36 protein-coding genes and 1 tRNA gene are annotated in these 40737 nt (G+C 70.0%); 18 read left to right on the top strand and 19 right to left on the bottom strand.

What is annotated here, in order from left to right:
* Positions 1–555: 555 nt before the first annotated feature.
* The gene (locus C5B99_RS17740) at positions 556–1341 is read right to left on the bottom strand and encodes an AraC family transcriptional regulator (RefSeq protein WP_104244546.1); all 786 of its coding nucleotides are present in this window, start codon (positions 1339–1341) and stop codon (positions 556–558) included.
* Between the two features lie 85 nt (positions 1342–1426).
* On the opposite strand from C5B99_RS17740, the gene C5B99_RS17735 reads away from it, so the two are divergent.
* The 3 genes from C5B99_RS17735 (at position 1427) to purT (ending at position 6689) form a co-directional block, all read left to right on the top strand.
* Complete coding sequence (locus C5B99_RS17735; protein WP_219819675.1) at positions 1427–3367, top strand: ABC transporter transmembrane domain-containing protein; 1941 nt, start codon at positions 1427–1429, stop codon at positions 3365–3367.
* The gene (locus C5B99_RS17730; protein ID WP_104244544.1) at positions 3364–5292 is read left to right on the top strand and encodes an ABC transporter ATP-binding protein; all 1929 of its coding nucleotides are present in this window, start codon (positions 3364–3366) and stop codon (positions 5290–5292) included. The genes C5B99_RS17735 and C5B99_RS17730 overlap by 4 nt, the downstream gene beginning before the upstream one ends.
* Before the next feature lie 188 nt (positions 5293–5480).
* Entirely contained in the window at positions 5481–6689 is a 1209-nt protein-coding gene (gene purT, locus C5B99_RS17725) for a formate-dependent phosphoribosylglycinamide formyltransferase (RefSeq protein WP_104244542.1), read from the top strand.
* Between the two features lie 19 nt (positions 6690–6708).
* Here the strand turns inward: purT and C5B99_RS17720 are convergent, their stop codons facing one another.
* Complete coding sequence (locus C5B99_RS17720; RefSeq protein WP_104244540.1) at positions 6709–6984, bottom strand: hypothetical protein; 276 nt, start codon at positions 6982–6984, stop codon at positions 6709–6711.
* Positions 6985–7093: 109 nt separating this feature from the next.
* Positions 7094–7987, bottom strand: coding sequence for a hypothetical protein (locus C5B99_RS17715; RefSeq protein ID WP_104244538.1), 894 nt, complete (start codon positions 7985–7987; stop codon positions 7094–7096).
* 89 nt (positions 7988–8076) lie between these two features.
* Between C5B99_RS17715 and C5B99_RS17710 the strand changes: the two genes are divergently transcribed.
* The 3 genes from C5B99_RS17710 to C5B99_RS17700 are packed head-to-tail and all read left to right on the top strand — an operon-like array spanning position 8077 to position 11205.
* Complete coding sequence (locus tag C5B99_RS17710; RefSeq protein WP_181065053.1) at positions 8077–9204, top strand: biotin/lipoyl-binding protein; 1128 nt, start codon at positions 8077–8079, stop codon at positions 9202–9204.
* Between the two features lies 1 nt (position 9205).
* Entirely contained in the window at positions 9206–9922 is a 717-nt protein-coding gene (locus C5B99_RS17705) for an ABC transporter ATP-binding protein (RefSeq protein WP_104244534.1), read from the top strand.
* Positions 9919–11205: an ABC transporter permease gene (locus C5B99_RS17700; RefSeq protein ID WP_104244532.1), complete on the top strand. Its 1287-nt coding sequence runs from the start codon at positions 9919–9921 to the stop codon at positions 11203–11205. The genes C5B99_RS17705 and C5B99_RS17700 overlap by 4 nt, the downstream gene beginning before the upstream one ends.
* A gap of 83 nt (positions 11206–11288) precedes the next feature.
* On the opposite strand, the gene C5B99_RS17695 is transcribed toward C5B99_RS17700, so the two are convergent.
* Entirely contained in the window at positions 11289–11957 is a 669-nt protein-coding gene (locus C5B99_RS17695) for a hypothetical protein (protein WP_104244530.1), read from the bottom strand.
* A 187-nt stretch (positions 11958–12144) separates the two neighbouring features.
* Here C5B99_RS17695 and C5B99_RS17685 point away from each other — a divergent pair, with 187 nt between their 5' ends.
* Both C5B99_RS17685 and C5B99_RS17680 read left to right on the top strand, forming a co-directional pair.
* On the top strand, positions 12145–14457 hold the full coding sequence (locus C5B99_RS17685; RefSeq protein ID WP_146082051.1) for an HNH endonuclease signature motif containing protein: 2313 nt from the start codon (positions 12145–12147) through the stop codon (positions 14455–14457).
* Between the two features lie 334 nt (positions 14458–14791).
* Positions 14792–15427: a dihydrofolate reductase family protein gene (locus C5B99_RS17680; protein ID WP_104244524.1), complete on the top strand. Its 636-nt coding sequence runs from the start codon at positions 14792–14794 to the stop codon at positions 15425–15427.
* Between the two features lie 63 nt (positions 15428–15490).
* Here the strand turns inward: C5B99_RS17680 and C5B99_RS17675 are convergent, their stop codons facing one another.
* Complete coding sequence (locus C5B99_RS17675) at positions 15491–16585, bottom strand: type I restriction endonuclease (protein ID WP_104244522.1); 1095 nt, start codon at positions 16583–16585, stop codon at positions 15491–15493.
* A 146-nt stretch (positions 16586–16731) separates the two neighbouring features.
* Positions 16732–19284, bottom strand: coding sequence for an MMPL family transporter (locus C5B99_RS17670; protein WP_104244555.1), 2553 nt, complete (start codon positions 19282–19284; stop codon positions 16732–16734).
* Positions 19285–19418: 134 nt separating this feature from the next.
* Here C5B99_RS17670 and C5B99_RS17665 point away from each other — a divergent pair, with 134 nt between their 5' ends.
* On the top strand, positions 19419–20051 hold the full coding sequence (locus C5B99_RS17665) for a TetR/AcrR family transcriptional regulator (protein ID WP_104244553.1): 633 nt from the start codon (positions 19419–19421) through the stop codon (positions 20049–20051).
* A gap of 79 nt (positions 20052–20130) precedes the next feature.
* Here C5B99_RS17665 and C5B99_RS17660 read toward each other — a convergent pair whose 3' ends face one another.
* The 8 genes from C5B99_RS17660 to C5B99_RS17625 all read right to left on the bottom strand — a co-directional run bounded on the left by C5B99_RS17660 (position 20131) and on the right by C5B99_RS17625 (position 29477).
* On the bottom strand, positions 20131–21264 hold the full coding sequence (locus C5B99_RS17660; protein ID WP_258063547.1) for an alpha/beta fold hydrolase: 1134 nt from the start codon (positions 21262–21264) through the stop codon (positions 20131–20133).
* Positions 21265–21337: 73 nt separating this feature from the next.
* On the bottom strand, positions 21338–21874 hold the full coding sequence (locus C5B99_RS17655; protein WP_181058172.1) for a histidine phosphatase family protein: 537 nt from the start codon (positions 21872–21874) through the stop codon (positions 21338–21340).
* Positions 21871–23076 carry an ABC transporter ATP-binding protein gene (locus tag C5B99_RS17650; protein WP_104244518.1) on the bottom strand — a complete coding sequence of 402 codons (1206 nt, stop codon included), beginning with the start codon at positions 23074–23076 and terminating at the stop codon, positions 21871–21873. Before C5B99_RS17650 ends, C5B99_RS17655 begins: the two co-directional genes overlap by 4 nt.
* A gap of 146 nt (positions 23077–23222) precedes the next feature.
* Positions 23223–24914 (bottom strand): iron ABC transporter permease, encoded by a 1692-nt coding sequence (locus tag C5B99_RS17645; RefSeq protein ID WP_104244516.1) that lies wholly within the window; start codon positions 24912–24914, stop codon positions 23223–23225.
* 19 nt (positions 24915–24933) lie between these two features.
* Entirely contained in the window at positions 24934–25977 is a 1044-nt protein-coding gene (locus C5B99_RS17640) for an ABC transporter substrate-binding protein (protein WP_104244514.1), read from the bottom strand.
* Positions 25974–26945 carry a metallophosphoesterase gene (locus tag C5B99_RS17635; protein ID WP_258063546.1) on the bottom strand — a complete coding sequence of 324 codons (972 nt, stop codon included), beginning with the start codon at positions 26943–26945 and terminating at the stop codon, positions 25974–25976. The genes C5B99_RS17640 and C5B99_RS17635 overlap by 4 nt, the downstream gene beginning before the upstream one ends.
* Positions 26942–27625 carry a tyrosine-protein phosphatase gene (locus C5B99_RS19420; RefSeq protein ID WP_181058170.1) on the bottom strand — a complete coding sequence of 228 codons (684 nt, stop codon included), beginning with the start codon at positions 27623–27625 and terminating at the stop codon, positions 26942–26944. Before C5B99_RS19420 ends, C5B99_RS17635 begins: the two co-directional genes overlap by 4 nt.
* 988 nt (positions 27626–28613) lie before the next feature.
* The gene (locus tag C5B99_RS17625) at positions 28614–29477 is read right to left on the bottom strand and encodes a MurR/RpiR family transcriptional regulator (protein WP_104244510.1); all 864 of its coding nucleotides are present in this window, start codon (positions 29475–29477) and stop codon (positions 28614–28616) included.
* 39 nt (positions 29478–29516) lie between these two features.
* Here C5B99_RS17625 and C5B99_RS17620 point away from each other — a divergent pair, with 39 nt between their 5' ends.
* On the top strand, positions 29517–30497 hold the full coding sequence (locus C5B99_RS17620) for an NAD(P)H-quinone oxidoreductase (RefSeq protein ID WP_104244508.1): 981 nt from the start codon (positions 29517–29519) through the stop codon (positions 30495–30497).
* 161 nt (positions 30498–30658) lie between these two features.
* Here C5B99_RS17620 and C5B99_RS17615 read toward each other — a convergent pair whose 3' ends face one another.
* The gene (locus tag C5B99_RS17615) at positions 30659–31123 is read right to left on the bottom strand and encodes a DUF6892 domain-containing protein (RefSeq protein ID WP_104244548.1); all 465 of its coding nucleotides are present in this window, start codon (positions 31121–31123) and stop codon (positions 30659–30661) included.
* Between the two features lie 286 nt (positions 31124–31409).
* Here C5B99_RS17615 and C5B99_RS17610 point away from each other — a divergent pair, with 286 nt between their 5' ends.
* The 3 genes from C5B99_RS17610 (at position 31410) to C5B99_RS17600 (ending at position 32824) form a co-directional block, all read left to right on the top strand.
* A complete protein-coding gene (locus C5B99_RS17610) occupies positions 31410–31808 on the top strand; it encodes a hypothetical protein (protein ID WP_104244506.1) in 399 nt (132 codons plus the stop codon).
* A 168-nt stretch (positions 31809–31976) separates the two neighbouring features.
* Positions 31977–32597, top strand: a complete 621-nt coding sequence (locus tag C5B99_RS17605; protein WP_104244504.1) for a DJ-1/PfpI family protein — start codon at positions 31977–31979, stop codon at positions 32595–32597.
* Positions 32597–32824 carry a DUF1272 domain-containing protein gene (locus tag C5B99_RS17600; protein WP_104244502.1) on the top strand — a complete coding sequence of 76 codons (228 nt, stop codon included), beginning with the start codon at positions 32597–32599 and terminating at the stop codon, positions 32822–32824. Before C5B99_RS17605 ends, C5B99_RS17600 begins: the two co-directional genes overlap by 1 nt.
* Before the next feature lie 57 nt (positions 32825–32881).
* Here C5B99_RS17600 and C5B99_RS17595 read toward each other — a convergent pair whose 3' ends face one another.
* Both C5B99_RS17595 and C5B99_RS17590 read right to left on the bottom strand, forming a co-directional pair.
* The gene (locus C5B99_RS17595; RefSeq protein ID WP_104244500.1) at positions 32882–33931 is read right to left on the bottom strand and encodes a 2,3-butanediol dehydrogenase; all 1050 of its coding nucleotides are present in this window, start codon (positions 33929–33931) and stop codon (positions 32882–32884) included.
* Entirely contained in the window at positions 33928–34737 is an 810-nt protein-coding gene (locus C5B99_RS17590; protein ID WP_104244498.1) for an SDR family NAD(P)-dependent oxidoreductase, read from the bottom strand. Before C5B99_RS17590 ends, C5B99_RS17595 begins: the two co-directional genes overlap by 4 nt.
* A gap of 114 nt (positions 34738–34851) precedes the next feature.
* Between C5B99_RS17590 and C5B99_RS17585 the strand changes: the two genes are divergently transcribed.
* Both C5B99_RS17585 and C5B99_RS17580 read left to right on the top strand, forming a co-directional pair.
* A complete protein-coding gene (locus tag C5B99_RS17585; protein WP_104244496.1) occupies positions 34852–35442 on the top strand; it encodes a TetR/AcrR family transcriptional regulator in 591 nt (196 codons plus the stop codon).
* 156 nt (positions 35443–35598) lie between these two features.
* Complete coding sequence (locus C5B99_RS17580; RefSeq protein ID WP_104244494.1) at positions 35599–36924, top strand: FAD/NAD(P)-binding oxidoreductase; 1326 nt, start codon at positions 35599–35601, stop codon at positions 36922–36924.
* A gap of 56 nt (positions 36925–36980) precedes the next feature.
* Here the strand turns inward: C5B99_RS17580 and C5B99_RS17575 are convergent, their stop codons facing one another.
* Positions 36981–37295: a heavy metal-binding domain-containing protein gene (locus C5B99_RS17575; protein WP_104244492.1), complete on the bottom strand. Its 315-nt coding sequence runs from the start codon at positions 37293–37295 to the stop codon at positions 36981–36983.
* Between the two features lie 135 nt (positions 37296–37430).
* Between C5B99_RS17575 and C5B99_RS17570 the strand changes: the two genes are divergently transcribed.
* The gene (locus tag C5B99_RS17570) at positions 37431–37676 is read left to right on the top strand and encodes a hypothetical protein (protein ID WP_104244490.1); all 246 of its coding nucleotides are present in this window, start codon (positions 37431–37433) and stop codon (positions 37674–37676) included.
* A gap of 145 nt (positions 37677–37821) precedes the next feature.
* On the opposite strand, the gene C5B99_RS17565 is transcribed toward C5B99_RS17570, so the two are convergent.
* Positions 37822–37894 (bottom strand) — tRNA-Arg (locus C5B99_RS17565).
* A gap of 166 nt (positions 37895–38060) precedes the next feature.
* Between C5B99_RS17565 and C5B99_RS17560 the strand changes: the two genes are divergently transcribed.
* Complete coding sequence (locus C5B99_RS17560) at positions 38061–39350, top strand: MFS transporter (protein ID WP_258063545.1); 1290 nt, start codon at positions 38061–38063, stop codon at positions 39348–39350.
* Positions 39351–39549: 199 nt separating this feature from the next.
* Entirely contained in the window at positions 39550–40227 is a 678-nt protein-coding gene (locus C5B99_RS17555) for an SRPBCC domain-containing protein (protein ID WP_104244486.1), read from the top strand.
* The last annotated feature ends 510 nt before the right edge of the window (positions 40228–40737 follow it).

The following is a 40737-nucleotide window of genomic DNA, read 5'->3' as shown; positions in this document are numbered from 1 at the left end:
CCGCACGTCCGCCCCGCCCCGCCCCGCCACTCTTCCGTTTCGAGATGGCTTCCACGCCTGCGGATGGGTTGCACTCCATCCCGAGGCGTGGAACCCATCCCGAGACCCGGAGCTTGGGCGAGATACCGCGCAGAATCGAGCGGAAACCTGGGGCTAGAGCGAAACGCAGAGCAGCGCAGCAGCGCCGGAACGCAGGAACGCAGGAACGCCGCTGCGCCGCGTCTCCGAACCTGGGGTCCGTTTCGGGATGGCTTCCACGCCTGCGGATGGGTTGCAACCCATCCCGAGGCGAGCAACCCATCCCGAAACCTGGAGCTTGGGCGAGACACCGCGCAGAATCGAGCGGAAACCTGGGGCTAGAGCGAAACGCAGAGCAGCGCAGCAGCGCAGGAACGCCGGAACGCAGGAACGCCGCTGCGCCGCGTCTCCGAACCAGGGGTCAGTTTCGGGACGGCTTCCACGCCTCGGGATGGGTTGCAACCCATCCCGAGGCGAGCAACCCATCCCGAGACCCGGAGCTTGGGCGAGACGCAGTGCCTGGACGGGCCGGGCGAGCTACGGCCGCCAGTCGCTGGGCTTCGACCCCATGGCGCGCCGGAAGGCTGCGCTGAACGCACTGGTCGTGGCGTAGCCGACGCGCCCGGCGACGGTGCCGACGGGCAGGTCGTCGGCGAGCATCCGCGCCGCCGCCGCCATGCGCACCATGGTGCGCCAGTGCGAGAACGTCATGCCGACCTCTGCCGCGAAGATGCGGGCGATCGTGCGCACGCTGAGCGACAGCTGCCACGCCCACGCTTCGACGCCTCGATCGTCGGCGGGGTCGCTGAGGACTCGGCGCACGAGCGGCTCGAGTCGCTCATCGCGGGGCACGGGAACGGTCTCGACGTAGCTCGTCGCCGCGGGCAGGAGCTCGATGACGACGGCCTGCGCGCGGAGACGCTGATCGGTCTCCATGGGTGACTCGGCGAGGTGCAGCAGCAGCTCGCGGAACGCGGCGCCCAGCTGCACGGTGCCGACGGCGTGCCAGTCGGGGGCGACCTCGCTCGTGAAGTACGTGCAGCACCCGACCGACGACGCGTCGACCTCCATGGTGTGGGGCGTGAAGGGCGGCACCCAGATGCCCTGGCCGACGGCGAGCGTGCGCAGGGCACCCTCGACGAGCACCACCACGCTCCCCCGCGATGGCCACATGATCATGCCCTCTGGATGCACGTGCGGCACCCGGTCTCCGAGGTTCGGGCCGTCGAGCACGGCCGTGGTGAGGAGGAAGGGTGCGGGAATGCCGACCGGACGAACCTCGAGGGTCGATGGTGCGGGGCTGAGCTCGAGCGCCTGGAACACGGTGCATCTCCTGGTTGTCCGGAACGCAACAGAAGTTGGCCGAACGCATCACTAACGGGACTTAGGTGAACCTTACTATCGACTGATGCCCCGTGAGAACCCCAGAACCCCGACCCCCGCATCCGTCATGCGGGACGCGCTCTTCGCGTCAGGGCGCAGCTGGAAGCTCACCCTCGCGACGCTCGGCTACATCGTGCACGAGGCCGCGGAAGCGCTTGTCCCCGTCCTCGTGGGCGTCATCATCGACCGGGCCATCGTCACGAACGACGCCGCCCAGCTCGCACTCTGGCTGGGCATCCTCCTCGCGAACTTCCTCGTGCTCTCCTTCTCGTACCGCTGGGCGGCGAGGCTCATGGTGCGCGTCTACGGGCACGGCGAGCTCGAGCTGCGGCGCTCGCTCCTGACCCGCGTCCTGCACCCGAACGGCGTGACGAGCCGCCGCAGTCCCGGCGAGCTGCTGCAGATCACGACCTCGGACAGCTATCGGGTCGCGGGCGTCTCCTGGTCGGTCGTGCAGCAGGGCGCGAGCACCGCCGCGATCCTCGTCTCGTCGGCGGCGCTGCTCGCGATCTCGGTGCCTCTGGGCGTCGGCGTCCTCGCGGCCTCCGTGCTGATCCTCGTCGGGATGCACGCGGCCTCGAAGCCCATCGAGGCCCGCGGCGCCCGCGAGCAGGCGTCCGCGAGCGCGGCAAGCGACGTGGCGACCGACCTCGTCGCGGGACTGCGCATCATCCGCGGCATCCGCGCCCAGCCGCAAGCCACCCGCCGGTACCTCGACGCGAGCGCCGAAGCGAAGACCGGTGCGATCGCGTCCAACCGCGGCATCCAGCGCTACCTCGCCGTGAGCGGCATCGCGTCTGGCGCGTTCCTGGCCGCTCTCGCCTTCTCGGCCGCATCTCTCGCCGCCCTCGGGCAGATCACGCTCGGCGAGCTCGTCGCCGTCGTCGGCCTCGGCCAGTACCTGCAGGGCTCCCTCGCGCACGTCGGCACGTTCGCGTCGAACTGGCTGCACAAGCGCGCATCCGCGGTACGCATCGTCGCGGTGCTCAGCGAGGAGCACGCGGTGCCCGTCGAGGACACGCACGTCGGCGGCGTGGGCCTGGCCGAGGCCGTCCGTTCCACCCACGATGCCCCCGCGGCCTTCACGTGGCGGGCACCCGACGGCACCGACATCGACGTGGCCCCCGGCTCGCTCGTCGGCCTCCGCCCGGCAACCCCGGCAGCCGCCCGCGCGCTCGCCGCCACGCTCGCCTACCGGGTTCCCCTCGAGGCCGGCGAGGTGACCGTGGCCGGGCTGGACGCCCACACCATCGGACCGGACGCCTACCGACACCTCGTCTTCGCGCCTCCCCACGACGCGACGGTCTTCTCGGCGACGCTCCACGAGAACCTGCTCGTGGATTCGGATGCGGATGGCGTCGACGTAGCGGGTGCGGGTGTGGGTGCGGATACCGGAGCTGGCGCCGGAGCAGGCCCCGGAATCGACCCGGACCTCGAGTCGGCCGCGGAACGCGCCGCCCTCACCGAGGTCACCGCGCTGGGCTGGCACCGCCAGCTCGGCGAGGGCGGCAGGCGTCTCTCCGGCGGACAGCGTCAGCGTGTCCTCCTGGCCCGCGCGTTCGCAAGCGAGGCGCGGGTCCTGGTACTCGACGAGCCGGCCTCCGCGCTCGACCCGGCAACCGAGGCGCGCATCGCGGACTCCCTCCGCGCGCACCCCACGACTACGGTGCTCGTCACTCGCAGCCCCCTCCTGCTCGCTGCCTGCGACCGCGTCATCGACGTCGAGGCGCACTCGCCCTGCGGCACGGGCGACGCTCGACCGGCCGAAACTCGACGGCCCGAAACGCCGAACGCATCCACCGCCGCAGGTGCGGTCACGCAGACCCGGCCCGAGACTCAGAACGAGACACAGGCCCAGCGCCAGACACAGCCCGAGACCCCGACACAGCCCAAGGCGCAGGCCCAGCGCGACACCGACCCCGACACCCCAGCCACGAGCCCCGACGAGGAGCTGGCACGCCGATGAGCCACGACGCACCGCAAGCAGCAACAGCAACAGCAACAGCCCCATCCACCGCCACGCTCCTCCCCATCGCGTCGGGCCGCGAGACGACGCGCGCCACCGCCGACCGGCTGCGCGCATCCCGTCCTCGGATCTTCGCCGTGATCCTGCTGCTGCTCGGCGGTTCCTCGTCGACGCTCCTCGTCCCGCGGCTCCTGGGCTGGCTCGTCGACCTCGTGACCGGCAGCGCGGGTGTCCAGGCGCTGGTGCTGCCCGGAGTCCTGCTGCTCGTCGTGACGTCAGTCTCTGCGCTGCTCGCCTACGCGGGCATCCGCCTCCTCGTGGCGCTCGTGCAGGAGCTCGTGAGCGGGCTTCGCGAGGACGCGATGAGCGTCGTCCTGGGCATGCGGGCCGGTCAGGCCGAGAGCTCTGACTCATCGGACATCGTCTCGCGCGTGACCGGCGACGTCGAGTCGGTCACCGAGGCCGCCTCCGGCGTGCTGCCAGCGGTGACGCAGTCGTCGTTCATGATCGTGCTGTCGCTCGCCGGGATCGCCGCCATCAACCCGTGGCTCGGCCTCGCGGCGCTCGTCGCCGTGCCCGTGCAGGTGCTCGCGACGCGCTCGTTCATCCGCCGCTCCCGCCCCGTGTACACGGAGATGCGGGTCGCCGAGGCGGAGCGCGGGCAGGTCATCATCGAGGGGGTCAGCGGGGCGGACACGATCCGCGCCCACCGCAGGCAACGCCGCCAGCTCGCCGAGGTGGATGCGCGCAGCCTGCGTTCCATCGACCTGCAGTACGAGGCGGCGCGCATCCGCACGACGTTCTTCGCCCACCTCAACACGGGCGAGTACCTGGGCGTCGCGGCAATCCTCACCGTGAGCTTCTGGCTCGTGCACGCGGGCGTGGTGTCCATCGGCGGCGCGACGGCGGCGGCCCTCTACTTCCTCGCCCTGTTCGGCCCCATCGGCTCGCTGCTCTCGAGCATCGACGAGCTGCAGCTCGCCGGGGTCGGCCTCGCGAGGCTCGTCGGTGTCGTCGGCGCGCGCGACCACGACGGACGGGATGAATCGGGGGCGCTCCGCGGAGGCGGAGACGAAGCGGGTGAAGACGGGGCGGCTGAAGACGGAGACGAAGACGGCGCGGGCGTCGCCGCGGACTCCCCCGCGATCGTCGTCGAATCGGTCGATTTCAGCTACGACGGGCAGCGGATGCAGCTCGCTGACGTGAGCCTGCGGGTCGCGCCGGGCGAACGGGTGGCGCTGGTCGGGGAGAGCGGATCGGGGAAGAGCACCCTCGCGCAGCTCATCGTCGGGGCGTTCGATCCGACGGGCGGCAGCGTGACGGTGCACGGGCGGCCCGCGGCGTCACGCGAGCGGGACACGAACGTCGTGCTCGTCACGCAGGAGATCCACGTGTTCGCGGCGACGATCGCTGAGAACCTGCGGCTCGGGGCGCCATCGGCGAGCGCTGAGGACCTCGAGTCGGCGGTGCGGGCGGTGGGGGCCGACTGGTTGCTCAACCTGGAAGCGGGGCTCGACACGCGGGTGGGCGCATCCGGTCTCGCCCTCGATGGCGCCGCCGCGCAGCAGCTCGCGCTCGCGCGGGTGCTGCTGCGCGACCCGGCCATCGTCGTGCTCGACGAGGCGACGGCTGAGGGCGGAGGCGACGACCCGCTCAGCCTCGACGCGGCCCTGACGGCCGCGACGCGCGGGCGCACCTCGGTGGTCGTTGCGCATCGGCTGTCGCAGGCCCGCGTCGCCGACCGCATCGTCGTCATGCAGCGTGGACGCATCGTGGAGCAGGGCAGTCACGGCGAACTGCTCCGCCTCCGCGGCGAGTACGCCCGCCTGTGGGGCGCATGGGAAGGCGCAGCGGCGGAAGCCCCTGCCCCAGCTGCCCTCCCTGCTCCCGCACGCAGCTGGAGTGACCGGACGCAGCAAGAATGAGCCAGATGCAGGCTCCCGGCGCCGCGCGCCTGCATCTCGGTGACCTCTGCGCGAGAGCTGGCACTGCTCCCGCTGCCCGACCACCCCGTGCCTCACCACCCCCACCACCACCAGCTGCTCCCCGCTGATCTCCGCGCATCCGGGCTGCGACGCGCCCGCCCGAAACGCGACGGTGCGAGAATGCCTGCATGACGGATGGCACCCTCGGCACCCCGCTCACCCCCGCTTCGACGCGCGCGCTCCTCCTCGGCGCGGGCGAGCTCGGCAAGGAGGTCGCGCTCGAGCTGCAGCGCCTCGGCGTCGAGGTCATCGCCGTCGACCGCTACGCGAACGCCCCGGCGATGCAGCTCGCGCACCGCAGCCACGTGGTCGACATGCTCGACCCGGTGGCCCTGCGCGCCGTGCTGGCGCAGGAGCAGCCCGACATCGTGATCCCCGAGGTGGAGGCGATCGCGACGCAGGTGCTCGCCGAGATCGAAGCGGAGGGACGCACCCGCGTCGTGCCGACCGCCCGGGCGACGCAGCTCACGATGGACCGTGAGGGCATCCGCCGGCTTGCCGCCGAGGAGCTCGGCCTGTCGACCTCCCCGTACCGATTCGCGGACACGTTCTCCGAGTTCGCGGCGGCCATCGAGGCGGTGGGCCTGCCCTGCGTGGTGAAGCCGGTCATGTCCTCGTCGGGGAAGGGGCAGTCGGTGATCCGGGAGCCGGACGATGTCCAGGCCTCGTGGGACTACGCGCAGGAGGGTGGTCGCACGGGCCGCGGCCGCGTCATCGTCGAGGGCTTCGTGCCGTTCGATTCGGAGATCACGCTGCTGACGGTGCGTCACGTCGGCGGCACCGTCTTCTGCGAGCCGGTCGGGCACACGCAGGTCGACGGCGACTACCGCGAGTCGTGGCAGCCGGCGGCGCTCCCCGCGGCGGCGCTGGAGAAGGCGAAGGTCGTCGCGAAGACGGTGACGGATGCGCTCGGCGGCTTCGGCCTGTTCGGTGTGGAGCTGTTCATCGTCGGCGACGACGTGCTCTTCTCCGAGGTGTCTCCGCGCCCACACGACACGGGCCTCGTCACGCTGGTGTCGCAGGATGTGTCGGAGTTCGCGCTGCACGCACGAGCCGTCCTCGGCCTGCCGGTGTCGGAGCCGCTGCGGATCGGGGCTGGTTCCGGGGAGTCGGCTGCCGCATCGTGCGCGGTGCTCGCCGAGGGCACCGGTGTGCCGACGATCTCTGGCGTGGATGCTGCGCTCGCGGTCCCGACATCGCAGCTGCGCCTCTTCGGGAAGCCGAACGTCGCGGGCAAGCGCCGGGTGGCGGTCGCTCTCGTGCGCGGTGCCGACGTCGACCAGGCCCGAGAGCGGGCTCGGGAAGCCGCGGCGGCACTGAGGATCACGCTGAGCTGAGCTGAGCTGAGTGCTCAGCTCAGCGCCGGCGACTCAGCAGCGACGCCTGCACCGCGAGGGCCGCGGCGATGATCACGAGCTGCACGCCACCCCAGAGCACGTAGCCGGTGGGGATGCCGACGAGTGACGTCCAGGCCGTCGAGCAGCTGCCGAGCTGCACGCCGAAGCCGATGAGCGAACCGAGGTCGAAGCTGCCGTCGGACTCGGAGCCTGACAACATGCAGATGCTGGTCCATGAGTGCGGCACGAGCAGGACGGTCGTCACGACGAGCAGGACGACACTCGCACCGATCACGGCGACCGCTTGACGAATGCCTTTTCGCTCTCCCAGATTCTGCATCCGCTCACTCTGGCGGATCCAGGCCCAGGCCTGACTGCGCCCGCGCACGCGCGCTCCGCACTGCCTAGCCGTCGAGCCCCAGCTCGCGCACGCACTCGCGCAGGAACGCTGCCCCGGCGTCGTCGTGGATGAGGTCGCCGAACGTCACGACGTCGTACTCCTTCTCGAGGATCCCGTCAGCGGGCCGGACATCGACGTGCGCCGTGTCGTAGCCCGTCGCATGCAGCTCGTCGGCCATCTTGTAGTCGCTGCGGGAGTCGCCGACCGAACGCCAGCGCTTGGGCAGCGCACCGGCCGCCGCGAACTCGGCGAGCGCTCGCCGCGCACCGTGGTCCTTGTCGAGGTTCACGGACTCGATGTCGGTGGAGATGATCGTCGGGTCGATGCGGAACGGAACGAGGCCCTGCGCATCCGGCGCCTCGCGGTCGCCGTGGCGCATGCCGACACCCTGCTGCACGGCGAGCTCGAACGCGGCATCGTCGAAGGCCTTCTGCCGCTCGAGGTACGCGGCCGAGCTGACATCGGTGCGCTGCTCGACAGAGATCATGGCCTTCTTCGTCTCGTCGAAGAAGAGGACATCGCTGAACTCGCCCTCGCCGAGTTCGCGGATCGCGGCGATGTACGCGGAGGGCGGCACGACCGACTCATCGATCTGCAGCTCGCTCATCCCTTCGGGTGAAATCGCCGACCATGTTCCGCCCTTCTCGTAGACCCCGAACATGCGGGCTCCCGGCTGACGCAGCGCGTCGGCGAGGCCGTTCTCGAAGAGCGGCTCGATGACGCGTTCGCGGATGAACTCCTCGGAGCGTCCCGTGATGAACGCGATGGGAACCCCCGCCGCGGCGAGGGTGACGAGGTCGTCGAGGATGCTCTGGATCGCGATCGTGCGGGTCACGGGGCTCGCGATGGGGCCGTCCACGTCGAGGAGCAGGCCGAGGTCTTGGGGTGAAGTGGTCACGTCTCATTGTGGCAGGGGGGCCGGGTCCGGGTCCAGGACGGGGGCGGGCGATGTCGTTGGCTCCTGCTACGTTGTGCGCTGGGGCGGCCATGGGAAAGGCAACCCTTATCTCGGAGAACTCGTCGCGACTCGGTGGCGTGGACAGAATGGGGATCGGCGTGCGCGTGTGGAAGTCATGGATCTGGCCCGGCATCAAGATCGCTCTCGTGGCTGTGATCGCCGTCGCACTCGTCAAGATCGCGTTCTTCAGCTCGGCCCCCGAGGAGTCGGCAGCGCTGCCCACGGGTCAGGTCGTCGAACCCGTCATCAGTCCCGTGCTCGGCACGATCACGAACGACGTCACGTTGACGGCGAACGTGCAGGAGTCGCCGGCCGTCGACGCGAAGGTGCCCATGATGGGCACGATCGACACGGTGTACGTGACGCAGGGCGCGCGAGTCGAGGCGGGCGATGTGATCGCCGCCATCCGCAACGAGAAGACCCCGACGGCAGCAGCACCGTCGTCACCGGAGGCGAGCGGCGAGCCGCAGGCGGCTCCCGCGGTCGAGCCCGAGTACGAGTGGAACGAGATCGTCGCCCCGACGGCCGGCACCATCACGAAGCTCAACCTCATCGAGCAGCAGCAGGTGACGGTGGGCGAGGCTCCCGTCTCGATCACCCCGGCGAGCTTCATCGTGAAGGGCACCATCCCACCGGCCCAGCTGTACCGTCTGGCGACGACGCCAGCGGATGCGCAGGTCACGATCACGGCGGGCCCAGCCCCCTTCACGTGCACCGAGCTCCGCATCGCCTCTGGCGCCGCGGCGAAGAGCAGCAGCGCCGCGGAGGACCCGAGCGGCGCATCCGGTGCAGCTGAGACGACCGACACGACGACGGTCACGTGCAAGGTTCCCGCCGAGGTCACGGTGTTCCCGGGGCTCGAAGCGAACGTCGTGCTGCACGGCGGCGTCGCCGAGAACGTGCTCACCCTGCCGATCACGGCGGTGAAGGGGCAGGCGGAGACCGGGGTCGTCTTCGTGCAGGGCGCTGACGGTGCGATCGAGGAGCGGCCCGTGAAGCTCGGCCTCACCGACGGCACGCTCGTGCAGATCGCTGAAGGCGTCACCGAGACCGACATCGTGCTCGAGTTCGTGCCCGGCGCCGACCAGGCGAGCCCGGATGAGTGCTACATCGACCCGATGAGCGGCGCAGAGATCTGCGGGATGCTGGGCGGCTGACGTGGCGTTCATCGAGCTCCGCGAAATCTCGAAGTCGGTGCGGGCCGCCGACGACAGCGAACTCCACATCCTGCGCGGCGTGAACCTGCAGATCGAGGAGGGCGAGCACCTCTCGATCGTCGGCCGGTCCGGGTCGGGCAAGTCGACGCTGCTGAACATCCTGGGCCTGCTGGACGCGCCGACGAGCGGGGAGCTCCTCTTCGACGGCAAACCCACCGCCGCCCTGCGCCTGCGGGCGCGCGACCGGATGCGGGGTGCTCAGATCGGCTTCGTGTTCCAGCAGTTCAACCTGCTCGAGGGGCGCACGGCGACGGAGAACGTGGCCATGCCCCTCCTCTACGCGCGCGACAGCTCCTTCTGGCGGCGTGACGCTCTCGCCAGGGAAGCGCTCACCGATGTGGGACTCGACCATCGTCTCGACTCGCTGCCGACTCGGCTGTCCGGCGGGGAGCAGCAGCGCGTCGCGATCGCGCGCGCCATCGTCCGGCGCCCGCGGGTGATCCTCGCCGACGAGCCGACCGGTGCGCTCGACGTCGAGACCGGCGCCCGCGTCATGACGTTGCTCGCCGACATCTCCAAGGAGACCGGGGCCGCGCTCGTCACGATCACGCACGATGAGAGCGTCGCGGCCAGGGCCGACCGGATGCTGCGCCTCGACGCTGGCCTGCTCGCACCCTCGAAACCGGCCGTCGTGCCCGCGGAAGGAGCACCCGCATGAGCTGGTTCACGCAGATCGCCGGTGCCTTCATCGAAGCGTGGGACGAGCTGCGAGTGCACCGCGTTCGGGTGACGCTCGCGCTGGTCGGCATCGGCATCGCCGTGTTCGCGATCGTCGCGGTCACCGGGCTCGGGTCGATCACACGGCAGTCGTCGATCGAGATCTCCGAACGATCCAGCGGGCGCCCCGCGAGCTACCAGCTGATGGTGAGCAGTGCGGCGACCGACGACAAGGTCGCTATCTACGAGGCGGCCTACAAGGCTGCGATCGAGCGGTACGGCATCACCTACCAGTCGACATCGGGGTCCGCCATGACGCGCATCCAGTTCGTCGACGGTGTCGCGGACGTCGAGTCCACGATCGTCGATCCGGCGTACGGCGAGATGCACCGGGTGAAGCTCATCGAGGGGTCGTGGCTGACGTCGGACGACGCTGACCGATTGGCTCCCGCGGTCGTCATCAACGAGACCATGTGGAACCGGTTGGGCAACCCGTCTGTGGCCGAGCATCCGACGCTGCAGGTCGCGGGAGCTGCGCCGACGACGGCCGTGGTCGTCGGCGTCTCCGCCAACATCTACCCGGACTACCCAGAGCAGATGTACGTGCTGAGCGACGCCCAGCACCTCCTCGGGGCGAGCTCGGGCGGCGGCATGATGGGCGGGATGGTGATGGGCGGCGCCTACGCCCCGCCGTCGATGGGCGGCGACGAGGGGTCCACCGCGACGTTCCCGACCTACGAGCTCTGGCTGCCACTCGAGAACCACGAGGAGCTGTCGAGCCAGATCGTGCGCGATCTCAAGGCGGCGCTTGGAGAGGGAGGCGCGGTCGACGCGCAGCGCACCGACTACCTGGCCTGGGGTGAGGACCCGTTCCTTGCCGTGCAGATCCTCGTGACCGCGGTCGGCGGCATCGTGCTGCTCGTCGGCACGATCGGCTTCGTGAACCTGTCGATCGTGACGGTGAAGCAGCGGGTGCGGGAGATCGGCATCCGGAGGTCGTTCGGCGCCACCGGTGGCCGCGTGTTCTTCTCGATCCTGCTGGAGAGCGTCGTGGGCACGCTGCTCGCGGGGATCGTGGGCATCGGGTGCGCGATCGTGACGTTGCAGAACCCGCTTGTGCAGGGGGCGATCACGGGCGGGCTGGGTCTCACCGATTCGGTGCCGTTCCCGGTGGATGCGGCGGTGCTCGGCATCGTCGTGAGCGTCGGAGTCGGCCTGCTCGCGGGGTTCATCCCGGCGGTCATCGCGACGCGCAGCAACGTGATCGACGCGATCCGGTCGTAGGGCGCTGCGCCGGGCCCTCGTGTCGTGGGCCCTTGCTGCAGCTCTGACCTGGCGTCGGGCTTGGGGTGAAGTGCCGGCAGACGCTAGACCAGCTGCGCGTCGCCTGGCACGGCTGCGGGCGTCCCGAAGCGGAGCGCGGCGACGACGGCCCAGATGAGGAGGAGCGGCAGCGCGACGTAGGCAGCGGTCATGAGCGGTGCGCTCAGGGTGAGGAAGCCGGCGGCTGAGGCGAGGAGCGCGAGGATGGTCGCTCCGCTGACGAGCGTCGCCCAGACGGGGCGGCGGGCCTGGCCGAGCAGGACGACCAGCACGAGCGCGGCGAGGGCGAGCATCTTGACGCCGTCGACGACCTGGATGGTGGCCCAGACCTGCCCGGAGTCGAGCCCGAGCAGCGGTGAGGAGCCGTCGGAGGCGAGCCCGAAGGTGAGGAGTGCTTCGCCGGCGAGCTGGATGAGCGAGAGCACGAGGGTCGCGAGGCCCGCGCCTCGCGTGGCCCTGCGCAGCCGCTGGCTGCCGAGCAGCGTGGACATGCCGTAGAGGGCGACGGCTGCTAGGCCGTGCACGAGGGCGGCGTTGACGAGCACGCTCGGCGAGGTCGCGTAGGCCTCGGCGACGGCGGCTGAGCTGTCGGCCGGGGTGATGTCTGGGGCGCCGACGAGCAACCCGCTGATCCAGGCGGACACGTAGACGCCGCACCACACCCAGAGCGTCCGCTGGATCTCGAGCGTCGGGGCCGTCGCCGGTGTTGTCATGCGGCAACGCTAACCGGAGCGAGCGTACGGAGGCTGTGTTCGGCGCCGCGGCGGGCCGGCTCTGGCCGCGGCTCGTCGCGGACGGCGCCGCGGGATGCGCAGTGAGCGCTGCGGTGCGCTGCGGTGCGCGGCGAAAGAAGTGACACGCCAATCACAGAATGTCGGTGGTTCGGGAGACGATGCAGGTATGCAGAACGAACCGATCGACAACGAGGCTCCGCGGGCCGCAGCGCCTGGTCGCGCGGCTCGGCTTCGTGAGATGCGCCGGCGTCTCGCGGCCGGGCTCGGTGTCGAGCAGGGCGTCGTCGACGACGCCTGCCAGCGCGCCGAAGATCGCACGCGCGGCGCGCGGCGAGCGCTGCTTGTGCTCGCCCTCGCCGACAACCAGCGGCACCTGAATCGGCTCCACGGCGAGCAAACAGAGCTGCATGCTCGGGCGCTCGAGCTGGGGCTCCGGGGCGACGAGCTCGCTGGCACCTCGAGTCCCGCCCTGGAGGTGCGGTCGCTCGCGTCCGAGATCGCGGCAGTGTCGGGCAGGTCGCAGCGGTCGATGCAGATCGAATTCGGTCGAGCGGATGCGATCGCCAATCGTTTCGAGCCCGTTCAGGAGGCGATGAAGGCCGGGGTCATCAGCCGCGCGCATGCACTGGTGATCGTCGACGCGGGTCTGCGCATCACGCATCCCGACCCTGCTGAGCTCGAGCGTCGCCGAGAGCACTTTGCGCGCGTGGTGCTCGAGAAGGCCGTCTCGACGACCCCCGGTCGAATCAAGTCCTTCGCGGAGCGGGTCGCCGAGGAATTGACCGAGGAGTCACTCGATGAGCGCTTCGAGAGGGCCCGCCGTACCCGACGGGTGACGCTCTCGCAGCTCGAGGACGGCCTCGGCGAGCTGTCGGTCATCGACTCCTACGCGAAGCTCGTGGCGATCTTCGACCGGACGACAAGGCAGGCGCTCGTCATCAGCGACGGCGAGCGACGGGCCGCAAAGGAACGCGCCGACGCGCACCCGACCGGCAACGACGCCGACGCCGACGGTCAAGGCGAGGCACGAGCCGACGATCAAGGCGAGGCACGAGCCAACGGAGACCCCCAAGGTCCTGCCAACGGCCACGCCGATGGTTGCGACAGTGAGCCAGCCAGTGCGCTGGACGCCGGGAACAGAGGCGACGATCCGCATTCTGAGCCCCGTTCGCTGGACGAGGTGCGCGCGGATGTGCTCTCCGACAGCTTCCTTCGCGCGACGCCGGAGGAGTTGCGGGGCAGGGCTCCGATCAAGGCGAAGATCTCGATCGTCATTCCGGCTGAGACGCTGCTCGCACCCACCGGGTACAGAGTCGGTAGAGACGCCGCAGCCAGCACGGACGGCGCAGACGGCACGGTCGGCACCGATGGCACAGCCGGCACCGATGGCACAGCCGGCGCAGCCCGGACAGGCAGCCCAGGCAGCCCCGACCGCACAGACCGCGGAGACCGCGGAGATGCTGCACGCCGGGGGAACCCCGGTCCTGCCCTTCTGAACGGCTACACCCCTGTTCCGACTGCGGAGGTGCGGCGCCTCACCGACGCGGCGCCCGAGTTCGAGCGCATCTTCACGGATCCCCTCAAGGGCACGCTGGTCGAGGTCGATACGTACCGGCCGACGAGTGCGATGCGCCGCCGAATCGCTGTCCGCGATGGTCGCTGCCGTTTCGTGGGATGCATGATGCCGGCGAGCCGCTGTGACATCGACCACACGAAGGCCTGGGAGGAGGGCGGCCCGACGAGTCTTGCGAACCTCGGCCACCTCTGTGGAGGCCACCACACGGGCAAGCACCACGGTGATTGGGAGGTACGACAGCTGCCCGATGGCGTCTACGAGTGGCGATCTCCCAGCGGTTTCGTCTTCCGCGACGCCCCAGTGCAGTTCGGCCGGCTCACCGCACTTCCGAACCCTGACCGCGGCGAGCAGTCGAGCGCCACCCAACCCAGTACCGACAGCGGCGGCCAAGTCGCCCTCCCGTCGACCGCTCCGGGCCTCGGCGACTCACGCAGCTCTGGCCGCGCCGACGACACCGCCGCTGCTCAGCGCGCGGTCGGTGGCGGCGACCTTGAGGAGGTTGGTGGCGGTGGCGGCGACCTTGAGGACGCGGGCGACGCAGCACAAGTGGGCGACGTCAGCGACGTTCGCGACCCGATCCGCGCTCGCCACGAGCACTGCCCAGGGGAACACGAGTGCGAGCGCGAAGACAGGGACGAGGACAGGCACGAGGACGAGGACAAGGCCAGGCGCGAGGACGAGGACGACCTGCGGTCGCGGTTCCCGAAGCTTGGCTTCCTCGAGGAGTTCAGGAGGGAGCGCGCGGCGAAGAAGGCGGCCATCGAGTCGGGGTCGTCGCGTCGGGATCAACCTGAATTTCATCCAACCGGGCAACGGGGCGACGAGGGAGGTGGCGACCAGCTGCGCGCCGAGAGCTCTCGGGGAGAACGTTCGGACTCGTCGGACGATCCGCCGCCCTTCTGAGCCCGGCTGGCTCGCCTGAGACCCGACGATCCCTCGTGACCGAGCCAGGCGCCCATCCCATCTGTTGTCCCTGAGCGCCCCTCGGATTCCCACCTGGCTCGCATGGAGGAGCTTTGGAGCTCGTCGTACATTGAAGGAGAAACGAGCGCGATGACACCCGCGGCTTCTCCAACGTCCGCAAGATCGAGCAGGCTGACGACGTTGACCAAGGAGACGGCTGAGTCAATTCACTGAGCTGAGTCAATTCACTGAGCTCAGTCAACTCACTGGGCTGAGCCAACTCGACGGCTTCAGCGAATTCAGGACGACCACACCTGCGATCAAAGGAGACGCCATGGCCGGTCAGATCATCATCGACCTCTTCACGACCCTGGATGGGGTGCAGCAGGCACCGGGCGGGCCGGAGGAGGATCCGGAGGGTGGGTTCAGGTTCGGGGGTTGGCAGGCGCCGCTCATGGACGAGGCGGAGGGCGAGCAGGTCGAGAGTGGTGTGCGGACCATGGATGCGCTGCTGCTGGGCCGCAAGACGTACGACATCTTCGCGGCGTACTGGCCGCGCTACGCGGATGGCCCGTCCGATGGCATCGCCGCGGTCTTCAACAGGATCCCGAAGTACGTGGCGTCCCGCGGCACCCCCGATTTGCCCTGGGCGGCATCGCATCGTGTGGGCGCCGATCTTGCGGCGGAGGTGTCCGCCCTCCGGGACCGCCACAACAGCATCCACGTGATCGGGAGCGTCGACTTCGCCCAGACGCTGGTGCGGGAGGGGCTCTTCGACGTGCTGAACCTGTGGGTGTATCCGGTGGTCCTGGGCGCAGGAAAGCGACTCTTCCCGGACGATGGACCACCTCTCGGGCTGAGCCTCCTCGAACCGCCCGTCGCATCGGGGCGCGGATGCGTGCTGCTCAAGTACGGCCCGGGCAGCCCCGTTGAGACGGCCGACATGGACGAGGCACTGCGCGAGCGCTGATACCCACGCCCACCGCTCTCGGCCTGGGGTCGAGCCCCTGGAGCAGTGACCGCGTATTGACTACTACTCGTAGCGTGCTGTTGAGGCTCGAATGAGATCGGCGTGCTCGTAGATGTCTTGGATCTCTTCGATGGGAATCTTGGTTTCGTTCTTGGCTTCGTCGAAGACGCCCAGGTACTTCTGTTTCTTGCCGTTGAACCAGAGGCGCGCGATGGGCTTCCGGTTGTTGTCGTCGATGAGTACAGCGAAGTAGGACTTCGCATCTCGATGCGTCACCCGTTGCGGCTTGACATGGGCACACGCAATTGCCTTCACGACCTGGTAGCCCTCGAGCTCTTCCAGGGTGGTGTCAATTTCGGTATCACGGTCAAGGTCATCAGCAGCCACGGCCTGGCTTTCGAGTTCATGCTGCGCCTCGGCAGGTGCAGCAACAGGCAGCGCTGACGCACCCAAGGCGGTCTTGAGTCGGTCGTTGACCTGCTCGGTGAGGAACTGCTTGGTGGCGTTCGGGACGAGCAGGCTGAATTGCTCGCGCACCTTCTGCGTAAAGGAACCGTCGTAGACACGACTCGTGAAGAACTTGATCCACTCATCGGAGGGTTCCCTGAACTGCGCAGCTATCTCACGCTTCAGCGCTCCGACATACTTGAGCTCCTCGGCCGCGTTGATGATCGAGTCGAGGTCGAAGACCTCCTTGGTGAGCTTCTTGAGCTCCGGGATCAGGGTCTCATCGATGTCACTGAGGTCGAGAACCAGGAAGGGCTTCTCGTCCATCCTGTTCGGCGCATCCAGGTCAGTGAAGAAGTTGTAGACCTCACCATTCGTCAGAACGGCGATGCGCGCGTTCGTGACCGCGAAGTAGCGAAAGAGCTGAGAGGCATGCTCGATCTTGAGTGCCCCAGTTGAGCTCTTGCACTCGATGAGCATCTGGACTTCGCCGTCACGCATGATGGCGTAGTCGATCTTCTCACCCTTCTTCACTCCCACATCGGCAGTGAATTCGGGCACGACCTCAAGAGGATTGAAGACGTCGTAGCCGAGGATCGTCGAGATGAACGGCATGATAAATGCGTTCTTCGTGGCCTCTTCGGTCTGGATTGCCTCGCGCTGGTTGAAAACCTTGAGCGCGAGCGCACTGAGTCGCTCGTTGAAGTCCATCTCACTCCTTCGGGATTGAAGGAGATAGTAGTTGTCTTGCCCCGCTCAGATATACCCGTGCGATTTCTCAATCACCCGGGCGACCCCATTCGGAATGGAGCCGCCCGACGCTGGCTGATGGATCTGAGCGGGCCACGCCTGTCCCGCTAGTGCGCGGGGTGCTTGCGTTCCAGCGCGGCGCCTTCGACATCGACGTTGGGCATGATCTTGTCGAGCCACTTCGGCAGCCACCAGGCTGACTTCCCGAGGAGGTGCATGAGCGACGGCATGATGAGCATGCGCACGATGAACGCGTCGAGGAGCACACCGAACGCGAGCCCGAACCCGATGGACCGGATCATGGTCGATTCGGCGAACACGAACCCGCCGAACACGGACACCATGATGAGCGCCGCGGCGACCACGACGGCTCGGCCGGCTCGGAAGCCCTGCACGACAGCCACCCGTGCCTCCGCCCCGTGCACGTACGCCTCACGCATCCCGGAGGCGAGGAACAGCTGGTAGTCCATGGCGAGTCCGAAGAGGATGCCGACGAGGATGACCGGCAGGAAGCTCAGGATCGGCCCCGTCGCGTGCAAGCCGATGAGGTCCGCGAACCACCCCCACTGGAAGACCGCGACCACGGCCCCGTAGGTCGCGAACAGCGACAGGATGAACCCGCCCGTCGCGATGAGCGGCACGAGGATCGACCGGAACACGAGAATCATGATGAGCAGCGACAGGCCCACGACGAGCGCGATGTAGAGGGGCAGCACCGAGTTGAGTCCCTCGGAGATGTCGATGTTGATGGCCGCCTGCCCGGCGACGCCGAGCGTGATGCCGTCTTCGATCTCGGGCAGAGCGCGGAGCTCGCCGACGAGCTGCTCGGTGGAGACGCTGTTCGGCCCCTCCGCCGGGATCACCTGGAACGCCGTGAGGCTCTTGTTGTCCGAGACGCCGATCGGGGCGACCGCGGTGACGTCGTCGAGCGAGGCGAGCTTCTCGCCGACGAGCACCTGCTTGTCGAGCACGCCAGCATCGTCGAGCCCCTCGGGAAGCGTGGCCGTGACCAGCAGCGGACCGGTCGCGCCGGCCCCGAACTGCTCCTCGGTGATCGTGAACGCCTGGTACGACGCCGACTCCTCAGGCTCCGACGAACCGTCGGGCAGGCCGACCCGCATCGACAGCGCGGGAATCGCGACCGTCAGCAGCACCGCAACCCCGGCGAGCACCGTCACGATGGCCCGCCACGTCGGCATGGCCTTCAACGGTTGGGCGTGAGCTGCCCGCACCTGACCCGTCACGACGCCGACACCGCCGGTCGCTGCCCCTTCCGGGCCGGTGCCGTGCAGCTTGCGGATGTGCGCCCGCCTGCGCTTGTTCAGCACTCGCATCCCGAGCTTTCCCAGCAGCGCCGGCGTGAGGGTGACGGCGATGAGCACCGCGATCAGGACGCACACCGCACCGGCCGTGCCCATGAGTCCGAGGAAGGGGATGCCCGTCACGTTCAAGGCGAGGAGGGCCACGATGACCGTCGCCCCGGCGAACACGACCGCGTTGCCGGCGGTGCCGTTCGCGAGCCCGATCGACTCACGCACGTCCATGCCCTGCATGAGCTGCTTGCGGTGCCGGTTCACGATGAACAGCGAGTAGTCGATGCCGACCGCGAGCCCCAGCATGATGCCGAGGACAGGGGTGACCGACGCCATCTGCACGACGCCGGAGAACGCGAGCACGCTGACGACGCCGATCGCGACGCCCACGAGCGCCGTCAGGATCGGCAGGGATGCGGCGAGCGCCGACCCGAGCAGCACGAGCAGCACGATGGCCGCGAAGACGAGGCCGATCGCCTCGCCGATGCCGAAGATCTGCGGGACGCTCTGCGCGATATCCGTCGAGAACGCCACGTTCACCCCGTCGACGGGGTGCGCTTCGAAGTACTCGATGACGCCCTGCTTCGCGTCCTCGCTCAACTCGAGGCGCGGCTCCGTGAACGAGACGTTGACGATCGCCGTCGAGCCATCCTCCGAGACGAGGCTGATGCCGTCCGAGAGATCGACGAGCTTCGCGCCGTTCTCCAGCTGCTGCAGCTGCGTGTCGATCTCAGCCTGCGACGCATCCAGAGTGGCCTGCTGATCGGCGATCGCCTGCACCTGCGTGTCGAGCTGCGCCTGCTGAGCCTCGAGCGCCTCGAGCTGCGCCGCCGGGTTCCCGGCCGCCTCGAGCTGCTGCTTCGCCGCATCCAGCTGCGCCTGGGCCGCTTCGAGCTGCGCCTTGCCGCCGTCGAGCTGCGCCTGGCCCGCGTCGAGCTGCGCCTGCCCGTCGGCGATCTGCGTGCGGCCGCTCTCGACCTGCGCCGCCTGGCCCTCCAGCTCGGCCGTCGCCGAGAACGGGTCGATGACATCGGCCACGTCGGTGAGGTCGCCACGGTCGGCGATCACGGAGCTGATGTCAGCCCGCTGCGCCTCCGTCAGCGCCGACCCGTCCTCCGTGGAGTACACGACGGTGCCGGATGCGCCTGCGAACGCCGGCAGCTGCTCCTCGAGTTCCGAGATGACCTCGCCCGAGGCCGTGCCAGGCACGTCGAAGCTCGACGAGAGCCCCTTGAAGCCGATGAGGAACCCGCCGACGGCGAGCCCCAGGATCACCAGCCACGCCCCCACGACAACCCACACACGGCGGGTCGCGAAGGTCCCCAGGCGGTACAGCAGTTCGGCCATCAGCATCCTCTCGACGCGCAGGATCATGCGCGCACGCTCGTTGCGGCGCCCGAACCGACCCGACTGCTCGAGGGGCGCCGCCCTAGATCATACGCAACGTCTCGTCTACTCAGTTTGTGAATATGATGGCCGTCATGTCAGAGCGAGACGCCGGTGTCGAGGAACGCGCGACCACCGGCCACAAGCAGGGCCCGGTGCGCAGCGAGGCCGCCCGCGTCGCGGTACTCGAAGCCACGTCGAAGCTCTTCGCCGAACGCGGCTACGAGCGCCTCACCATGGAGGGAGTCGCCTCGGAGGCCGGCGTCTCGAAGCAGACCATCTACCGCTGGTGGCCCTCCAAGGGAGCCCTCGTCTCCGACTGCCTCCTCCAGGGGCAGCTCTTCCCCAACCGCTTCACCGTGCCCAACACGGGCGAGCTTCGGGACGACCTCACCGCCTGGCTCGGCGCAGTCCTCGCGCTCCTCGGCCAACCACAGGGCGAGCTGCTCGTGCGCTCGCTCATCGCCGCATCCGTCGAGAACGAGGACATCGGCAGGCGACTCCACGAGAGCCTCGGCGCCAGCCGATCCCTCACGGAACGCTTCCAGATCGCCATCGCGCACGGCCAGCTGGCACCGGATGCGCGCCTCGAGGAGATCGGCGAGGCCATCATCGGCGCGCTCCTGCTCCGAGCTCTGAGCAGGACCGAGTCGAGCGAGGCCAGCATCCAGCGACTCCTGGACGCCGTGCTCGGACCCGCCCAGCCGACGGGGCGCACCGGGGCCTGACGCTCGCGTAGCCCCCGGCCCAGACCCAGCCCCAGGCCTGACCCCAGCCCCAGGCCCGGCGCCGGCGCCGGAACGCGGGTCAACGCGTCGGCTGGCCAGTCTCGCGCTCGTCGCGCACCTCGCGCAGCTCGGCGTCGCGGAACGCTTCCACCTGCGCCCGGAAGTGTTCGGTCTTGGCTTCCGCGATGTCCCGCGGGCGGTTGTCCGCGCTCGCGAAGAACTCGTTCCACCGCGAGCGCAGCACCTGCAGCACGAGGCGCGGAGTGACGTGCACTCGACGGTTGCGGGCATCCTCGTCGGCGAGCTGCACGAGTTCGCCGGCGGCCGCCGCTGCGGCGTCCTCGGCGTCGACGACGGAACCGGCGTCACCCTCACCGGCGGGCGCTGCCGTCCCGCTTCGCTCCGCTCCGTCGGCTCCGCGGGTGTCGAAGGGGTCCCTGGCATGGTCGACGCAGAGCTCAGCGACGCCCTTCGCGTGGTCGTACATGACGGAGTGCGCGGCACCCTCGATCTCCCACGTGGAGGCGTGAGGCAGGAGGCCCTCCATGTCGCGCAGCCACTGGCGCGGCACGAGCGAGTCGTGCTCGCCCCGGATGAGCAGCGTGTGGGCCTGGATGCGCGGCAGGACGTCCTCGATCCGGTAGCGCATCATCCGCGGCAGCACGGCGGAGAACCAGCGGAACCCGCACAGCAGGTACGCGCCCGTGGCGAGCATCGCCACACGGAACGGCTCGCGCGCGGACGACTCGAGGAAGCGGAACGCGAGCTTGGGGAGCGACCGCTCGCGCGGGTTCGTGACGGGCCCGATGAGCACGACCGTGCTCAGCTCGGGCCGCTGCGAGGCCAGCTCGGACACCACCTGCGTTCCCATCGAGTGGCCGACGAGCACGGGGTCCTCGAGTCCGAGCTCGTCGATGACGGTACCGACCACGGCGGCGTACCGCTGGATGCTCATGGGCCGCTTCGGGTACGGGACGCCCGCGAACCCCGGCAGGTCGAGGGCGTGGACTGGGCCGAACTCGCCGAGGCCGGGAGCGAGGTTCTCGTAGTAGTTCGAGGCGACGCCGATGCCCGCGATGAGCACGAAGGCGCGGTCGCCGTCGGCGCCGATCGTCGAGACGCGCGCGCGGACCTCGCCGTGGCGGATGTACCGGACGTCGACGCGCTTCCGCATGTGATCGCGGGCGGAGGTCGCTGCAGAGTCGGGGGCCACGGGCTCCACTGTAACCAGGGCGCCGCGACCCGATCGTCAGGGCGGCGGGGGCGAGCGGTCGCCGAGGTTCGAGCTATTCCCCGAGGAAGCGCGCCGTCGGCCGACCGGCCGCCGGCTCGAGCAGCACCACCTGCCCGTTCAGGATGCGCGGGCACGTCGCCCCGGTGACAGCTTCGATCCCTGCCCGGAGGAAGACGCCGTGGCTCACGACAACCGCAGTGCCGGGAGCCCCGAGCAGGGCGGTGAGGGCCTCGCCCGCCCGTTCCGCGAGCTGCGCCGCCGTCTCCGAACCGGGGTAGTCCCCGCCCGGCCAGCGCTCGGCGGCCTCAGCCACGCGCATCCCCTCAGCCCGACCGAAGTCGCGCTCGAGCAGTCCGGGCTCGACCGCGGGTTCGGGAACGCCGAGGTGCGAGCCGACGATCGCCGCCGTCTGCGCCGCGCGCGTCAGCGGAGACGTGATCACGCTCCCCCACCGCGCCCGCGCCAGGAGCCGACCGGCGGCGTGCGCCTGCAGTTCGCCATGCGCGTCGAGCGCGATATCGCTGCGCCCCTGCAGCCGACGCTCCAGGTTCCAGGCGGTGCGGCCATGCCGCACGAGGGCGAGCGTCACGCTGAGGTCCGCGCGAACGTGCCGGCGAACGTGCCGTCGGCGGAAGTTCGAGCGTCCGTGCGAGAGACCGAGCGAGCGTCCGTGCTGGCGCCGGGGTCGGCGGCAGCAGGCTCCGGGGCTACGCCGTAGACGCGGGCCCGCGCGATACGCACGACGACCAGGTCGCCGACCCTGGGGCGAACTCCGCGCGTCCGCGCACGCAGCCGCAGGCCGGCCCAGTCGAGCACGAGGTCGCTGCCTTCCGTGGTGAAGAGCGCCGACCTGACCGTCGCGAGGGCAGCATCGTCTCGGCCGGCCTCGGCCCCCTGGACCTCGACCTGCACCTCTACCTCGACATCGCTCGGGAGGATGGCCGCCTGCACCGCACTCTCACTGCCCCGCTCCCCGAAGTCGAGCCGAGCCTGTTCCACGCGCAGCGGGTGTGCATCCGCAGCGAACCCGGCCGCACCAGAGACCATCGCGCCGTCGACGATCGTCGCGTCGGAGAGGAACTTCGCGATGAACGGCGAGGCGGGCCGCATGACGAGCTCCTCCGGCGTGCCGAGCTGCTGGATGCGCCCACCGTCGAGCACGGCCACCCGGTCGGCGAGGGCGAGGGCCTCGGAGCGGTCGTGGGTGACGTGCACCACCGTCAGGCCGAGCTCACGCGTGAGGGTGTGCAGCTCGAGCCGGAGACTGTCCCGCAGCGGCTCGTCCAGCGCGGACAGCGCCTCGTCGAGCAGCAGCACCCGCGGTCGCGCCACGAGTGCGCGCGCGATCGCCACACGCTGCCGCTGCCCGCCGGAGAGCGTCGCCGGGTTGCGCTTCGCGAACCCCGTGAGCCCCACCATGTCGAGCACCTCGTCGACGCGGCGGATGCGCTCCGCCTTCTCGACTCGCGCGCGGCGCAGCGGATAGTCGACGTTGCGTCCGACGTTCCAGTGCGGCCACACGGCGTGCTGCTGGAACACCATGCCGAGCTCGCGGGCCTCCGGCGGCACCGTCGCCCCGGACCCCGCAACCACCCGATCGCCGATGCTCACCTGCCCCGTGGTGGGCGCCTGGAACCCCGCGATCGTGCGCAGGAGCGTCGTCTTGCCCGACCCCGAGGGCCCGACGAGCGCGAGGAACTCGCCGTCACGCAGCGCGAGGTCGATGTCGTCGAGGCCGACGGTGCCGCTCGGGAAGCGGACGGAGACTGAGTCGAGGGTGACGGATGCCACGGGGTGCCCTTCTGGGAGATCGAACGGGACGGGAGAGCGGCTGGTGCTGAGAGCGCAGCCGGCACGGGACTGGAGCAAGGGATGAGCGAGGCAGGGGCCAGCGAGTCAGGCGCGATCGAGGCAGGAGTCAGCGAGACCGAGCGGTGCTACTTCGGCGCCCGCGTGGCGATGCCGATGACGGCGACGCCGAGGAGCGCAACGATGAGCGACAACGCAGCCGCCGTGTTGAATGCCCCCGCCTGCTGCAGGTTGAAGATCGCGACGCCGAGGGTCTGCGACCCCGGTGAGAGGAGCAGCACGGAGAGCGTCAGCTCGCGCACCGCGGTGACGGCGACGAGCACCGCCCCGGAGATCGCGGCGGGCGCCGCCATGCGGCTCGAGATGTCGAAGAGGGCGCGCATCCGCCCGGCTCCGCCGATCCTCGCGGCCTCCTCGGCACTCGCCGGGGTGCTCGCGAGCGGCGCCGCCACGGCCTGCACGACCAGCGCCGTGAACGACGTGATGTAGGCGCACAGGATGAGCCACGGCGTGTTGAACAGGCCGATGTGCGGTGCGAGGACAAGCCACGCGACGGCGATGACGATGCCGGGAACCGCCTGCGGCAGCATGGCGAGCGCCCGAAGCGGGCCGCTGCCGCGCATCCGCGTTCGGGTGGCGAGCACCGCGATGCCGAGGCCGAGGAGCCCGCAGACGAGGCCCGCGAGCACCGCCAGCATCACCGAGTTCGTGGCCCCCTTGACCGCGTTGGCCGAAGTCACAGCCTTCACGACGTTGTCGAGCGTCAGGTTCTCCGGGGTGAAGGCGAGGCCGGGCGCTCGGAGCAGCGACTGCTGCAGCAGGGCGAGCAGTGGCAGCACCGTGACGGTGAGCACAAGCACCCACGTCACCACGGAAGTGGGGACGCGCCCCCGCCCGAGCGGCAGGAGCTGCGGCGCCGACGACGACGAGTCGAGCTCCCAGCGACTCCTGCCGATGACGAAGTCGACGACAAGCGCCGCGAGGGCGAGCACCAGCAGGACGACCCCGATGGTCGCGACGACCGCGAGCGGCTCATCCACGGTGCCCGACTGCAGGTAGCGGTAGACGAGCGTCGCGAGGGTCGTGTACTGCTCGGGGAGGCCGATGATGGAGGGGATCCCGAAGTCGGCGAGGTTGCCGACGGCGATGAGCACGAACGACGACAGCAGTGCGGGCCGCAGGAGCGGCACCGTGATCGTGAAGACGCTGCGTGCCGGGCTGGCCCCGGCGATGCGCGCCGCCTGCTCGAGGTCGGACGGCACCCGGCGCAGGGCAGCCGAGACGATGAGCATCGCGATCGGGTAGCTGTGCACCGTGAGGAGCAGGATCACTCCGTCGGCGCCGTAGATCGACCAGAGCGGGCCGCCGAACGCCTGCGTCCACCACAGGTTCACGGGGCTCGTCGGGCCCGCGATGCCGAGCCACGCGATCGCGCCCACGAACGGCGGCACGAGCAGCGGCGTGAGCGCGAGGAGACGCAGGCCGCGACGGCCGGCGAGGTCGGTGCGATCGAGCAGCACCGCGAGCGCCGTGCCGACCGCGACGGCACCGAGCGCGGATGCGCCCGCCGAGACGAGGCTGTTCGTCGCGGCCTCGACGACGTCGGCCTGCCAGAGAACGTGCAGCTGGGAACCGCCGGCCGCGAGCACGAGGATCGCGCCGATGGGCACGAGGACAACCGCGGCGACGGCGACCCAGAGCGCCAGCGACAGCCCGTGCACCCCGTCGAGCGTGGCCCGGCCCGAGCTGCGGGGCGCCGCGGAGGCGGTGCCGCTGCTGACAGCGGCACCGCTCCCGGGTGTTGTTGCGAGTGTGCTCATGAGAGAGACAGCGTGCTCGCTACAGGAACAGCGTGCGGAACTTCTCGACCGCGGCGTCCTGGCTGGCGCGGATGGTCTCGAGCTCCGGGGAGAGGATCGTGATCTCATCCATCGCCGGGGCACCCTCCGGGGTTCCGACGTCGGCGCGCACCGGCAGGTACGACTGGCTGACGGCGAGCTCCTGGCCCTCCGCGCTCACGAGGAAGTCGACGAACGCCTTCGAGGCGGCCTCCTCCTCGGTGTTCGCGAAGATGCCGACGGGCTGCGACACGTACGGCACGCCCTCCGTCGGGTAGGAGACGGCGATGGGCGACCCCTGGGCGGCGAGCTCGCGGGCCAGGTAGTCGACGACGATCCCGACGGGCTGCGCGCCCGTCGCGATGGCCTGGGAGACGGGGCCGTTGCTGTCGGCGATCACGGGCTCGTTCGCGGCGAGGTCCGTCAGCCACTGCTCGCCGAGCGCCGGCTCGTCGAGCCACACGGCGGCGTTGTACGCGGCCGCGCCCGACACGTCGGGGTTCGGCATGACGAGCTTGTTCGCGTACTCGGCGTCGGTGAGCTCAGCCCACGACGTCGGCGGCTCGGTGACGAGGCCCGTGTTGTAGGCGATGACGGTCGGGATGATGCGCGTGCCCGTGTAGTAGCCCTCGGGGTCGACGACGTCCTGGTTGAGCGACTCGACGTCGGTCGGCGAGTACTGCAGCAGCAGCTCGTCGGCGGCGTAGTCCTCGAAGGTGCCCGCGTCGGCGGCGAGGAACACGTCGGCCTGCACGCCACCCGAGGCCTGCTCGGTCGCGACACGCGTCGTGAGGTCGCCAGTGCCGGCACGGAACACCTCCACCGTGACCTCCGGGTGGATCTCGGTGAACGCCGCGACGAGCGCATCCGCCTTCTCCTGCGGCTCGGACGTGTAGAGGGTGATGGTGGCGGCTTCGAGCGCGGATGCCGCCGCGGGGCTGGCGTCGCCACTCGCCGCGGTGCTCGGGGAGCTCGCGCAGCCGGCGAGGAGGACGCCGGCGAGGCCGAAGGCCGCGAGCGCGGCTGGGGTGCGGAGGGAGTTCATGATGACCTAACTGTTCGAGGGGAGAGCGGGTCTGCGGGGGAAGGGCTGAGGGTGAAGAGCGGGGAGGGATGCTCGACGGTGACGCTGGAGGCGCTGACGCCATCCGGCGTGAGGTGCACGAGCGAGAACATCGAGCGGTCGAAGCCGCTGACCGTGCCGGGTTCTGCGTCCATCACCTGGTGGTAGGCGAGCGCAGGCCCGACAGAGACGTGCACGCCCCGCATCGTGGCGGCGAGCGGATGGTGGAAGTGACCGGACAGGATCATCCGGACGTCGGTGCCCTCGACGATGTCGAGGAAGTCTGCTGCGTCGCCGAGCCCGGCGCGGGCGAGCATCGGCAGCGGGGACCCGAGCGGCGGGTGGTGCATGACGATGATCGAGCCGGAGCCGAACGGCTGCGCGAGCTCCGCGTCGAGCCACGCGAGCTGCTCCGAGCCCAGGCGCCCGGGGGACGAGTCGAGCAGCACGAAGCGCCACGCGCCGACGTGCACGGCCCGCGGCACGGCAGTTGTGGGAAGGGTGCCGTCGGGCAGGGTGTCGTCGGCCAGGGTGTCGTCGGGCAGGGCATGCCCGGGCAGGATGCGCGCCGCGTCTCGGTCGTCGTGGTTGCCGAGCACCGTGAGCACAGGCACGCCCCACGCCGCTTCGAGCTCGAGGAGCGCCTCGCGAAGCGCCGGGTAGGCGCCCTCGTTGCGCCGTTCGATGAGGTCGCCGCTGATCACGATGACCTCCGGGGTGACGCCTGCCGCTCTCGCGTAGTCGCTGGCCGCGTGCATCCGTCGAATGCCGTCGACCGCCCCGTAGAGGGGTGCGCCGACCGTGGCGTGGACGTCGCTCAGGTGGAGCACCGTGGTGCGGTTCGGTGCCGCGGCGGTCGCCTCGGCACCTGCGCCTGCGTTCGTCGCGGTGCCTGCGTTCACGTCGGTGTTCACGTTCGCCGCAGTGCTCGCGTGCACGTCAGCGCTCACGACCGAACCGAGGCTGCCTGGGCGGCCTTGCTGCGCAGGGCGAGCACCTGCTCGTCGGTGAGTCCGTGGCGGCGCAGGTACGCTTCGGCGCCGCCGAGCTCGCGGATGATGGTGAGCGCATGCTCGAGGGCTTCCGGCGGGCTGTCGAGGTGCAGGCGGAGGATCTCGTCCCGCTGGGCTGCGGGGTAGGCGGCGGCGACGGCGAGCGCGTACGGCTCGCGCACGGAGCGAACCTCGACACCGGAGAGCACGTAGTCGGCCACCACGTCGGCCTCGCTCGCACCGCCCACGAGCTGGGCCAGGGCGACGACGAGCCCGGTGCGGTCCTTGCCGGCAGTGCAGTGGACGAGCACACCGCGTTCCGCGTTGGCGAGCACCGCGACGGCCTCAGCGAGCGCACCTCCCCGCCCCCGGAGGAGCGTCTCGTAGATGTCCTCGAGGCGTCCCGCGACGGGGGGCTCGCTGCCGTACAGCGGCACTTGGCGCACCGGGACACCGTGCTCGCGCTCGCCGGACTCGGCGCGCTCGCGGAGGTCGAGGATGAGCGAGACGCCCAGGGCACGCAGCGCGGCCTCGCCGTCGGCGGCGAGCGCGTCCGGTGATCCGGCGCGCACGATCCAGGGTGACGTCGTGCTGGCTGCGCGGGCGTTGAACAGCCCGTCGATCTCGATTGCCCTCACGAGCACCTCCCGTTGCGTGGAATCCGGCCCGTTACATTGATTCCGCAGGGCCTGGAACGTTGTTACATCGGGAGTGTGACGAGCGAGAGTGAACGCGCGGTGACGAGCGTCGAGCGCGCGGATGAACTCCGGGAGACGAGTGCGCGCAAGGACTGAGGGGCTGAGGATGACCAGCCAGATCGCCGCGCGCGCAGGTGCTGGACTGCGGACGCGTGAGAGAACGGTCAGGTTGCGCGCGGTTCGGTGCGGTGCGGTGCGATGCGGGCGCGGCGCGATGCGGGCGCGGCGCGATGCGGCGTGGCGTGGCGTGGCGTGGTTCCACAGCTTCAGGCGGCGCGGCGTGGGCTGCTCCCCGCCTAGGTCCATGTCCGCGTCCCCGCTTCCGTCTGCGTCCACGTCCACGTCCACGTCCACGTCCACAACCAATGGGATGTGCGGGCTTTTCGCAACCGTGATGGGTTTTTACCCATCACCAGTCACCGAAACCCCGCACGCGCCTCCGCAGAACCCATCACGGTGGCGAAAACCCCGCACGCCTTGACTCCACGCATCCACTCCACCCCTCGGGACCCAGCCGCCATGACCCAGCCGGCGCGACCCGGCGCGGCGCGGCCTGAGCCCCGTCCCGTCCCGCTCTACGCGCCCGTCCCCGCCTGCGTCCTCATCTCCGCCGCCCGGGCCGTGCGGGCTTTTCGCATCCGTGATGGGTTTTTACCCATCACCAGTCACTGAAACCCCGCACGCGCCTCCGCAGAACCCATCACGGTGGCGAAAACCCCGCACGAAGCGACTCCACGCTTCGACTCCACCCCTTGGGCCCCAGCCGGCACGACCCGGCCGCCACGACCCAGCCGGCACGACGCGGCGCAGGAGACGGCGACGCGAGAGGGCTGGCATGCGCCGGGATTGCGGGTGCGAGGGCACCTCGCAGGCCAGTCGTCGCAGATCAGGCCTCACAGGCCAGGCCTCGGAGGCCACACCTCGGAGGTCAGTCTTCCGAGAGCGCGTCGGCCACGACGTGCCGCATGCCGACGACCTCGTCGCCGCCGATGAGCTCCGACAGCGCAGAGTGGAACGCGTGGAGCACGATCGTGTGGCCGAGCCGCGCGAGGAACGGATCGATGTCGTGGGCGGTGCCCGCGGGTCCGGTCGTCACGACCACGTCGGCGACCCGTCCGAGCGGCGAGCGCGCGTAGCTCGTGACCAGCACCACGGTGGCGCCCTGCGCACTCGCAGCCTCGGCTGCCCGCAGCGACTGCACGTTCGCACCGGAGTAGCTGAGGGCGAGGCACACGTCACCGCTCGAGAGCGAGCGCACCGCGAACTGCTGCGCGAGCGCATCCACGGGAGCCTCGACGGAGTGACCGAGCGTGCTCAGGCGCATCGCGAAGTCCTGCAGCGGGGGCCCCGAGAAGCCGCTGCCGACGAGCACGACGCGGCGGGCGCCCCGGAGCGCCGCGACAGCCGCGACGATGCGCTCAGGGTCGACGCTCTCCTGCGCGAGCCGGACCGCGTCGATCGCATCGTCGAACGTGCTCGCCTCTCGCACGGTCCCCTGCTCCCGCGGGGCGAGCGGCGCCGATCGCGCGAGGTCGAGGCGGAGATGCTGGAAGCCGCGGAACCCGAGGCTCTGGCAGGCGCGGATGACCGTGGCCGTCGACGTGCCCGCGGCGTCCGCGAGCTCCGCCGTCGACCACTCCACGATCTCATCCGGCCTGGCGAGCACCATGTGCGCGACCTTGCGCTCACTCGGGCCGAGGGCGGCGGATGCGGCGCGCACGCGGGCGAGCACGCTCAGCTCCGGGCGCGTCACGCCCCGCAGCCGCTCTGGATCGTGCACTGGCCCTGACATGAGACGGAGGGTACACGTCCGCGTGAAACACTGACCAGCATGCGTGCAATCACGGTTCCTACCCCCGGCGGGCCAGACGCCCTCGTCCTCTCCGACGTCGACGAGCCGACCCCAGGGCCGTTCGAGGTCATCATCGATGTCGCGGCTGCCGGCGTGAATCGCGCCGACGTCGCGCAACGCGAAGGCAAGTACCCCTCCCCCGATGGCGCCCCGGCCTGGCCAGGTCTCGAGGTGAGCGGAACCGTCGTCGAGATCGGAGCATCCGTGACCGCCTGGAAGGTCGGAGACTACGTCGTCGCGCTCCTCCCCGGCGGCGGCTACGCCGACCGGGTCGCGGTCGACGAGGGCCTCGTGCTCCCCAAGCCGCGGCGAGTCGACCTCGTCGAAGCCGCCGGCCTCCCGGAAGCCGTCGCGACCGTCTGGTCGAACCTCTTCATGAGCGCTGGCCTCGAAGCGGGCGAGACGCTCCTCGTGCACGGCGGCACGAGCGGGGTCGGCACGATCGCCATCCAGCTCGCGACCGCCCTCGGAGTGACCGTCTACGCCACCGCCGGCACGCCAGAGAAGGTCGCCATGACGGAGCAGCTCGGCGCGACCCGAGGCATCAACTACCGCGACGAGGACTTCGTCGACGTCATCGCGCAAGCCACGGGAGGCCGCGGCGTCGACGTCGTGCTCGACATGATCGGCGGCGACTACCTCGCCCGCGACGTCAACGCGCTCGCCACCGGCGGCCGGATCATGGTCATCGCGGCGCAGGGCGGCAACGAAGCGACCATCAACGTCGGCCGCCTCATGCAGAAGCGCGGCCGCATCTGGGGCACGACCCTGCGCGCCCGCCCCCTGGAAGAGCGGCGTGCGGTCATCGCCCAGGTGCGCGAGCACGTGTGGCCGCTCGTCGAGGCCGGCAAGGTGCGCCCCCTCCTCGACACCGTCGAGACCCTCGACTTCACGCATCGAGCACACCAGCGCATGGAGTCCGGCGAGCACATCGGCAAGATCCTCCTCGCCGTGCGCTGACCGGCGCGCAGGACCCGAGGCTGATCCGCCCGTGCGCACCGGGTGGCCCTCACCGACCGATGCAAAGCGGCAGACGCGCGCTGGCGGACACCCGCCGACCGACGCTCATCCACCGGTGCGCGCAGGCCTGGGCTCATCCACCGGCGCGCACCGCCTGCCCCTCAGAGCAGCTGCGCGTCGATGCCCTTCCGACGGAGCCCCTCGATGACCTCGTCGTCGACCCCGAGCAGGGTCATCGACGTGAGGTTCGGGAAGTGGCGCGTGTCGGTGAAGTCGGCGATATCGAAGGTGGAGTCGTCGCCGCCCCACTGCGGGGCGATCTCCAGGTAGATGTCGTTCCCGCCATCCTGGAAGAGCTCCTCGACGCTCGGCGCATATTCACTGGGCACGGGCAGCGAGCGGAAGTACTCGAGCACCTCGGGGATCGGCTCGGTGATCTCCTGCGAGAGGTCGATCTCGCGGTCGACGTGCTCTTCGAGAAAATCCGCGAGCACGAACTGCGGGGTCAGCAGCTCCTGCTCGTACATCAGCTCCTGGATGACGGCGAGCTTGAAGTTGAGGTCGGCGAAGTCGATCGCCTCGCTGGGCAGGTCGCCGGCGGGCTGGGTCTTGGTGGAATCGCTCATGCGGGCCATGCTGGCGGAAGCACTTGAGCGTCCGCCGAGATGCCCAGGGCCGAATTGTGGTCGCTCAGGCCATCGCTTGACGACCACAACTCACTTCTCGACTCGGCGAGCGGGGCGTGAGGCGACTCGGCGAGCGGGGCGTGGAGGGGGAGGCACGCGGGCACCGGGCCTGGCCGCTTTCGCGTTGTTGCGCAGGCTATGCGGGAGAGACCCGGCAGCACGTTCCGGAAGGCTCGCGAGGAGCATAGAGTCCACGGCATCGACATCGATTCCGGGGGGGGGTCCCATGTGCCGAGTTGCAGGCGGAAGCCGCACATCCGAAGCCGACTACGACCACATCGTGGAGGCCGACTCTCTGCCGAGGCCGAGGTCCGGAGACACGTGGACGCGTGAGCGCGGGTACGCGGTGAAGGTGGCCGGCGACGACTGGCTGTTCTTCGCGAACCTCGCGGCCGCGTACACGTTCGGCCGCGCGGGCCACATGTCGGCGCGGTCCACGAGCTGGTCCGTGCGGGAAGCGGTCGACGAGATCAAGTTCGACGAGCAGACGGGACGCGAGGTGCGCACCCTGCATCTGCTCTTCGGGGCGGACCACGCGAATCGCAGCGCAGCGAGCGACCGCGAGCTGCTCACCAGCTTCGTCGCGAGTGTCAGCGAAAGCCCAGCGTCACCGCTCTTCTCGTAGACGAACCTGCTCAGAGACGAACCTGCTCGGAGGAGTCCACGCTCGGCGGCCCCGTCTCGGAGATATCCCGACTCGGACATTTCCCTCGCAGGCGGCTCGTCACAGGGCAACCATCGCGGAACGCCGCAATCCAGCGCAGAACGATCGTCCTCCTGCGAGAATGCGGACATGCCTGAAGCGAAGCGTCGCATCTCCGTTGTCCTGTTCGAGGGGTTCGAGCTCCTCGACGTGTTCGGCCCGGTGGAGCTGTTCCGGCTCGACCCGTCGCTCTTCGACGTCGAGCTGATCGCACCGCACGCTGGGCCGGTGCGCAGCTCGCAGGGACCCGAGGTCATCGCGACCAGCGGCTTCGCCGACGCCACGCGGCCCGACATCGTGCTCGTCCCCGGTGGGCAGGGCACGCGCGCCCTCGCCGTCGACGCCGGGTTCCTCGGCTGGCTCGCTGAGTGGGCGGCGGATGCGCGCCTCGTGACGTCCGTCTGCACGGGTTCCGCGCTGCTCGCGGCGGCCGGTCTGCTCGACGGGCTCCGGGCCACCTCCAACAAGCGGGCGTTCGCCTGGGCGGCGTCGCACGGCACCTCGGTCGAGTGGATCCCGCAGGCGCGTTGGGTCGAGGACGGAAACCGGTGGACTTCCTCCGGGGTGGCCGCGGGGATGGACATGACCGCCGCCATCATCGCCTCGATCCACGGCGCTGACGTCGCGGCGAGGGTCAGCGACGCCGCCGAACTCGACGTGCACACGGACGCGAGCTGGGACCCGTTCGCCGAGAAGAACGGACTCGCCTGATGGCCCTCGAGCTGCGCCCGAACTGCGAACGCTGCGACATCGACCTGCCCCCGCACGCTGAGGCCTACATCTGCACCTTCGAGTGCACGTGGTGCGGCGACTGCGCGGCCACGTTCGAGGGTCGGGCGTGCCCGAACTGCGGCGGCAACCTCGAGCGTCGCCCCGTGCGCCCGGCCTCGAAGCTCGCCGCGAACCCGCCGAGCACCGTTCGGGTGCACGGCGGGTAGCGACGCGGCTCCCGGCGCTCCGGCCAGGCCAACACGCAGATCAGGCCCGCACGAACGCTAAGCCCGCACGAGCACCTTCATGCCCTTGCCCGCGCGGAGGCTCTCGATCGCCCCGACCACGTCGTCGACGGCGACGTCGTCGACCCAGCCGTCAGCCGTGTATCCGCCAGCCGCCATCGCGGCGATGACCGCGTCGAAGTCGCTCTGCAGGTAGGCGAGGGTGCCCACGATCGCCGTCTCGCCCATGACGAGCTGCGTCGGCAGGAAATCCATGGGCCGCTCGTGGATGGCGACGACCACGACGCGCCCACCGGGAGTCAGGTTCGCGAGCGAGGCCGCGACAGCTGGCCCGACTCCGGCAGCGTCGAAGGCGACATCCACGCCGTCCCCGCCAGTGATCTCAGCGACCCGAGCCGAGAGGTCCTCCGTCGTCGGGTCGACGAGGTTCGCCGCTCCGACGCCGGCGATCGCAGACCGGCGACCCTCGCTCGGCTCGGACACGATGACCGTCTCGACGCCCTTGGCGCGCAACGCGAACCACACGCCGATGCCGATCGGGCCGGCACCCGAGATGAGCGCCGTCTGCCCGGCCTGCACGCCGCTCTGCTCGACCGCGTGCCATGCGACCGCCATCGGCTCGACGAGCGCCCCCAGGCGCAGGTCGACGTTCTCGGGCAGCACGTGCAGCTTGCTCGCATCCACCGTCGTGAATTCGGCCATGCCCCCACCGTGCGAGGAGAGGCCGTGGAAGCCGATCTTCGTGCACACGTTCGGCTTGCCGCGACGGCAGGCCGCGCACTCGCCGCACGCGTAGATCGGCCACACCGCGACGCGGTCGCCGAGCTGCACCGAGTCGACGCCCTCGCCGAGCTCGACGACGGTTCCGGAGAACTCGTGGCCCAGGATCTGCGGCGGCAGCGAACCCGTGACGGGGTGCGGATGCTCGAAGTCGAGGCCCGAGCTCTCCGGCGCGTAGTAGACGTGCAGATCGGAGCCGCAGATGCCGGCGTACGCGTTGCGCAGCTTCACCTGGCCCGGGCCGGGCGTGGGTTCGGCGACCTCCTCGACGCGCACGTCCTCCTTGCCGTGGAACACCGCGGCCTTCATGCGAGGAACTTCCGCAGGTCGGGGTAGCCGGTCGTCGACCAGGCACCGTCGACGACCAGGTTGTCGCCGGAGATGTAGGAAGCGTCGTCGCTCGCGAGGAACAGCGCGGCCGATGCGATCTCCTCCGGCTGCGCCGCGCGGCGGAAGGGGATGCGCTCGTCGTACGCCTCCTGCACGCCGGGAATGTCGGTGAGGCCCTTCGTGAGCGGGGTCGCGACGAGGCCGGGCGAGACGGCGTTCACGCGGATGCCGTGCTCGCCGAGCTCGAGCGCCGCCTGCTTCGTGAGCATGACAGCCGCGGCCTTGGAAGCCGTGTAGCCGACACCGAAGTGCATCGGCACGAGCGAGTTGAGGGAGGCGACGTTGACGATCGCCCCAGCCTTGCCCTCGGCGAGGAACTGGCGGGCCGCGAGGCGGGTGCCGTTGAAGGCGCTGTAGAGGTTGAGGCGGACCGTGAAGTCCCAGTCGGCGAACGAGATGTCGGTGAGCGTGCCCGAGCGGGACCCTCCCGCGACGTTGAAGAGCGCGTCCAGCGTGCCGAATTTCTCGACCGTCTCGGCGATCAGACCTGCGAAGTCGTCCTCGTCGGTCACGTCGGTGCGGCGGCCGATGACGTCGCCACCGAAGGTCTCGCCTGCTGCGGCGACGAGCTCGGCGTTGATGTCGGCGACGACGACACTGGCGCCTTCGGCGACGAGGCGCTCCGTGATCTTGGCCCCGATGCCCGAGACGCCTCCCGTGACGATCGCGACCTTGCCGGCGAATCGGCCTGGGCCGGTTGCGGTCGTGTCTGCTGCTTGCGACATTGCTCACTCCGTTCTGCCCGCCGTCGTTGGCGTGCCGTCCTAGCGTACGCCGGTTATCAGGCACCTGTCAGATAGTTTGCTGTGGACCCACCCCGCAGCCCATAGGGTGGGCGGATGGATCCGCGTCAGGCACGAACACGCACCGCCCTCCGCGCGGCGATCTACGAGCTCGCGGCCGCGCAGCCCATCGCCGATGTCACCGTGGCGCAGGTCGCCAGAGCCGCCAGCATCACCCGCGACACCTTCTACCGGCACGCACCCACGCCAGAGCACCTCCTCGCGGCGTTCCTTGGCGAGGAGATCGACACCCTCATGGCACCCCTCGAATCACTGCCAGCCAGCAGCGGCAGCGAGCTCAGCGTCTTCGACGAACCGGAGCGCGAGCTCCTGCGGCACGTTGCTCGCCACGCGAAGATCTACCGCAACGCCATGTCGCCGCGACTCACCGGGGCCGTCCGCGACACCCTCGTCGACCGCATCGAGACCGGCCTCCGCACGCACCTCGACCGCCACCCCGAGATCGCGCCGACAGCCCAGCCCGGCATCGACCGCGAACGCCACGCGCGCCTCCTCATCGCCTACGCCGGCGGAGGCACCGTCAGCGCCATCGAGGAGTGGCTCCGGTCCGGGGAGGTCGACGACGTGGATGCGGCAGCCCGCACGATCATCGCCGCCTCCCCCGATTGGTGGCTCGGCCGGGCGTAGGCCTGGAGTGGGCTGGGGTGGGCCGGCGGCCGGCGCCCGGCAGCGACCCGCATGTTTTGACGATGCTGTTTCCTGAGCGTGGCAGCAGGCTGGGAGTTGCGTGACCATGCCCCGGTCACGGGTCCGCGACGCCGTCCGGCGGCTAGCGTCGCTCTGATGACCACCACCTCGAACGGCGACGCCCAGCCAACGAAGCAGTCTGCGCAGCAGGCAGCGAAACAGCCGACACAGCAGCCCACGCTCACCACGTACCGCGTGCTCGTCATCGGCGGCGGAAACGCGGGCCTCTCCGTCGCGGGCCGACTGCAGCGAGCCGGCATCCCCGACATCACCGTCATCGAGCCGCGCGTCAACCACGTCTACCAGCCCATGCTCTCGCACGTCGCCGGCGGCACCGCGAAGGCGAGCCAGGCGACTCGACCGCAGGCCGACGTCATGCCGACGGGAGTGACGCTCCTCCGCGACGCCGTCGCCTCCGTCGACCCCGAGACCTCATCGCTGGTCCTCGAATCCGGCCGACGAGTCGGCTACGAGCACCTCATCGTCTGCCCGGGCATCGTGCAGGACTGGGATGCGATCCCCGGCCTGCGCGCAGCCCTGCAGTCGCCGCGCGTCGCATCCAGCTATGAGATCAGGCTCGCCGACAAGACCTCGCACCTTCTCCGCGACCTGCGGGACGGCACCGCCGTGTTCGTGCAGGCCCCCGAGCCTGCCTCGTTCGCCGGCGCCATCCAGAAGCCCATGTACCTGGCGTGCGACTACTGGCGCGCACGGGGCGTGCTCGACCGCATTCGGGTCGTGCTGGTGCTGCCGGACGCCACGCCGCTCGGTGTGCCGGAGATCGACGCGGAACTCGAGCGCAAGGTCGACGAATACGGCATCGAGGTGCGCCGCGAATCGCGGCTCAGCGAGGTGATCGCCGACAGCAGCACCGCGGTCATCGGCAAGGCGACTGTCGGTACCACGGCCGACGTCGAAGGCGAGCCCAAAGGCGAGCCCGAGCGCATCCACTACGACGCCCTCGTCGTGGAACCCCCGCAACGGGCTCCCGCCTGGATCGCCGAGGCGGGTCTCGCCGCGGCGGTGCCGCTGACTGGCAGCGAGGGTGGATTCGTCGACGTGGACGGGCGCACCCTGCAGCACCGGCGCTACCCGAACGTGTGGTCGCTCGGCGACGCCGCCGTCTCGGGGAGCCAGCGCTCCGGCGGGGCACTGCGGAAGCAGACGAAGGCCCTCGCCGAGAACCTCGTCGGCGTGCTCGGCGGAAACGGCGCGCGGAGCGAGTACGACGGCTACACCGTCGCTCCGTTCACGGTCTCACGCTCGCGCGTGGTCTTCGCGGAGTTCGACGCCGATGGGCAGCCGCGCCCGAGTATCCCCTTCTGGAAGGGACTCGCGCGCGAGCGTCGGCTCACCTGGGTCTTCGACCGACGCGTGCTGCCGTGGGTCTACTGGAACCTCATCCTCAAGGGCCGCGCGTAGCGTGAGGCGATTCGCGAGAGGTGCTGGCCGGGTTTCACTCAGGCTCAGGCTCAGGCTCAGGCGATGACGACGGCCGTGCCGTAGGCGACGATCTCCTGGTAGTTCTGGTCGATCTCGTTCGAGTCGTAGCGCATCGCGACGACGGCGTTCGCTCCGGCCGCCTCCGCTGCCGCCTTGAGGCGAGCGACGGCTTCCGCCCGGGCCTGCTCGAGCTGCGTCGTGAGGCCCTTCAGCTCACCGCCGCCGAGCGACTTGAAACCGGCCGCGAACTGCGCACCGATGTTCCGCGAGCGCACAGTGAGGCCCGAGACCTCGCCGATGACGCTCGAGATGGATGTGCCGGGAACGTCATTGGTCGTCACGATGATCATGAGGGAACGCTACCGAATCCGGGGCACCACGGGAAGTCCTCGGACACCTCCTCCGGCTCGAGCGGAAGGCTCGCTTGGGAGGCTCGGGGGCGCTCGGCGGCTCGCTTGGGACGCTCGTGTGGGAGGCTCGAGAGCATGAAGCGTGCGCTCGCCATCGTCACCGTCGTGCTGGGGCTCAGCCTCGCCGCCTTCGCGGCTGCCGCCGCCTTCGGTCCTGCCGGCGCCCTCGCAGCTGGCCACCCGGACACGGCCGACCCGGGCACTGCCGAGTTCCTCGTGGGCCTCGGCTACGCCGGCCTCATGCTGGTGCCCGCGAGCGCGCTCGTGCTGCTTGTCCTTGGCCTGATCGCCCTCGTGCGCATCGCACGCGCGGACGCGTGAGCCAACCGGGCCGCACGACGCTCTCCGTCCTCGAGCGACTGAGACGGCCCCACGACGGCAAACAAAAAAGGCCCGCTTTCGCGAGCCTTTCCTGCATCTGTCTCAACACAGAGCTTCGTACTCGAGCCTGGAAGCTCTGGTACCGTGCGCCCGAAGGGATTCGAACCCCTAACCTTCTGATCCGTAGTCAGATGCTCTATCCGTTGAGCTACGGGCGCCCAGTCTTTCGCTTGCGCGATTGACCAGGGGATAGCTTACACACGACCCTGGCGCACCGCAAACCCGGCGGGTCGCCCGTCATTTCGGGCAAGACCACGAACGATCCGCGCGCACCCATGCAGACGCACAATGCTCGGACGAAACCCCCGGAGTACCCTCGAACGAGTGACCCCTGACCGCGCCAGCACCCCGAAGCCCCCATCCACCGGCAACCCCTGGCTCGGACACCTCGGCGGGTCCCGCGACTACCGACGCATTCAACTCGCGATGCTCTGCGCGGGGTTCGCGACGTTCGCGCAGCTCTACGCCCCACAGGCGCTGCTGCCCGAGATCTCGACGACCTTCGCGATCGACCCCGCGACGGCGGCGCTCATGGTGTCGATGGGCACCCTCGGCGTCGCCATCTCCGTCCTGCCCTGGTCGATAGCAGCCGACCGGATGGGGCGCGTCCGGGCCATCACGATCTCCATCTCGAGCGCCACCGTGCTCGGTCTGCTCATGATCCTCATGCCGAGCTTCGAGCTGGCGCTCGCGCTGCGCCTCCTCGAGGGGCTCGCGCTCGGCGGCGTCCCCGCCTGCGCCATCGCCTACCTCAACGAGGAGCTGCACCCCACTGCCGCTGCAGGAGCAGCCGGCACCTTCGTCGCCGGCAACACCCTCGGTGGACTCGGTGGCCGCATCGTGCCGACCCCCGTCGCCGAGCTCCTCGACTGGCGGCTGGGCCTCCTCACCGTGTCCCTCATCTCCGTCGCCATGGCGGTGCTCTTCATCTGGCTCATCCCCAAGCCGCGCGGGTTCGCCCCGCTCGCCAAGCACGCGGGCGGAACCCTCGGCGCGAGCATCGGCCGCGCATGGAAGGCCATCGCCGCGCACCTCTCCAGCACCAGGATGCTCGGCCTCTTCGCGCAGGGCTTCTTCCTCATGGGCGGATTCGTCGCCGTCTACAACTTCCTCGGCTTCCACCTCACGCAGTCGCCCTACTTCCTCCCCGTCTGGCTCGTGTCGCTCGTCTTCGTCACCTACCTCGCCGGCTCGTTCTCCTCGCCCTTCATCGCGCGCCTCGCCGGCCGTCACGGACGCAAGGTCGTGCTCCTCGCATCCACGGCCGTCTCCCTCGGCGGCCTCGCGCTCACCCTCGCGCCGCAGCTGTGGCTCGTCATCACCGGCCTCGCGATCTTCACGGCCGCCTTCTTCGGCGCGCACTCCGTCGCCGTCGGCTGGGCAGGCGCCTACCCGACCCGCGGCCGCGCCCAGGCAACCGCGCTCTACAACCTCGGCTACTACGGCGGTTCAAGCCTCTTCGGGTTCCTCGGCGGCGTCTTCTTCCAGCACTTCGACTGGCCGGGCGTCATCTGGATGGTCGGTGGCCTCACCATCATCGCCGGGCTCCTCGCCCTCTTCCTGCTCCCCTGGAAGGGTGAGACCGCCGCCACCCAGGCGGTTCGCGTCCCCTGACCCGCCAACGCGCAGCGTCGTCGCACGTCCGCAACCGCAACTTCACGTAATCGTCACAGGCAACCCCGCGCGGGGCCTGCCAAGGTGAACGCCGAAGTGCGACGCTAGGAACGCGCGCACACGCCGCCCCACGCACGCGGCACCGGCACGCTGCCCAAGCACCGCATCCCAACCCAGCACCGACACAGAAGGAGGGCACATGACGAAGGCGCCCACCTCTACCAGCACATCGACCTTCGACAGCGCCACCCAGCTGGCCGCCGTCACCCGTTCGGTGCGGATGCAGGAACTCGACGGCCACGACGGCTTCGTCATCACCCTCACGCAGACGTTCGCCGCGAAGCGCAGCTCGCTGTGGTCGGCGGCCACCGAGATCGCCCGCCTCGCCCAATGGTTCGCGCCCGTCGACGGCAGCCTGCGCCAGGGCGGCACCTACCAGATCCAGGACAACGCGCACGGGCACATCACCGGCTGCCACGCCCCGGACTCGTTCACGCTGACCTGGGAGTACGACGGCGAGCACACGCACATCGAGGCCCACTTCACGAAGGTCGACGAGGCCCACGCCACGCTCACCCTCGAACACCACTCCCCGACCGACGAGGAGACGTGGCCCAAGTTCGGCGTCGGCGCGACCGGAGTCGGCTGGGATCTGAGCTTCGCGAGCCTCGCCCACCACCTCGAGGCTGGCGCGACCGTTCCCCTCGAGACAACCTCGTGGGTGCGGGGCGACGACGCGCGGAGCTTCCTCATGCTGAGCGCCGAATCGTGGGCGGATGCCTCCATCGCTGCCGGCTCGGACGAGGCAGACGCTCGCGCCGCGCAGAAACGCACCACCGACGCCTACCTCGACGGCCTCGACGCGGCAGACGCCTGATCTTCCGCGCAGCAGACGCCTGAGCTTCGGCGCGGCTGACCCCAGAGCTTCGACACGGCAGACCCCGATCTTCGACGGCCCGACCGCCTGCGTCCACGGCCATACCGCTGCAGTCTCCCGAGCCCGGACCCGCGTTCCCGAATCCCGTCTCGCGAACCCCGAATCCGGAATCCCGATCCCGATTCCCAGCTAGCGAACCCCGAATCCGACCTCCCGACCCGCGCCTCTCGACTCGCGCCTCTCGACCCGCGGCTCTCAACTCCCGCCTCTCGACTCGCGCCTCTCGACCCGCGACCGACTCGACGCCTCAGCCGCCGCCCTGCCTCCAGCCCCCTCGCCCTCGCCCTCGCGCTCGCCCTCGCCCTCGCGCTGGCCCTCGCTGCCCCCTCCGGCGCCCAGGGCTGACTTGTGGTCGTCATTCCGGGCCCGAAACGACCACAAGTCAGCCCTGGGCAGCGGAGGGGGTGCGCCAGATTGGGAAGGTGGATGGGCGGGCCTGCGCGGCGGGGC

Origin of the sequence: Pseudoclavibacter sp. Z016 (genome assembly GCF_002931215.1) — a bacterium.
In the GTDB taxonomy this organism is placed as follows: Bacteria; Actinomycetota; Actinomycetes; order Actinomycetales; family Microbacteriaceae; genus Pseudoclavibacter.
The sequence above is the reverse complement of the archived record's forward strand: the minus strand, read 5'-3'. Positions and strand labels throughout refer to the sequence as shown.

Coding starts and splice junctions, on each gene's coding strand:
- C5B99_RS17555 (WP_104244486.1), top strand. CDS start 39,550: ATGACGAAGGCGCCCACCTCTACCAGCACATCGACCTTCGACAGCGCC.
- C5B99_RS17645 (WP_104244516.1), bottom strand. CDS start 24,914: ATGAGCACACTCGCAACAACACCCGGGAGCGGTGCCGCTGTCAGCAGC.
- C5B99_RS17675 (WP_104244522.1), bottom strand. CDS start 16,585: ATGGACTTCAACGAGCGACTCAGTGCGCTCGCGCTCAAGGTTTTCAAC.
- C5B99_RS17685 (WP_146082051.1), top strand. CDS start 12,145: ATGCAGAACGAACCGATCGACAACGAGGCTCCGCGGGCCGCAGCGCCT.
- C5B99_RS17575 (WP_104244492.1), bottom strand. CDS start 37,295: ATGATCATCGTGACGACCAATGACGTTCCCGGCACATCCATCTCGAGC.
- C5B99_RS17670 (WP_104244555.1), bottom strand. CDS start 19,284: ATGGCCGAACTGCTGTACCGCCTGGGGACCTTCGCGACCCGCCGTGTG.
- C5B99_RS17730 (WP_104244544.1), top strand. CDS start 3,364: ATGAGCCACGACGCACCGCAAGCAGCAACAGCAACAGCAACAGCCCCA.
- C5B99_RS17680 (WP_104244524.1), top strand. CDS start 14,792: ATGGCCGGTCAGATCATCATCGACCTCTTCACGACCCTGGATGGGGTG.
- C5B99_RS17695 (WP_104244530.1), bottom strand. CDS start 11,957: ATGACAACACCGGCGACGGCCCCGACGCTCGAGATCCAGCGGACGCTC.
- C5B99_RS17735 (WP_219819675.1), top strand. CDS start 1,427: ATGCCCCGTGAGAACCCCAGAACCCCGACCCCCGCATCCGTCATGCGG.
- C5B99_RS17640 (WP_104244514.1), bottom strand. CDS start 25,977: ATGAACTCCCTCCGCACCCCAGCCGCGCTCGCGGCCTTCGGCCTCGCC.
- C5B99_RS17625 (WP_104244510.1), bottom strand. CDS start 29,477: ATGTCAGGGCCAGTGCACGATCCAGAGCGGCTGCGGGGCGTGACGCGC.
- C5B99_RS17595 (WP_104244500.1), bottom strand. CDS start 33,931: ATGAAGGCCGCGGTGTTCCACGGCAAGGAGGACGTGCGCGTCGAGGAG.
- C5B99_RS17590 (WP_104244498.1), bottom strand. CDS start 34,737: ATGTCGCAAGCAGCAGACACGACCGCAACCGGCCCAGGCCGATTCGCC.
- C5B99_RS17605 (WP_104244504.1), top strand. CDS start 31,977: ATGCCTGAAGCGAAGCGTCGCATCTCCGTTGTCCTGTTCGAGGGGTTC.
- purT (WP_104244542.1), top strand. CDS start 5,481: ATGACGGATGGCACCCTCGGCACCCCGCTCACCCCCGCTTCGACGCGC.
- C5B99_RS17620 (WP_104244508.1), top strand. CDS start 29,517: ATGCGTGCAATCACGGTTCCTACCCCCGGCGGGCCAGACGCCCTCGTC.
- C5B99_RS17580 (WP_104244494.1), top strand. CDS start 35,599: ATGACCACCACCTCGAACGGCGACGCCCAGCCAACGAAGCAGTCTGCG.
- C5B99_RS17615 (WP_104244548.1), bottom strand. CDS start 31,123: ATGAGCGATTCCACCAAGACCCAGCCCGCCGGCGACCTGCCCAGCGAG.
- C5B99_RS17610 (WP_104244506.1), top strand. CDS start 31,410: ATGTGCCGAGTTGCAGGCGGAAGCCGCACATCCGAAGCCGACTACGAC.
- C5B99_RS17585 (WP_104244496.1), top strand. CDS start 34,852: ATGGATCCGCGTCAGGCACGAACACGCACCGCCCTCCGCGCGGCGATC.
- C5B99_RS17710 (WP_181065053.1), top strand. CDS start 8,077: ATGGGAAAGGCAACCCTTATCTCGGAGAACTCGTCGCGACTCGGTGGC.
- C5B99_RS17570 (WP_104244490.1), top strand. CDS start 37,431: ATGAAGCGTGCGCTCGCCATCGTCACCGTCGTGCTGGGGCTCAGCCTC.
- C5B99_RS17700 (WP_104244532.1), top strand. CDS start 9,919: ATGAGCTGGTTCACGCAGATCGCCGGTGCCTTCATCGAAGCGTGGGAC.
- C5B99_RS17665 (WP_104244553.1), top strand. CDS start 19,419: ATGTCAGAGCGAGACGCCGGTGTCGAGGAACGCGCGACCACCGGCCAC.
- C5B99_RS17600 (WP_104244502.1), top strand. CDS start 32,597: ATGGCCCTCGAGCTGCGCCCGAACTGCGAACGCTGCGACATCGACCTG.